Here is a 56,008-nt window from a genome sequence, read left to right on the forward strand (position 1 = left end):
CAGGAACGAGGAGCGATCCTGCGTCCGCTTGCCATAATAGAGGATCTGGTCGTTCCAGAAATTGTAGAACGCCAAACTGCGGAAATCCTGCAGTGCCGGCTCATCCCGGCGGATCCGGTTGAAGAAGGCGATGTCCTCGCGGATGTTGCCCTCGGCCTTCCAGTCGAAGGCGCGGATCTCGTATTTCTCGGAGTTGAGATATTCTTCCTTGCCGGGCACGGGCAGGAATTCGCACAGCTCGAAGCCGGAATAGACGCCGTAATTGCCGCCGAGCGAAGCCGCCAGCGCCAGCCGGGTCTGGAAGCCGGGGCGGCCGCTGACCTGCAGATAGACCGGGTTGATGTCCGGCGTGTTGACGAAGAAATTCGGCCGCATGTACTCGGCGCATTCTTCCTGCGTCAGTTCGGTCAGATATTCGACCAGCTCCGCCTTGGTGTTGCGCCAGGTGAAGTAGGAATAGGACTGGTTGTAGCCGACCTTGGCAAGCCGCTTCATCACCTTCGGCCGGGTGAAAGCCTCAGCAAGGAAGATCGCGCCGGGATCGACCTTGCGAACTTCGGCGATCATCCACTCCCAGAAGGGAAACGGCTTGGTGTGCGGATTGTCGACGCGGAAGATCCGCACGCCCTTGTCCAGCCAGAACAGCACGATGTCGCGCAGGGCGTACCAGATCGACGGCAGCGCGCCGCGGTAGAAGTGGACGTTGACGATGTCCTCGTACTTCTTCGGCGGGTTCTCTGCGTATTTGATGGTTCCGTCGGGCCGCCAGTCGAACCACTCCGGATGCTCCCTGATCCACGGATGGTCGGGCGAGCACTGGATGGCGAAGTCGATCGCGACCTCGAGCCCGTGGTCGCGCGCCCGCGAGACCAGCCGGGCGAAATCCTCGAAATTGCCGAGCTCCGGGTGGATCGCGTCGTGGCCGCCCTCGGGCGAACCGATGGCGTAAGGGCTGCCGGGATCGGTGGGGCTCGGCGTCAGAGTGTTGTTGCGACCCTTGCGGTTGGCGGTGCCGATGGGGTGGATCGGCGGGAAATAGAGGACGTCAAAGCCCATGTCCTGAATGTCGGGCAGCCGGTCGATGACGTTGTCGAAGGTCCCGTGGCGGTCGACATCGCCGGACTGGGAGCGCGGGAACAGCTCGTACCAGGCGGAAAAACCCGCCGCCGTGCGATCCACCCAGACCGGGACGTTGCCCGGATAGCGCGAGAGGTTGGTGCGCTGTCCGGCGACGGCCAGCAGCGCGATCGTCTCGGGGTCCTGCAGCAGATGATACTGGCCGTCGGCGTCGCCCTTGGCCTGCAACGCTTCCAGCTTCTCGTGCAGCCGCGAAATCCCGTCCTGCTGCGCCCTAGTGCCCCGGCCGGATTCGCGGGCCGCGCGAACCAGTTCGCGCCCCTCGGTCAGTTCCAGATCGGTCAGCTTGCCGGCATCGCGCTTCTTCTTCGCCTCGTCACGCCACGTCGCGTGCAGATCGCGCCAGGCAATGACCGAGAAGCGATACGGGCCCGGCTTCTCGAAGACGATCTCGGCCGACCAGCGATCGTTCTCGACGAAGATCAGCGGCGTCTCGTCCCACTCCTCGGCATCGGCCGGCCCGTAGATGACGGCGGCGGCGATCTTGTCATGGCCATCGGAAAAGACATCAGCCTCGACGACCAGCGGTTCGCCTTCCAGCCGCTTCACCGCGAAGCGTCCGCCATCGATTTCCGGCGTGACCGTCTCGATCGCGATGCGGTTCTGCGCGAGCGCCAGGAGGGCCGCCTCGCCGGTCGGAGCCTCTGCCGCCTTGCGGGACGTACGGGATGCGCGCGCGGGCTGGACTGCCTTGGCCATGAAAATCCTTCCCCAGATCGGAAAGCCGTCCCCCGGAATTTCAGGGCGGCATCGAAGGCGACAAACGCGCCCGGTGCAGTATCGATCCCCTCTCCCGCGGTTCCTTTCGCGGTGACGGCAAAGCAACCGGAGCAGCGCCGCCTTCTAAGAAGAAAGCCGCCCGCAGGCGCAATGTTCCGTCCCGCCTCGCATCCGTTGCAGGCGGGACGGCCCCGGTCAGCTGGTGGCGGCCCGGATGGTCTGGCGCTGTTCTCCCAGATGGGTGCCGCCCAGAGTGACGATATCGCCGGGCTTCAGGAAGACCGGTGGCTTCATTCCCATGCCGACACCAGGCGGCGTGCCGGTGGTGATGACGTCGCCGGGCATCAGCCGCATGAACTGCGAGATGTAGGAGACCAGCGTGCGGACCCCGAAGATCATGGTCGCCGTGGAGCCGGTCTGCATGCGCTCGCCATTGACGTCGAGCCAGAGATCGACGGCCTGCGGGTCGCCCAGCGTTTCGGGCGTCACCAGCCAGGGGCCGAGCGGGCCGAAGGTCGGGGCACTCTTGCCCTTCATCCACTGGCCGCCGCGCTCGATCTGGAAGCTGCGCTCGGAGACGTCGTGGCAGAGGCAGAAGCCGGCGACGTGATCCATCGCATCGGCTTCCGATACGTAACTCGCCTCGTCGCCGATCACGATGGCGATCTCGACCTCCCAGTCGAGCTTGTCGGAGCCGCGCGGCACGATGACATCGTCATGGGGACCGACGATGCAGGAGGGCGCCTTGTTGAAGAGGATCGGCTCCTTCGGAATGTCGGCGCCGGTCTCCTTGGCGTGGTCGCTGTAGTTGAGCCCGACCGCGATGAAATTGCCGACCCGGCCGACGGGCGAGCCGATGCGATGCGACGGGTCGGCCTTGGCGAGGCTCTTCGGATCGATCGCCCGGATCCGCTCCATCTGGGCCCGGCCGAGAAACTCGCCGGCGATGTCGCCGACATCCTCCGACAGATCCCGCAACACGTGATCGTCGTCGATCAGTCCCGGCTTCTCGTTGCCGGCCTCGCCGTATCGTACCAGTCGCATCCGATATTCCTTCTCCAGCGCCGCCCGGGCGGCATGGTCTGGCAGAAGAGATAGACGGCAATGGCGTCATGTCGCGGCATCGCCGCGACTTTTATGGTGCTGCCAGCAATTTCAGCCGGTTGCGCGGCGCTCGAACCGTGCGCTCATTGCGGTGCCTCACCCTGGCTGCCGGTTACGGACATCGGCGCCGGATCGGCGCGCGGCGGTAGCGTGCGTGCAGGCAGCGCCCGGTCATAGGCGCGGCGGCCCTCGACATAGGTCGCCACCGTCGCCCGGTCGTCGCCGAGCACGATCAACGCGAAAAGCTCCTCCTCCAGCGTCTCGACCCGCTCCATGCGCCGACGCATCGCGGCGGTCGCGTGGCTGTCGAGAACGACGAAATCGGCCTCCATGCCCGGCGCGATCCTCCCGATGCGATTGTCGAGGCCCATGGCGGCCGCATTGCCGGCGGTCAGCATGTGGAAGGCGTCGAAGGCCGGCAGGCGCTGGCCGGCAAGGGCGAGCACCTTGTAGCCCTCCGACGCGGTCCGCAGCATGGAATAGCTGGTGCCGCCGCCGATATCGGTCGCGATGCCGGCGAGGATGCCGGCCTCGCGCATGCCGGCGAGATCGAACAGGCCGGAGCCGAGAAACAGGTTCGAGGTCGGGCAGAACACCGCCGTCGCCCCGCCCGCCGCCAGGGCGCCGCGTTCGCGCGCGGACAGATGGATGCAATGGCCGAACATCGCCTTCGGCCGCACGAGGCCGTAGCGCTCGTAGACCTCGGTATAGTCCTTCGACCAGGCGAACGCCTTGCGCACGAAGGCGATCTCGGCGGTGTTCTCGGACAGATGCGTCTGGATGTGGAGCTCGGGATACTCGCCCGCCAGCATCTCGCAGGCTTCCAGCTGCGCCTCGGTGGAGGTCGGCGCGAAGCGCGGCGTGATGGCATAGTCGAGCCGCCCTTTCCCATGCCAGCGCTCGATCAGTTCCTTGGACTGCTGGTAGCCGGTCTCGGCCGTGTCGAGCAGCGCCGCGGGGGCGTTGCGGTCCATCATCACCTTGCCGGCGACCATGCGCATGCCGCGCCGCCCGGCGTCGGCGAAAAAGGCGTCGACGCTTTCGCGATGGCTGGTGCAATAGACCCCGGCGGTGGTGGTGCCGTTGGCCAGCAATTCGTCGAGCAGGAAACGCGAGGCGGCCTCGGCGACGGCCGGATCGCCGTAGCGGCTCTCCTCCGGGAAGGTGTATTTCGCCAGCCATTCCATCAGTTCGGCGCCATAGGAGGCGATGACCTGGGTCTGGGGCATGTGCAGATGCGGGTCGATGAAGCCCGGCATCAGCAGATGCGGACGGTGGTCGACGAGGGGCGTGTCGGGCAGCAGCCGGCGCAGGATATCCGCCGCTTCGCCCACCTCGCGGATGACGCCGTTCTCGACGACGACGATGCCGTCCGCGACATAGCGCACGGCACGCGCCTCGCCCTCCTCCGCCGGATCGGCGTCGAACCACAGAAGCCGCGCCCTGAGCGCGGTGCCGCCACCGGGGCGCTTCACCGCGAGGCTCCCGCCACATAAAGGCCCGAGCCCGAGGCGATCCAGGCTGCCAGCGTTTCGCGCTCGGCCGGCTCGATACCGGTGATGTTGCCGGGCGGCATGGCATGGCTGCGCACCGCCTGCCGCTCGATCAGCGGCGCGTAGTGGATGATCTCGTCGGCGGTCTCCAGCCGCACATCCTTCGGCGCGTGGCCGATGCCGGGCCAGAGCGGTTCGTCGGCATGGCACATGGAGCAGCGCGCCATGACGATGGCCTGCGCGTCCTCGAAATGGGGCGAGGCGGCCAGCGCCATCTGTGGGTCGCCGTCCCAGCGGCGGGCGGGGCCGTCCTCGGCGGCAACGGCCGCTTTGTCGCTCCAGCCGGGGGCACCGGACAGGGTGATGACGGCGGCAAACAGGACGCCGGCGACGGCCCAGCACCACCAGAGCTGCCGGCCCGTCGCATGCATGGTGTTGAAGAAATGCCGGACCACCGCACCGATCAGGAGCACCAGCCCGGCGATCGCCCAGTTCCACTCGGTGGCGAAGGCCAGCGGGTAGTGGTTGGACAGCATCAGGAAGATGACCGGCAGGGTCAGGTAGTTGTTGTGCAGCGAGCGCTGCTTGGCCTCCTTGCCGAGCCGTGCCTCTGGCGTGCGGCCGGCCTTGAGGTCCGCGACGACGATGGTCTGGTTCGGGATGATGGTCAGGAAGACGTTGGCGGTCATGATCGTCGCGATCATCGCGCCGGTGTGGAGCATGGCGCCGCGGCCGGAAAACACCTGCGCAAAGAGATAGCTCGCCAGCACCACATAGACGAAGAGCGCCGCCAGCAGCGCCGTGTCGTTGTTCTTCAAAGGCGACTTGCAGAGCCCGTCATAGACCACCCAGCCGAGCGCCAGGCCGCCGATCCCGATGGCCGTCGCGCCCCAGACCGGCAGATCGGCGCGGCTCGGATCGATCAGATAGAGCTCGGCCCCGACGTAATAGACCAGGAACAAGAGCGCCGCCCCCGACAACCAGGTGGCGTAGCTCTCCCATTTGAACCAGGTCAGGTCCTCGGGCATGTGGCCCGGCGCGACCATGTATTTCTGCACATGGTAGAATCCGCCGCCATGCACCTGCCAGGCCTCGCCGCCGACGCCTTCCGGCAGCTCACGCGAGCGCCTGAGGCCGAGATCGAGGGCAATGAAATAGAAGGACGAGCCGATCCACGCGATGGCGGTGATCACATGCACCCAACGCACGGCGAAGCCCAGCCATTCGGCAAAATAGGTCCACATCGGCGAAACGTCCCTTACGTGAAAACGGCGGCGAAAGGTCCAGAGGGACGCTCCGCCGCCGACAGGCTGGCCGGAGCGGTCCGCGACGGGACCGCTCCGCAACTCCAGGCGTGATCAGTTCTGCACGCCCTCGACATACCAATCCATCTTGAGCAGGTCGCCGTCGGGGATGACCTCACCCTCGGCAGCGCGCTCCTCGCCGGCCTGATCCTTGATCGGTCCGGTGAAGATCTCGTAATTGCCGGCCTTGGTGTCGTCGACGACCTTCTGGGCGGCCGCCTTCACGTCATCGGGCATCTTGTCGTTGAACGGGCCCATCTCGACCTCGCCCTCGGCCATGCCGAGCCAGACATTGTCGGCTTCCCAGGTGCCGTCCAGCAGCGCCTCGACCCGCTTGACGTAATAGGGACCCCACTGGTCGACGATCGCGGTCATGTGGGCGTTCGGCGCGAAGCTGGTCATGTCCCAGGCCTGGCCGAAGGCGATGGCGCCGGCCTCTTCGGCGGCCTGCAGCGGAGCTGGCGAGTCGGTGTGCTGGGTGATGACGTCGGCGCCCTGGCTCAGCAGCGCCTTGGCGGCGTCGGCTTCCTTGGCCGGGTCGTACCAGGACGAGACCCAGACGACCTGGGTGGTGAACTCCGGATTGACCTTGCGGGCGGCCAGGGTGAAGGCGTTGATGCCCATCACCACCTCGGGGATCGGGAAGGAGGCGATGTAGCCGGCCTTGCCCGTCTCCGACATCATGCCGGCGATCGTGCCGAGCACGGCGCGGCCCTGATAGAAGCGCGAATTGTACAGGCCCATGTTGTCCGAGCCGGTCTGGTAGCCGGTCGCGTGCTCGAACTTCACGTCCGGGAACTGCTTGGCCACCTTGATCGTCGGGTTCATGAAGCCGAACGACGTCGTGAAGATGATGTCGTTGCCTTCCTGGGCGAGCTGGCGGATGACGCGCTCGGCGTCCGGCCCTTCGGCGACGTTCTCGACATAGGAGGTCTCGACCTTGTCGCCGAGCTTCTCCTCGAGATATTTGCGGCCCTGGTCGTGGGCGTAGGTCCAGCCGTAGTCGCCGATCGGACCGACATAGACGAAGGCGGCCTTGACGGTGTCCTTGCCGTCCTGGGCGAAGGCCGGCAGGGCGAAGGATGCGGCGGCGGCGAGCCCGACGGCTCCGGCCATCAGTCGGCGTCTGGTGGTGTCGAACATCTGGGACTCCTTTTCGTGTTCGTGAACGGGATCAGGCACTGGCCCTGAAGGGTTGGCCGAGACAGGCCGGCGCCGCCGTGCCGGCTCCGCGCCGGCCGGCGGAAATGATCGCCAGGACGAGCACCGTCGCCAGATAGGGAAGGCTCGCCAGAAGCTCCGGCGCGAAGAAATTGAGCCCCGCCGCCTTGGCCTGCAGCTCCAGCGTGATCACCGCGCCGAAGAGATACGCCCCGGCCAGCACCCGGCCCGGTCGCCAGGAGGCGAAGACCACCAGCGCGATGGCGATCCAGCCGCGGCCCGCGGTGAGCCGCTCGGCCCACATCGGCGTCAGCACCAGCGAATAATAGCAGCCACCGAGACCCGCCATGGCGCCGCCGAACAGCACCGCCAGATAGCGGATCTTCAGCACCGGATAGCCGATCGAATGGGCGGCGCTGTCGCTTTCGCCGACGGCGCGCAGGATCAGTCCCGGCCGGCTGTGCTTCAGGAACCACCACACGCCGAGCGTCAGGAGAAGTCCGACATAGACCAGCGGCGAATGGCCGAAGAGGATCCGCCAGATCGGATCGGACGCCAGCGCATCCGGGAAGACCGGGCCGAGCGGCGTCGTGGTGATGCCGACATAGGGGGCGCCGAGCAGCGCCGAGACGCCGGTGCCGAAGATCGTCAGGGCCAGCCCCGTCGCGACCTGATTGGCCATCAGGCTCAGCGTCAGGACGGCGAAGATCGACGCCGCGAGCGCGCCTGCGCCCATGGCTGCGACCGCGCCCACCGCCGGCACGCCGGTGACCGACGCCACGGCAAAGCCGGTGACCGCGCCGATCAGCATCATGCCCTCGACGCCGAGATTGAGGACGCCGGACTTCTCGACGACGAGTTCGCCCAGCGCCGCGATCAAAAGCGGGGTCGCGGCGGCGGCGACCGTCATCAGGATGGTGATGAACAGCGCAAGGGTCATGCGGTCGCGGCCTCCGCGCGGGTCTTGGTTGCGCCCTGCCCTGCCGCGGGCAGCGGATGCCCGGCGGCCGGCCGACGCCACGCCAGCCGGTAGCGCACGAGGATGTCCGTCGCTAGCAGGAAGAACAGCATCATCGCCTGGAAGACGCCCGCGGCGGCCGACGGCAGGCCGAGCGCCGTCTGGGCGCTCTCGCCGCCGACATAGGTCAGCGCCAGCACCAGTGCGGCGAGCAGAATGCCGAGCGGATTGAGCCGGCCGAGAAAGGCAACGATGATCGCCGTGTAGCCGTAGCCAGTGGGAAACTGCGGGACCATCTGGCCGAAGGGACCGCTGGCCTCGAGGATGCCGGCAAGCCCGGCCATGCCGCCGCCGACCATCAGCGCCAGCCAGACGGTGGAGGATTGCCGGAAGCCGCCATAGCGCGCCGCGCGCGGGGCAAGGCCCACGACGCGGATCTGGAAGCCGGTGATCGAGCGGGCGATCAGGAACCAGGCGGTCAGCGCCAGCGCCGCGGCGATCGGAATGCCGAGATGGATCAGCGTGCCCGGCACGGCGACCGGCAGCGTCTGCGCCGCCGAGAACATCGCCGTCTGCGGGAAGTTGAAGCCCATCGGGTCCTTCCACGGCCCGCGCATCAGATAATACAGGAGCTGGATCGCCACGTAGTTGAGCATCAGGCTCGACAGGATCTCGTTGACGTTCATCCGCGTCTTGAGAAAGGCCGGCACCGCCGCCCAGGCCATGCCACCGAGGATGCCGGCGACGACCATCAGCGGCAGGACCCAGCCACCGTCGAGATCGAGCGTGGCCAGCGCGATGCCGGTGCCGGCGAGGCCGCCGAGAATGTACTGCCCCTCGGCGCCGATGTTCCAGACATTGGCGCGAAAGCCGATGGCGAGGCCCGTGGCGATGATCGCCAGCGGCGCGGCCTTCACCAGCAAATCCTGCCAGCGATAGGGATTGAACAGCGGTCGCACGAAGATCTCGTAGACCGCCAGCGCGCCGTTGTGGCCGAGCAGCGTGAACAGCAGCGCACCAACGACGAGGGTGAGGGCGACGGCGATCACCGGGGCGGCCAGCATCATGGCCCGGCTCGGCTCGCGACGCGGTTCGAGGACGAAGGCCATCAGTCGGCCCGCTCCGCGGAGGCCGGCCGGTGATCGGCCTCGCCATGGACACCGCCCATCAGCAGCCCGACCCGTTCGACCGAAATGCCCTTCACCTCCATCGCATCCGACAGATGTCCCCCATTGATGACCGCCATGCGGTCGCAGAATTCCAGCAGCTCGTCGAGGTCCTGACTGACCACGACGATCGCCGTGCCCTTGCCGGCCAGATCGACCATGGCCTGGCGGATGAAAGAGGCCGCGCCTGCATCGACACCCCAGGTCGGCTGCGAGACGACCAGCACCGCCGGCTCCTGCATGATCTCCCGGCCCATGACGAATTTCTGCAGATTGCCGCCGGACAGGCTGGCGGCCGAGGCCGCCGGACCGGTGGCCTTCACCGAAAACGCGTCGATGACCGCAGCGGCGAAGCGGCGTGCGGCCCCGGCGCGGATGATGCCGCCCGAGACCAGCCCCTTGCGCCGGCGCGCCGACAGGATGGCGTTCTCGGCGAGCGAAAGCCCCGGCACCGCCGCGTGGCCGTTGCGTTCTTCCGGCAGGGTCGCCAGCCCGGCGACACGGCGTCCGGTCACCGAGAGGCGGGTGATCGGCGTATCGTCGAGGGTGATCGCCCCGCCCTCATAGTCGGCGCGTTCGCCCGACAGCGCCGAGAGAAGCTCGTTCTGGCCGTTGCCCGCGACGCCGGCTATGCCGAAGATCTCGCCGGCCCGCACCGCGAAGGAGACGTCGGCGAGGCTGGTGCCGAAGGGCGGCTCGCCGGCCATCGACAGGGCCTCGACCACCAGCCGGTTGGCGCCTGAGCATTCACCCTCGCGGGGCGCCAGATCCTTCAGGCTGCCGCCGATCATCAGCTCGGCCATGGAGCGCGCCGATTCGGCGCGCGGATCGCAGGTCGCCACCACCTTGCCGCCGCGCAGGATGGTTGCCGACTCGCAGAGTTCCTTGATCTCGTGCAGCTTGTGGGAAATGTAGAGGATCGAGCAGCCCTCGGAGGCAAGGCGCCTCAGCGTGTCGAACAGCTGCTCCACCTCCTGGGGCGTGAGCACCGAGGTGGGCTCGTCCATGATCAGCAGCTTCGGGCGCTGCAGCAGCGCCCGCACGATCTCGATGCGCTGGCGCTCGCCCACCGACAGGGTGTGGACGTAGCGGTGCGGGTCGAGGGTGAGCCTGTAGGTCTCAAGGACGTCGCGGACGGCCGCCTCCAACTCGCGGCGCGGCGGCGGATTGTCCATGCCCAGCGCGATGTTCTCCAGCACCGTCATCGCCTCGAACAGCGAGAAATGCTGGAACACCATGCCGATGCCGAGGGCCCGTGCCTCGCGCGGCGAGTCGATGGACACCGCGTGGCCGTCGAAGGCGATCTCGCCCTCGTCTGACTTCTGCACGCCGTAGATGATCTTGACGAGGGTCGACTTGCCGGCGCCGTTCTCACCTAAGAGGGCGTGAATCTCTCCGGGCGCCACGGAAAACGACACCGCCTCGTTGGCGACGACGCCCGGAAAGCGCTTCGTGATACCGGAAAGCTGCAGCCGTGGCGCCATGGCGGAGCGGGTCACCTCGTTGATCGGACTGGCGCACTATTGCACCGCGCAGACGCAGCTGCAAAGCGATCGATCACTATTTCCTGTTGACTGGAAAGCAGGCAGGTCGCCAGCTCGGCAGCCGTCAGCGCGGCGATCACTTCGGGGCGCTTGTCCCGCACCGCAGCACCGCCGATCGGCAAGGTCAGGCGATCGATGTCGTCGCCGCGCCCGGCTGCCTCCAGATCGCGGCGCAGGCGCTCGCGCTTGGTCGCCGAGCCGATCATCCCGACATAGGCGGCATCGCCGCGCGCCAGCGCCGCGCCGGCAATGAGGAAGTCCAGCGAGTGTTCGTGGGTCATCACCACATAGGCGGCGCCCGGCGGTGCGGCGTCCACTTCGGCTTCGGGCAGGGCGGCGGCGACGGTCGTGACGGTATCGGGAAGGCCGTGCAGCGTCTCCGGCCGGCTGTCGACGAGCCGCACCGAGAAGGGCAGCAGCGCCAGCGCGGTCGCCAGCGCTCGCCCCGTGTGGCCGGCACCAAAGATCAGCACGGTCGGCTGGGCCGCGCGCCGGGCTTCGCCGTCCCTCGTCAAAGCCTGCAGCGTGGCATCGTCGGCACGGGCGAGGTCGAGCCGGACGCGGCCGCCGCAGCACTGGCCGATCTCGGGGCCGAGGGGCACGTCCATCTGGGCCGTATCCTCGCCGGCCTCCAGCATCATGCGGGCGCGTTCGATCGCCTCGAATTCCAGCCGCCCGCCGCCGATCGTGCCAGCCATGCCGTCGGCGGTGACCAGCATGGCGGCACCAGCTTCGCGCGGGGTCGAGCCGCGGACCTGTGTCACCGTGACGAGGACGGCCGGATCGCTCGCGGCAAGCGCCGCGCGCAGGGCCGCGGCGAGGCTCACGCCGCGCCCCGCACGCTGTCCACCGCCGCCAGCACCCGCTCGGGCGTCGCCGGCACGTCGAGATCGGGGAACGCGCGGCCGTCACCCGCCGCGATGATCGCATCGGTCAGGGCCGAGAACACCGAGATCGCCAGCATGAAGGGCGGCTCTCCGACGGCCTTGGAGCGATAGATCGTCTCGGAACGGTTCTCGCCCTTTTCCCAGATCGCCAGGCGGAAATCGTCCGGCCGATCGTTGGCCGTCGGGATCTTGTAGGTCGAGGGCGCATGGGTCCTGAGCCGTCCGGCTTCGTCCCACCAGAGCTCTTCCATGGTCAGCCAGCCCATGCCCTGGATAAAGCCGCCCTCGATCTGGCCCCGGTCGATGGCCGGGTTCAGCGACCGGCCGACATCGTGGAGAATGTCGGTGCGCAACAGTCGGTACTCGCCGGTCAGCGTATCGATCACGACCTCCGAACAGGCCGCGCCATAGGCAAAGTAATAGAAGGGCGTGCCGCGGGCATTGTCGCGATCGTAGCTGATGCCGGGCGTGGCGTAGAAGCCCGTCGAGGACAGGGAGATACGGGCCAGATAGGCCTCGCCGACGAGATCGGAGAAGCGCTTCTCGGCATTGCCGATCCGCACCCGGTTGGCCTCGAACACGACCTGGTCGCGGGGCACGTGATAGCGCTCCACGGCATAGTCGATCAGCCGGTCCTTGATGGTGCGGGCGGCCGCCTGCGCCGCCATGCCGTTGAGGTCCGAGCCGGACGAGGCGGCGGTCGCCGAGGTGTTGGGAACCTTGCCCGTCGTGGTGCCGGTGATCTTCACCTGGTCGATGTCGATCTGGAATTCCTCGGCGACGACCTGCGCCACCTTGGTGAACAGCCCCTGCCCCATCTCGGTGCCGCCATGGTTCAGCGTCACCGAGCCGTCCTTGTAGACATGGACGAGCGCGCCGGCCTGGTTGAGATGGCTGGTGGTGAAGGAGATGCCGAACTTCACCGGCGTCAGGGCGAGGCCCTTCTTCAGCACCGGATTGGCGGCGTTGAAGGCCGCGATCTTTTCGCGCCGGGCGCGATAGGCGCAGCTCGCCTCCAGCTCCTCGAGGATCTCGCCGATGACCGAATCGGTGACCGGCATGTGGTAGGGCGTCGACGCCGGCCCGGTCCCGCTGCCGGGCGCCGGATAGACATTGCGCTTGCGCACGTCGAGCGGATCGATGCCCGTGGCAAAGGCAATCCGGTCCATGGCGCGCTCGATGCCGACCATGCCCTGCGGACCGCCGAAGCCGCGAAACGCCGTGTTGGAGACCGTATGCGTCTTCAACCGCCGCGAATGGATGCGCGCGGCGGGCAGCGCATAGGCGTTGTCGGCGTGGAACATCGCCCGGTCGGCAATGGCCGCGGACAGGTCCTTGGAATAGCCGCAGCGCACGAAATGGGCGAAATCGACGGCTTCGATCCTGCCATCGGCGTCGAAGCCGAGATCGTACTCGATCCGCACCTCGTGGCGCTTGCCGGTCATGACCATGTCGTCGTCGCGGTCGAGCCGGCATTTGGCCGGCCGGCCGGTCTTCACCGCCACCAGCGCCGCGACGGCGGCGAACAGCGCCGGCTGGCTCTCCTTGCCGCCGAAGCCGCCGCCCATGCGCCGCACCTCGACGGTCACCGCATGGTCGGGGATCCCGAGCATCTTGGCGACGTTGTGCTGGACCTCCGAGGGGTGCTGGGTCGAGGAGCGCACGAGAACGTCCCCATCCTCGCCCGGAATCGCAGAGGCGATCTGGCCTTCCAGATAGAAATGGTCCTGGCCGCCGATCTCGATCCGGCCGCGCAGGCGCTGATGGGCCGTCTTGAGCACCGCCTCGGCGTCGCCGAGCCGCATCTCGTGCGGCGGCAGCAGGTCCTCGCCGGCTTCGTCCGCCATCGCGATCGCCGCGTCGAGGTCGATCGCCGCCGGCAGATCCTCATAGGCGATCGTCGCGCATTTCGCCGCGGCTCTTGCCAGGGCCAAGGTCTCTGCGGCGACGGCGAAGATCGGCTGGCCGACATACTGGACGACGGCACCCTCGCCTTCGAGCGGCGGGAAGATCGGATCGTCGCCGAAGACCGGCGAATAGTCGTTCTGGCCGGGAATGTCGGCCACCGTCAGCACCGCCGCGACGCCCGGCGCGGCGCGCACCGCGTCGAGATCCATCGACCGGATGCGGGCATGGGCGCGCTCGGACATGGCGATGAAGATCTGGAGCGTGCCCGGCAGTTCCGGATCGTCGTCGATATAGCGGGCGGCGCCGGAGACATGCTTGGCGCCGCTGTCATGGGCGAGCGCCGCGCTGACGCCGCCCCGAATGGCGCGGGCCTCGCCCGGCGGCTGCTCGCCGAGTTCGGCGGGCGCCGGTTCGCCGGCCGCACCGCGATCCTGGATGCGGGTTTCATCGATCATGATGCCGCACCGACCGTTTCGCCAACAGTCTCCGACTGCACGTCGGCCAGGCCGATGCGCGACGCACCCCCTTCCTGAGAAAGGAAGCGCCGCAACAGGTTCTGCGCGGTCTTCAGACGGTATCCGGCTGAGGCCCGCATGTCGGTCAGCGGCGTGAAATCCTCCGCCAGCGCCGCGACGGCGGCCTCGATGGCGTCGGGGCCAAGCAGTCGCCCGACCAGCATCGCCTCGGCCCGCGCGGCGCGCCTGGGAACGCCCGCCATGCCACCGAAGGCCAGCCGCGCCTCGGTGACCGGCGCGCCCGGCCCCTCGCCTTCGACCGTCAGACGGAACGCGGCCATGACCGCCGAGATGTCGGAATCCAGCCGCTTGGAGATCTTGTGGGCGAAGAAGCGCTGGCCGTCCTCGAGCCGCGGCACTTCAACGGCGATCACGAACTCGCCCCTGGCGCGGTCCTGCCTTCCATATTCGAGGAAGAAGTCTTCCAGCGGCACCTGGCGGAAATCGTCGCCCTTGCGCAGATGCAGCACCGCGCCGAGCGCGATCAGGCAGGGCGGCAGATCGCCGATGGGCGAACCGTTGGCGATGTTGCCGCCGACCGTGCCGGCATTGCGGATCTGGTAGCCGGCAAAGCGGCGCAGCATCTCGCCGAGATCCGGGTGAATGTCGGCGAGGATGTCGCGCGCTTCGCGATGGGTGACCGCCGCGCCGAAATAGACCCGGCCGCCGGCCTCCTCGATCACCCGCAGGTCGCGAACATGGCTGACGTCGATCAGAACGGGCAGGTCGCGATGCTGCTTGGTGACCCAGAGGCCGACATCGGTCGCGCCGGCAACCAGCACGGCGTCGGGATGCTCGGCATAGAGGTCGGCAAGATCGTCGACATTGGTCGGCGCGAACCAGCGGCCGCCGTCCTGCTCATAGGCAAACACCGCGTCGCCCTCGACAACGCGCAGGCGGCGGGAGAGCACCGCGTCCTCCTCCCGCGTGTCGGGCACGGGCTCGGCGGCCAGATCGAGGCCGGCATCGATGATCGGACCGTAGCCGGTGCAGCGGCACAGATTGCCGGCGATCAGATCCTTCACCGATGCCCGGTCGGAGATCGCGCCGGTCAGCCAGCCCGCATGAAGCTGCATGACGAAGCCCGGCGTGCAGAAGCCGCACTGGCTGCCGTGACGCTCGACCATCGCGGCCTGCACCGGATGCGGCCCGTCGCGCCCGAGATGCTCCACGGTCTCGATCGCGCGGCCGTTCATCGCCGGCAGAAACTGGATGCAGGCGTTCACCGCGCGGCGATGCAGGCCGCCGGCCCCGTCGGATTCGGCCAGAAGCACCGTGCAGGCGCCGCAATCGCCCTCGGCGCAGCCTTCCTTGGTGCCGGTCAGCCGCTCGGTGCGGCGCAGATATTCCAGAAGCGTCGTCGTCGTCGCGACGCCCTCGACGGCGCGTTCCTCGCCGTTGAGGACGAAGCGGATCGGCCGGGCGGAGATCGCCGTCATCAGCTCCCCCGATAGGTCGAATAGCCGAAGGGCGAGAGCAGCAGCGGCACGTGATAATGGCTGCGTTCGGCGATGCCGAAGCGCAGCACCACGTCGCCGAGGAATTTCGGCTCCTGCAGGTCGATGCCCATGGCGTCGAAATAGGCGCCGGCCGCGAAGACCAGCTCGTATTCGCCGATCGCGAAGGCGTCGCCCGCCATCAGCGGCGCGTCACAGCGCCCGTCGGCATTGGTCACGGCCTCGGCGACGAGCGTGCGGCTGCCGTCCGGGCCGAGCCGAGTCAGCGCCACGGCAATGCCGGAGCCCGGGCGACCGAGACTCGTATCCAGCACATGCGTCGTCAGCCGCGCCTGATCTGCTTCGCCCATCGAGGCCGTTCCATTGCTTTTTTGACCATCCGGTCAGCATCCTGCACCGCCCGGTGCGGAGCCGTAAAGCGGGGCGCTGCACAATAATCCACTCGCCGGCGCGCCTTGGCGCCACACATCCCCCGTGACAGCCGTTCCGCCGGGATGGCCGACACCAACGGAGCCAGATCATGCGTGACGGACCGGCCTTCCTCTTCGACCTCGACGGCACCCTCGTCGACAGCGTCTACCAGCATGTCATCGCCTGGCAGGAGGCGCTCGATTCGGAGGGCATCGCCCTGTCGGTCTGGCGCATCCACCGCAAGATCGGCATGAGCGGCGGGCTGTTCACCAACCAGCTGCTGCGCGAGACCGACCACGAGATCACCGAGGAGACCTCGGAGCGCCTGCGCAAACTCCATGCGGAGGCCTATGGCCGGCATGCCCATATGGTGCGCCCGCTGCCCGGCGCGACGGAGCTCCTGGCGGCGCTGACCAATGCGGGCGTCAGATGGGCGATCGCCACCAGCGGCCGGATGGAAACGGCGCGGCACAATCTCGACCGGCTCGGCGTCGATCCGGACAAGGTGCCGGTGATCACCCGCGACCTGGTCAAATACGCCAAGCCCGATCCCGACCTGTTCATCGCTGCGGCCGAGAAGCTGGGGGTTGCGACCGACACCACCATCGTCGTCGGCGATTCGATCTGGGACATGCTGGCCGCGCAGCGCTGCCGGGCGCTCGGCGTCGGGTTGCTGTCCGGTGGCTACGGCACCAACGAGCTGGAGCGGGCCGGCGCTTTCCGGGTCTACGAGGACCCCGCCGACATGCTGCTGCATATCGACGAGGTGGGCGGCCGCCGCTGACCTTTCGCGGCGTCTCTCGCCGACGCTTCCAGAGACCACCGGCTTCGGGCTATCTCTTGTGCAGACTGACGGAGCCTGCATGACATCATCCCGCTATCCGCGCGACCTTCTCGGCTACGGCCGCACGCCCCCCGCCCCGGCATGGCCCAATCCCGGCGGCAGCGGCGACGCCAAGATCTGCGTCCAGTTCATCGTCAATTACGAGGAGGGCGGCGAGAATTCCGTCCTTCACGGCGACGCGGCGTCGGAGGCCTTCCTGTCGGAAATCGTCGGCGCCCAGCCCTGGCCGGGCATGCGCCACATGAACATGGAATCGATCTACGAATACGGTTCACGCGCCGGCTTCTGGCGGCTCTGGCGCATGTTCACCGAACGCGCCATGCCGGTCACCGTCTATGGCGTGGCCACCGCGCTCGCGCGCAATCCGGACGTGGTCGCGGCGATGCAGGAGGCGGAATGGGAGATCGCCTCGCACGGCCTGAAGTGGGTGGAATACAAGGACTACAGCCGCGAGGACGAGCGCCGGGACATGCAGGACGCGATCGCGCTGCATGCGGCGATCACCGGCGAGCGCCCGCTCGGCTGGTACACCGGCCGCTCCTCGCAGCACACGCTGGAACTCGCAGCCGAAGAGGGCGGCTTCCTCTACGCCTCCGACGCCTATGCCGACGACCTGCCCTACTGGCAGGAGACGGAGTCCGGCCCGCTTCTGGTCGTCCCCTACACGCTCGACACCAACGACATGCGCTTCGCCACCCCGCAGGGGTTCAATTCCGGCGACCAGTTCTTCGCCTATCTCAAGGACGCCTTTGACGTCCTCTATGCGGAGGGTGAGGCCGGTCAGGCGAAGATGCTGAATATCGGCCTGCACTGCCGTCTCGTCGGGCGGCCCGGCCGCGCCGCGGCGCTGGCCCGCTTCCTCGACTATGTCCAGTCGAAGCCCGACGTATGGGTGGCGCGGCGGATCGACATTGCCCGCCACTGGCGCGAGCGCTTTCCCCATGCCGCGCCCTGGCGGCCGAGCCGACTGTCGAAAACGGCCTTCGTGGACGTGTTCGGCTCGGTCTTCGAGCATTCGCCCTTCATCGCCGAGCGCACCCTGACCCGCGGTCTCGGCGCCGCCAACGACACGACCGAAGGCCTTGCCGCCGCGATGAACCAGACCTTCCGCCTCGCCTCCCATGACGAGAGGCTGGGCATCCTCAAGGCGCATCCCGATCTCGCCGGCAAGCTGGCACTGGCCGGCGACCTGACCGAGCAGTCGAAATCCGAACAGGCGGGCGCCGGCCTCGACCGGCTGAGCGAGGCGGAACTGGCCCGCTTCACCGATCTCAATACGCGCTATGTCGCGCGCTTCGGCTTTCCCTTCATCATCGCCGTGAAAGGCCTGACCAAAGACGACATCCTCGCCGCCTTCGAGGCGCGGGTCGACAACGACCAGGCCACAGAATTCGCCACCGCATGCCGGCAGGTCGAGCGCATCGCCCGCCTGCGCATCGCCCAGATCTTCGAGGACGCAGCATGAGCTCGGAACGCTTCATCACCGCCGACCCCGCGCCGGAGGCCGACGACCTCCTGAAGCGCTATGTGGATCTCGCCCATCCGCGGCTCGGCACCGAGGTCACCTTCGCGACCGACGACTTCTTCGCCGACAAGAGCCGGATGATCGCGCCCGACGCGCCGGTCTTCTTTCCGGACCGTTTCGACGACCACGGCAAGTGGATGGATGGCTGGGAATCGCGCCGCAAGCGCACGCCCGGCCACGACCATGCGATCATCCGCCTCGGCCAGCGCGGCACCATCGCCGCCGTCGACATCGACACCGCCTTCTTCACCGGCAATTTCCCGCCGGAAGCCGCGCTCGAAGCGGCGGACACGGTGGACGCGCCGGGCGAGGACGACTGGCAGACCATCGTGCCGCGCATGGATCTGAAGGGCGACAGCCATAACATCGTCGCCAGTGACGCCGCCGGCCCGTTCCGCTGGCTGCGCCTGCACATCTACCCCGATGGAGGCGTCGCGCGCCTGCGGGTTTACGGAACCATCGCCAAGGACTGGTCCGAGGTCGGCGCCGACGAGGTGGTGGACCTCGCCGCCCTTACCAATGGCGGCACCGCCATCGCGTGGAACGACGCCCATTACGGCGCACCGGCCAACATGCTGGCGCCGGGCCGCGCGCCGGTGATGGCCGATGGCTGGGAAACCGCCCGCCGGCGCCGCCCCGGCAATGACTGGTGCGTCCTCAAGCTCGGCACCGCGGGCACCATTTCCAACCTCCTGATCGACACCCGTCACTTCAAGGGCAATTTCCCCGACCGCTTCAGCCTGCGTGCCGCGCGGCTCGACGCCGATCCCGCGCCCGATTCCATCGAGGCGGAAAGCGCCGCATGGCCGCTGCTCCTCGACGAAACCAGGCTGGCGGCCGACGAGGAGCGGACCTTCGACGATGTGATCGATCTCGGTCCGGTAACCCATGTCCGCCTCGACATCTTTCCCGATGGCGGCGTGTCGCGACTGCGCCTCTACGGTACGAAGGCATCATGAGCGGCACCGACCGGACGCTGTTCGCGCGCCCGCTGACGAAGGAGGCCTTCGCCCCCTTCGGCGACGTCATCGAGACCGATGGCGCGGCGCATTTCGCGATCAATGGCGGCACCACCACGCGCTTTCACGATCTCGCCCATGTGGATGTCGCGACCGAGGGCGGCCGTCCGCTGATCTCCATCTTTCGCGGCCAGGCCTTCGCCTTCCCGGTGGAGATCCGGATGATGGAGCGCCACCCGCTGGGCACCCAGGCCTTCGTGCCGCTCCAGCCTGTCCCGTTCCTGGTCGTTGTGGCGCCGGATCGGGACGGACGACCCGGCGAGCCCCAGGCCTTCCTCGCCGCCCCCGGCCAGGGCGTGAACTACGCCTGCAATGTCTGGCACCATCCGCTGGTGTCGCTTTCCCGGACCAGCGACTTTGTCGTCGTCGATCGCGGCGGCGAGCAGCCGAACCTCGAGGAGCAGACCTACCCGGCTCCCTATTCGGTGCTGGCGGAGCGGTAGCCGCGCCCACGCGCTGCCGAGGACCAGGCAACCAAAACACGAGGCACGGGTGGGAGCCGGCCAGGCACCGGCAACCGCACGCCCGTGCATTTTGCATTGCCGCAGGTGCCAAAGGCTGGACATGCCGGCCGAGGGCGATAGGTCGGTCCGACATGCTGCACAGCGAAAGGACGTCCGATGCGCTCCGGTCCCGGCTCGATCATCTCCCTCATCACGATCGCGATCCTGGCCCTGGCCGGCCTGTTCCTCACCGGCGGCGGCCTCTGGCTGATCGTCGCGGGCGGTTCCTGGTACTATCTGATCGCCGGCCTCGTCATGCTGGCGACCGCGCTGCTCCTGCAGTTCCGCCGTCCTGAAGCGCTGTCGCTTTATGCTGCCCTCGTTATCGGCACCCTGATCTGGGCAATCTGGGAGGTCGGCTTCGACTGGTGGCCCCTGGCGGCGCGTGGCGGCGTCATCTTCATCCTCGGTCTGGTCCTGCTCCTGCCGTGGATCACCCGGCGTCTCGGCCGGCGCAATGTGGCCCAGGCACTGGACGGCGTCGTCGTCACCCCCTCGGCGCGACGCGGATCGGGCCTCGCGCTCTCCGGCGCCCTCGTCGTCGCTCTCGTCGTGGCCGGTATTTCCTGGTTCACCGATCTGCACTCGGTCGAAGGCCGGCTGCCGGAGCGCCAGACCGCGTGGAACGACCTCGGTGTGCCGGCCGGCGAATGGCACCAGTACGGCCGCACCAGTTACGGCCAGCGCTATGCGCCGCTGGACCAGATCACCCCGGACAATGTCGACCGGCTCCAGGTGGCCTGGGAGTACCATACGGGCGACGAGACCCAGCCGGGCGACCCGGTGGAGACCACCTTCGAGGTCACCCCGCTGAAGATCGGCGAGCGGCTGTATCTGTGCACGCCGCATCAGAACGTCATTGCCCTCGATGCCACCACCGGCGAAGAGATCTGGCGCTACGATCCGCAGATCCAGGGCGAGCTCGCCCTGCAGCACCTGACCTGCCGGGGCCTCGCCTATCAGGCGCCGGGCACGGCCGATCAGGCGGGTGCCGACGCGGCAGCCACGCCGGCTGCGGATGCGGCGTCGCCGGCCTCCGACTCGCCCACCGGCACCGCCACGGCGCTCGCGCAGAGCGGCCAGCTCGCCGCGCCCCAGACCGACGGCCAGCCGGCATCGGCCGATGATGCAGCGACCGCACCGGCCGCGCCGACCGAGACGCCCACCAGCAACCAGCCGGTGGCGGCGGCGACCGCCGCGCGCACCAGCGACACCTGCGACGGCAAGCTGTTCATGCCGACCGCCGACGGCCGGCTGATCGCGCTCAACCTCGAGACCGGTGCCGTCTGTACCGGCTTTGGTGGCGGCGACGGCCAGATCGACCTCTGGCAGAAGATGCCGAACGTCAATCCGGGTTCCTATTACTCGACCTCGCCGGTCGTCGTGACGCAGGATATGGTCATCGTCGGCGGCACGGTTCTCGACAACGTTTCCACCAACGAGGCCTCCGGCGTCATCCGTGGCTACGACATCGAGACGGGCGATCTCGTCTGGGCCTGGGATTCGGGCAATCCGGACCAGACCACGCCGCTGCCGGAAGGTCAGTCCTACACGCCGAACTCGCCCAATTCCTGGTCGATCTCCGCGGCCGACGAGGCGCTCGGCATGGTCTATGTGCCGCTCGGCAACCAGCCCCCGGACCAGTGGGGCGCGAACCGCTCCGACGCCGTCGAGCGCTTCTCCTCCTCGGTCGTCGCGCTCGACATCGCCACCGGCGAAGTGCGCTGGGTGTTCCAGACCGTCCATCACGATCTGTGGGACTACGACGTGCCGTCGCAGCCCTCGCTGCTCGACCTGACCATCAGGGGCGAGAGCGTGCCGGTAGTGGTCCAGCCGACCAAGCAGGGCGAGGTCTACGTCCTCGACCGCCGCACCGGCGAGCCGGCCCTGCCGGTGGTCGAGACCCCGGTCCCGGGCGGCGCCGTCGAACCGGACTTCACCGCGCCGACGCAGCCGGTCTCGGCGCTGTCCTTCGATCCGCCGGCGATCCGCGAGACCGACATGTGGGGCGCCACCCTGTTCGATCAGCTCGCCTGCCGCATCGCCTTCCACGGCTATCGCTACGAGGGCCGCTACACGCCGCCGTCGCTGGAAGGCTCGCTGGTCTATCCGGGCAATTTCGGCGTGTTCAACTGGGGCGGCGTCGCCATCGATCCGGTGCGCGACGTGATGTTCTCGACGCCCGCCTATCTGGCCTTCGTCTCGAAGCTGGTGCCGCGCGACAACGACAGCGACCTCGTCGTCAACAAGTCGCAGCCGGACGGCGCGCTGCCGGCGCTGAACGAGAATTTCGGCGCGCCCTATGCGGTCGAGCTCTCGCCCTTTACCTCGGTGCTCGGCCTGCCCTGCCAGTCGCCGCCCTGGGGCTATGTCACCGGCTCCGACCTCGCTACCGGCGAGACCGTCTGGATGCACAAGAACGGCACGGTGCGCGATTCCTCGCCGATCCCGCTGCCCTTCGAGATGGGCGTGCCGGATCTGGGCGGGCCGGTCATCACCGCCGGCGGCGTCGCCTTCATCTCCGGCACGCTCGACTATTACGTGCGCGGCTTCGACGTGACGACGGGCAAGCAACTCTGGCGTGCACGCCTGCCGGCCGGCGGCCAGTCGACGCCGATGTCCTACGAGGGCGCCGACGGGCGGCAGTATGTGCTGGTCGCGGCGGGCGGACATGGCTCGCTCGGGACCAAGCGCGGTGACAGCGTGATCGCCTACGCGCTGCCAGGCGAAGCCGCAGCCGCCGAATAGGACACCTGCGTCCGGGCCGACTGACGGCCCCGGAAAGCTCAGGCAAAGCGCAGGGCCGCTGCGCCGTGCGCGGCCCGCAGCCGGGCGATGTCGATGCCGACCGGCATGCCGTCCTCGACCCGCCACTGGCCCTTCACCATCACACGGTCCGCGCGGGTCGCGCCGCACAGGACGAGCGCGGCGATCGGATCGTGGGCGCCCGAGAAGCGCAACTCGTCCAGCGTGAACAGGGCGAGATCGGCCTGCATGCCGACCGCAATGCGGCCGATATCCGTCCGGCCGAGACAGGCGGCCGAGCCCTCGGTGCCCATGGCCAGCACGTCGCGGGCGGTGACCGCCTCGGCGGAGCGATAGTTCAGCCGCCCCACCATCAGCGCATGGCGCGCCGCCTCGATGAGGTTCGAAGCGTCGTTCGACGCCGAGCCGTCGACGCCGAGGCCGACGGGCGAGCCCGCTGCGCGCAGTTCGTTCACCGGGCAGAAGCCGGAGGCGAGCACCGCATTCGACGCCGGGCAGTGGCAGACGCCGACCTTGTGGGCGCCAAGCCGGCGGCACTCGTCGGTGGTGAAGTGAATGCCGTGGGCCAGCCAGGTGCGCGGCCCGAGCCAGCCAACGTCCTCCAGATAGTCGACCGGGCGGCAGCCGAAACTCTCGACGCAGAAGCGGTTCTCGTCCTCGGTCTCGCCGAGATGGGTGTGCAGCCGGCAATCGTGCCTCTCGGCAAGCTCCGCACTCGCCATCATCAGGCTCTTCGTCACCGAGAAGGGCGAGCACGGCGCCAGCGCGATCTGCGTCATCGCGCCGTCGGAGCGGTCATGCCAGCGGCCGATCAGCCGCTCGCTGTCGGCCAGGATCTCGTCCTCGTCCTGCACCACCGAATCCGGCGGCAGGCCGCCATCCTTCTGGCTGAGATTCATCGAGCCGCGGGTCAGTGTCACCCGAATGCCGAGTGCCGCCGCCTCCTCGGCCTCGATGTCGATGGCGTCCTCGAGCCCCTTGGGAAACAGATAGTGGTGGTCGGCCGCCGTGGTGCAGCCGGACATCAGCAGTTCGGTCAGGGCCAGCCGCACCGACAGGCGAAAACTGTCCGGATCGAGCCGCGCCCAGATCGGGTAGAGGCTCTCGAGCCAGGGAAACAGCTCCTTGTCGATCGCCTGCGGATGGGCCCGCGTCAGCGTCTGGTAGAAATGATGATGGGTGTTGACGAGACCCGGCAACACCACGTGGCGCGCGGCGTCGAAAGTCTCGTCCACCGGCGCCTGGGGCTCACCTCCCGACGGCACCAGTTCGACGATACGGCCGTCCTCCACGACGATGCCGCCGTCGGCCCCCTCCGCGAGGATCGCCAGCGGCGTCTTCAGCCAGAGCCGTGTCACGCGGCGCTCTCCACCGCTCTCATCCCGCCGCGTTCGGACAGGAAGGCAAGGATGTCGCCGATCCCCTTGGCGCGCGACAGATCGGCAAAGATCGTCGGCCCGTCGCCGCGGCCCTTCGCGGCATCGCCGCGCATCCGCTCCAGATCGGCCCCAACATGGGGGGCGAGATCGGTCTTGTTGATCACCAGCAGGTCCGAGCGGGTGATCGCCGGCCCGCCCTTTCGCGGAATATCGTCGCCCTGGCAGACGGAGATGACGTAGATCGACAGATCCACGAGGTCCGGCGAGAAGGTCGCCGCCAGATTGTCGCCGCCCGATTCCACCAGCACCAGGTCGAGGCCGGGATGGCGTGCGTTGAGATCGCGGATCGCCGCGATGTTGATCGAGGCATCCTCACGGATCGCCGTGTGGGGGCAGCCGCCGGTCTCGACGCCGATGATCCGGTCGGAGGGCAATGCCTGCAGCCGGACCAGCGCCTCGGCGTCCTCGCGGGTGTAGATGTCGTTGGTGACGACGCCGATCGACCAGCTGTCGCGCGCGGCCTTGCAGAGCTTTTCGACCAGGGTCGTCTTGCCCGAGCCGACGGGGCCGCCGATGCCGACGCGCAGGGGACCGTTCTTGGACATCATGAGCGGAAGAGCCTCGTGGGAAGGGTTTCGTGCCGCAGTGCGGCAATGTCCGACCCTAGCGCCGCCGAGCCGAGATCGTCCAGAGTCGAGCGGCCCGCCCGCTCGGTCAGGGCTCGAATGTCGGGCTCCAGCCGCCGCAGGATCCGCACCGCCTCGCTCTGGGCCAGCGGCACCAGCCGCACCGCCGCCGACACCAGCGACGCGGCAAAGCCGTGCACGAAGGCCAGCAGCGTCTCGTCCAGCCCGAAGCCGGCTTCGGCGGCGAGCCGCCCGACCGCGACCGGATAGGCGACGGCGTCGGCGCCTTCCCTACGCTCCGCTTCGCCGGTTCCCGCCCATGGCTGCGATGCTTCGGCGAAGGCGGCGCCTAGCGCCAGCGTCTCGGCGCGGCGTTCGGCACTGCCGGCCAGCGCCTCGGCGAGCTCCGCGACGGCCGCGAATCGGGCCGCGTCGCCTGCCTGATGCGCGGCGTAGGCCTCGACCAGCAGCACGGCGTCGTTCCAGCCGCTGCCGCGATCGAGCAGCACCCGCACCCAGGCCTCTACCGATGCCCCGTCCGTCAGGACGCGCTCGGCCACCGCCGTTTCCAGCCCGTGCGACCAGGCGAAGGCGCCGATCGGGAAGGCCGGCGAGAACAGGGTCAGGAGTTCGGCCAGATGCGGGGTGGCGACCGATGCCGCCGCCGCTACCGGCACCGAGTCAGCCAGCCGGCTCAAAGAGGGACCGTCTCGACCGGATGGTGATGGCCCGACGGCTCGTAGGCACCGCCTTCGGGATCGAAGGCCGCCTCGGTCTCGGTGATCTCGGCGCCCAGCCCCTCCAGCATGGTGCGCACCACGGCGTCGCGGCGGATCAGGATCCGGTCGTCCAGCAGTTGCGCCGCCAGATGCCGGTTGCCGATCTGCCAGGCCAGCACGAGCAGATGGCGAGCATCGCGGCCGCGGATCTCGTAGAGCTCCTCGGGCTTGGCCTTTACCGCGATCAGCCGGCCATCGTCCAGAAGGATGGCGTCGCCCTCGACCAGCAGCAGCGCCTCCGGCAGGTCGAGCAGGAAAGCGATACCATCGTCGCTGACCATCGCCATGCGCCGGCGATGGCGCGCCGATTCGTCCAGCGTGATCGTGTCCGCCGCCGTGGTCCACTCTCCAGCCCGCTTGATGGTATCGCCGACGATCATCCCGCTGTCTCTTTCTGAAGGGCCATGCCCGTTTCACTGTGCGTGCCGCGACGATACGGTGCCCCGTGGCTCCGGACCAGCCCTTCGGCCGGGAGAACCATGGCGCGGAATGCGTCGGCAGATGGGCAAGGGAACGCAGCATGGCTCTGCAGAACCGCGTCACCCCGCTGGGCGAGATCGTCGTCGACCCGGCCAGGGGCGATTTCATGGGCAATCGCGGTATTCTGCATGACGGCATGCGCCGCCTCGGCGTCAGCCGCTGGAAGCACAAGGCGTGGATCGTCTGCACGCTGGCGTTCAAAAGCCGCAAGCGCGAGATCATGGCGCCGGGCCGCTACACCGAACTGTTCTTCCTCGATGAGGCGACGGCGCTTGCCGCCGGCCACCGGCCCTGCTGGGAATGCCGCCGCGCGGCCGCCCTCGCCTACCGTTCCGCCTTCGCCGAGGGCAACGGGTTGGAGAACGCCCCGTCGAGCCACGAGATCGACGACCTCCTGCATGCCTCGCGCATCGTTACGGGCACACGCCATCAACGCCGGGCGGAGCGCGTCGGAGGCGAACTGCCCGACGGCGTCTTCGTCATCGTCGAAGAGCGTGCCTGGGTCGTCCTCAACAATCGCCTCCTGCGCTGGACGCCCGCGGGCTACGATGCCATGCGGGAAATGCCGGACGGGCCGGTCACCGTGGCAACGCCGCTGCCGAGCGCCGCGGCAATCGCGGCCGGCTACCGCCCGGCCCTGCACGCCAGTGCCGCGGCGCTGGCCGGCGGCTGAGCCCCCGTCCCGATCAGCGGCGGACTTCGCAGACCGTCGTCTGGCTCGGGTCGCTGCGCATCTCGCTGTAAAGGTCGCCGCGTCGTCCCTTGGTCCACCAGACCATCGCGCCGGCCGCGTATTTCGCGCCTGAGCCGGACATCACATCGACGAACAATGTCTGGCGGCCGTCCACCGGCAGGATGGCAAGCGAGTTGGACGGCAAATTGATGTATTCGACCGCCATTTCCACCGGTTCGGCCTCGGCCGTGTCCCGGCAGAGATAGGTGACGGTGGTGCGCTCGGCCGGTCCCTCCAGATCGAGGGTCAGCGGCTCTCCGTCCTGCGCGAGCGCAGGGACGGCGCCAATGGCGGCCAGCGCCAGGCCAAGGGCAAGCGCCCTGCCCCGTGCGGCGATCGAAACGTCATTACGGTGCATCATGGCTCCTCCCCAGTGGCCGCGGCGGGGTCCGATCGTCCTTCGGGCCGCTGCGATCCTTCGGGAAAGCCTAGAACAGGAAGTAGCGCTGCGCCATCGGCAGCACCGAGGCGGGCTCGCAGGTCAGCAATTCACCGTCGGCGCGCACCTCGTAGGTCTCCGGATCGACCTCGATATGGGGTGTCGCATCGTTGAGGCGCATTGATGCCTTGGAGATGCCGCCGCGGGTATTCTCCACCGCCAAGAATGCCTTCTCGCAGCCGATCTTTTCACGCAGCCCGTCGGCCATCGCGGCGCCGGAGACGAAGGAGATGGCGGAATTGCTGACGGCCTTGCCGAAGGCGCCGAACATCGGCCGGTAATGGACCGGCTGCGGCGTCGGGATCGAGGCGTTGGGGTCGCCCATCGGGGCCGCCACGATGGTGCCGCCGATCAGCACCATCATCGGCTTGACGCCGAAGAAGGCCGGATCCCACAGCACGAGGTCGGCGCGCTTGCCGACCTCGATCGAGCCGATCTCCTTCGACATGCCCTGCGCGATGGCCGGGTTGATCGTGTATTTCGCGACATAGCGGCGGGCGCGCAGATTGTCGTTGTCACCGGTTTCGCCGGCCAGCCGCCCGCGCTGCCGCTTCATCTTGTCGGCGGTCTGCCAGGTGCGGATAATCACTTCGCCGACCCGGCCCATGGCCTGGGAATCGGAGGCGATGATCGAGAAGGCGCCGAGATCGTGGAGGATGTCCTCCGCCGCGATGGTTTCCTTGCGGATGCGGCTTTCGGCGAAGGCGATGTCTTCGGGAATCGACGCGTCGAGATGGTGGCAGACCATCAGCATGTCGAGATGCTCTTCCAGCGTGTTGGTGGTGTAGGGCCGCGTCGGATTGGTCGAGGACGGGATCACGTTGGGCAGGCCGCACACCTTGATGATGTCCGGCGCGTGGCCGCCGCCGGCGCCCTCGGTATGGAAGGCGTGGATGGTGCGGCCCTTGAAGGCGTCGACGGTGTTCTCGACGAAGCCGCTCTCGTTCAGCGTGTCGGTGTGGATCATCACCTGCACGTCGTGATCGTCGGCCACCGACAGGCAGCAGTCGATGGCGGCGGGCGTCGTGCCCCAGTCCTCGTGCAGCTTCAGGGCGCAGGCGCCGCCCCGCACCATCTCCTCCAGCGCGGCCGGCAGCGAGGCGTTGCCCTTGCCGGAGAAGCCGATATTCATCGGCATCGCGTCCGTCGCCTGCAGCATGCGCGCCAGATGCCAGGGGCCGGGGGTGCAGGTCGTCGCCAGCGTGCCATGCGCCGGCCCCGTGCCGCCGCCCATCATGGTGGTGACGCCCGAAAACAGCGCCTCCTCGATCTGCTGCGGACAGATGAAGTGGATGTGGCTGTCGAAGCCGCCGGCGGTGACGATCTTGCCCTCGGCGGCGATCGCCTCGGTGCCGGGGCCGATGATGATGTCGACGCCGCCCTGGGTATCGGGATTGCCGGCCTTGCCGATGGCGCAGATGCGACCGTCGCGCAGGCCGATATCGGCCTTGTAAATGCCGGTATGATCGAGAACCAGCGCGTTGGTGATCACCGTGTCGACCGCGCCCTCAGCCCGCGAATGCTGGGACTGGCCCATGCCGTCGCGGATCACCTTGCCGCCGCCGAACTTCACCTCCTCGCCATAGGTGGTGAAGTCCTTTTCCACCTCGATGAACAGTTCGGTGTCGGCGAGGCGCACCTTGTCGCCGGTCGTCGGGCCGAACATGGCGGCATAGGATGAGCGAGCGATCCGGGCGGGCATGGGCGATCTCCAGACGGGTCGAATTCGTTGATGCGGCCGCTCTCGTTGCGGCGCACCATCAGCGACCATAGGTCGGTCGCGAAAGCTTGTCTTCCCGGTTTTGACGATCGGCGCGAGACTGGCGGCAATTCGGCCGCAGCGGCGCGCATGCCGGCGTGCCCGCACGCCCCCGATACAGGAGCCCAGATGATCCGCTTCGCCCTCCTTGCCGCGCTGCTTCTGCCCGGCGCCGCCCTCGCCCAGGCCTACGATCCGGGGCCGATGGGCGACGTGCCGGGCTCGTCGGCGTCGGGCATGCGCATCGGCGGTTCGCCGGCGGTGACGGCCGGCCCCCGCATCCGCGGCGCCGACGTCTTCGGCGACACGGTCACCGAGCGGGCCTACGGAAAGAATTTCGACGACAGCTATCTGAAGCCGAAGGTGCCCCGAAGCCGCGCCCCTCAGCCAAGCACGGCGGAACGCGCGGTCGAGGGGCGGCCGGACCTCAACGGCACCAATGCCGGCAGCTTCGCGCGGCAGGGCCCCAATGCCGCCGGCCGCAGCGAGGTGACCCGCGGCAGTTCGGCAGGCCCCCACCGCGCCATCATCCGGCGGTAGGCTGCACGGCGCTGTCCGCGATCTGGAACCGGTCGGAGGCGCGCGGAGTTGCTGATCAGAGGCACCGGGCCGCTCACCGTCCCGCGCCGTGATTTCGGAAGGCAAAGGCCATGCGCAGAACCCTCCCCTCCCTGATCGCAATCGCGACGATTCTCGCGGCAGGCCCCGCACTGGCCCAGCTCTCCGGCGGCGTCGGCGGGTCTTCGGGTGCCGGCGGATCGTCCGGCATCGGTGGATCGTCGGGCAGCGGTGTCGTCACCGGCTCCGGCTCCGGCGCCGGCGGCATCGGCAGCACGAGCGGCGTCGGATCGGGGTCGAGCCTGTCGGATACCGGCGCATCCCCCACCCTGACCGACCCGATCGCACCGGGCGCAAGTTCGGGCAGCACCGGCCTCGGCGCCGACACCACCGAGGGGCTGGCGAGCGAGGGTTCGTCCACGATCAACAGCCTCAATGCCGAAGGGCTGGCACGCTCCGAGGCAGGCGCCGGCACCTCGTCGGTGACCAGCTTCGGCACCAGCGACACGATCGGCACGCCCGGCGCAGGCCCCGACCGGGCCTACCGGATCACCAAGCCGACCGTCGCCGTCGATCTGGGCTCCATTCGCCGCGGCCTGTCGAGCGCTCCGAGCGCCATTCCCAAGGCCAATGGCGACTGAGCCACGCCTCGTCTCCTGAGCCGGCGGTCAGACCTCGAAGGCGTCGTCCACGGGCACCTGCAACGCCTGCGCCAGCTGGTTGGTCCTGGCGGCAAGGCCGACGACGGCCAGCAGTTCACCATATTGCGCATTGGTCATCCCCTTCGCCCGCGCCGCGGCCGTGTGGGAATGGACGCAATAGCTGCAGCCATTGGTGGTCGAAACGGCGATGTAGAGCATCTCGCGGGTCAGCGGATCGAGCGCGCCCGGCGCGCCCATCACCGCCTTCACCTCCTCCCATGTCCGCTTCAGAGTCCCCGGATCGGCGGCCAGCACGCGCCAGAAATTGTTGACGAAGTCCGAGCCGCGGGTCGCGCGGATGTCGTCGAAGACGGCGCGCACCTCGGGGCTGGCCTGTGCATCCGAAACCAGCGGTGCCGTTGCCATGGCCTGTCCCCTCAGGTGAGTGCGAAGACGCGGGCCGGGCCGCCCGAGCCGCCCCGATGCTTCGGCGCGCCGACGATCAGCGTCGCCCCTGTTGCCGGCATGTCGTCGAGCCCGGCGATGCACTCCAACCCCCAGCGGCCTTCCGGCAACCAGGCGTAATGCACGGCGAAGTCCGGCGACATGCCGAAGTCGAGCGACAGCGTGTCGACGGCGATGCCGACCGCCGAACCCTCCAGGAGCATCTGCACCGCTTCCACATGGAAGCCGGGGAAATGCATGGTGCCGTCCTGGTCGGCATTGCGGAACTTGTCGGTGTCCAGATGCCGGGCCCAGCCGGAATTCATCGCCACGCAGCACTTCTCCGGCATGTCGCCATGCGCCGCGATCCAGGCCTTCAGATCGTCAGGCGTGACCTGCGCGTCCGCATTCTTCTCCGCCTTCTCCCGGATGTCGACCACGACCAGCGGCGCCATCAGCTTGTCGACGGGGATCTCCGCCACCGACTGGCCGTCGGCGGAAAAATGCAGCGGCGCGTCGACATGGGTGCCGGTGTGCTCGTTCACCCGCAGCTCGAACAGATTGAACTTGTGCTCGGCGTAGGAGAATTTCTGCTCCATGAAGAATTGCTGGTCGCCGAAGAAGGTCGGGAACTCCGGATAGAGTTCATGGGTCAGGTCGGCGATGGCCTTCGCCGGCATCGAGGGGGCGACCGCCGGCTTGGCGGCGTCCTGCGCAAAGGCCGGGCTCGCGATCCCCGCCGCGGCCGCGGCAAGCCCGCCGCCCAAGAGCCCGCGCCGGCTCAGCATCCGGCTCTTCACGCTGTCGATCACGCAATGGTCGCACATTCGCCCGTCCCCTTTCTCCAGACCGCACCAAGCCGCGCCTGCGCCATCTGGCAAGGCTTGCAGCCATCGTCCTCACGGCCGGGAATCAGGGGTGGCGCCTCAGCGGCGCCGGCGCCGCGTCGTTCAGAGCGCGCCCATCACCTTGCCGTTGAAGCCATAGACCTTGCGCGCGCCGCCGAGCGGCACCAGCGTGACCTCGCGGGACTGGCCGGGCTCGAAGCGCACGGCGGTGCCGGCGGCCAGATCCAGCCGCATACCGCGCGCGGCGTCGCGATCGAAGGTGAGTGCGGGATTGGTTTCGGCGAAATGGAAGTGGCTGCCGACCTGGACCGGCCGGTCGCCCGTATTGCCGACCATCAGGGTGATCGGCTCGGCGCCGTCATTGAGGACGATATCGCCGTCGGGGGTGAGGATTTCGCCGGGAATCATGAACCATTCCTCCAGAGCTTGCGAATGGCGATGATCGCCAGAACCACCAGCAGCACGGGGCCGATCGCCATCAGGTCGTATTCGCCGACCGGCTGCGGCGCCCGGATGAACTCAGGCACGCCGCTGCTCTTCTCTCAGGCCCGCCCGTTTCCGGGCGAGCCCTGTCGTCTGCGGGCCAGGGCCCGGATGCGTCACGTGGCTCAGGCAGCGATCATGTAGAGGCCGGCAAGCGCCGAGGCCGCGCCGAGCGCGCGGACGATCAGCGGCTGGCGGCCGGCGGTCAGCGAATGGCCGAGAGCCAGGCCAACGCCATGCAGCGCGGCCGTGGCCACCACGAAACCGAGGCCGAAGGAGAGAGCGCCGGCCGAGCCTAGCTCGGCGCCGTGGGCCGAGCCATGGAACAGGGCGAAGGCGCCGACTGCTGCGGCCGCGGCCGGAACCGGCAGGCGAGCCGCGGCAGCGACCAGAAGGCCGAGGGCGACGACCGACGCCATGACCACCGGCTCGACGAAGGGCAGCGACAGGCCGTTCAGGGCCAGCACGAAGCCGGCGCCCATCGCGGCGACGAAGGCGACAGGAACGGCGAGGCGCGCACGACCACCGAGCGTGGCGGCCCACAGGCCGACGGCCACCATCACCAGGACGTGGTCCCAGCCGAGCAGCGGATGCGAGGCGCCGGCGGCCAGCGAACCATGCGCCACCGGATCGAGATGAGCGAAGGCGGGCACTGTTGCGGCGGCCAGGGTTGCGGCGGCAATGGCGAAGCGTGTGAGCATGCGGATGTCCCTCAGATTGGTCGACGGGCGCCCCGATATGGGTCACGTCCAGCCCGCCTCCGGCACCGCCCCGGAGGGGCGCCCGGCGCGGCGGGTTCGGGCGCGATCATGGAAGCCGGCCGCCCCGGTGTCAAAGGCTTTCTGGCAAGGATCTCGCGGATGCGAACAGCGGCGGGATGGCCTGTAGGATTTCGGAAAGCCTGTCGATAACGATGGTTGCGCCGGCAAGAACTCGTGAAACTTTCGCGGGTTATGTCTCGGCTCCGCGTTAACGGCTTTCGGGAAAAAGAGCTGGTGCGCGGAACGAAACGTCGCATAATGACGTTGCGGAAGAAATCAAAGGTCCGGCATCGAACGATCGGACCACGCAGCCGCACAACAGGTTGGAGTTCACATGCTGAGGTCGCTTCTGATCGCGGCGTTTCTCGGTCTGCTCCTCGGTCCCGTGGGACCGGCGCAGCCCCTGATGGTCCGCACTGTCACCATCGGTCCCCTCACCGGTCCCGCCTATTATTCCGTCATCGAACAGGGGTTCCGATTCGTCGGAGATGCGCCCGTCACTGTCGCAGCCGACGAGCCGGACATGACTGTGTCCTCGCTTGAACCCGCAGCGAAGGCAGACACGCTGGTTGAAGTGCCGGCCACGGAACGCCGGTAGCGGCACGTCGGGCGCGCCTGCAGCGCAGGCGTCCCAGGTCGCAGAGCACCCCGGATCAGCGGATCGGTTCGTGCACCGTCACCAGCTTCGTGCCGTCGGGAAACGTCGCCTCGACCTGGACGTCGTGGATCATCTCGGCAATCCCCTCCATCACCTGGTCGCGCGTGATCACATGGGCGCCGGCCTCCATCAGGTCGGCGACGCTGCGGCCGTCGCGCGCGCCCTCCACGACATAATCGGTGATCAGCGCGATCGCCTCGGGATGGTTCAGCTTCACGCCACGTTCCAGTCGGCGGCGCGCCACCATGGCGGCCATCGAGACGAGCAGCTTGTCCTTTTCGCGCGGGGTCAGTTGCATGCCGGGTTCCTTCGCAGATGCGTCATAGCGACCATACAAGCGGCAACGGCCCGTCCGCCAGACCCGAAAGCACCGGCACCAGCCGCTGGCGCAGGTGAAAGCCGGACGCGGCCCGGATGCGGGCGACGAGAACACCACCAACCAGACTGGCGCCGCCGTCTTCGCCGATCGCGCCGCGCAGACCGTCGAGGCGCGCTTCGGCGTCGGGCAGATGGGCTACCAATGTCGCCAGCGCGCGGTTCGGGCCGAGCGAGGCGGGCTCTGCCATCGCCGCGGCGATGTCGCCGGACAGCTGAAGGTCGTCGGCAAAGACCAGCCGTCCGCCCAGCCGCACCCGCCAACGATCGTGGAAATGGCCGGTGGTCACGCTCTCGCCCATGAGCTCGCGGCCTAGGATCAGCGATTCGCACAGGAGGAACCGCGCATCCGGCGCAGCCTCGACCTCGAGCGTGCGGCGCACCCGGCCGCCGTCGAAGAGGATTGTCTCCTGCGGCAGGCAGACCAGCCTTGCGCCCGCTTCCAGCGTCGTGCGCGTCGTCACATGGGCGGTGTCGCCGCCCGAAGCGCGGTAGATGCGTTCGCAGGCCTGGGTGGTGACGGTGAGATCGGCCCCGGCCGCAACGGTGAAATCCTGCGCCAGCCGGTCGCCGCCGGTCAGGCCGCCCGAGCTGTTGATCAGGATCGCCTCGGCCTGCTGACGCGGCAACCGCGGGAACCGCAGCTTGAGGCAGCCGGACTGGTGCAGCCGCTGCAGACGGGTTCGGCCTTCGACGACGCGGAACTGCGCCGACGCCGCCCCTTCCGAGCGCTGCATGCGGCGTGGGGCCACCTTGTCCGTCACCGACGAGTCGGGCACCGCGCTCATGCCGGCAGGCCTACGCGGACGCGCGGCAAAGCGGCTTGACCCGACGGAGCGCCGGCTGCGTCTCTCATGGCGATCTGTCCAAGGGGATGCGTGGAGATGGCGCGAGGCTCGCAGGTCCCGGCATGAACGGCAAGAGTCCCGACCGAGCACAGATCCCAACCCCACGGCTGGCCACCGGAAGTCGCGAATGGCCCTAAAGCTTGAGGACGCCCGACTTGAACTCTCTCAGGGACAGACGCCACCAGTCGAACGTATCCTCGAGATTGCCGCGGGTAACTCCGTGGCGCAGATTGACGTCCATCTCCAGCACCGGATCGTTCTCGGCGTCGACATAAGCCTTGGCAAAGCGCTTGTCCCGGTTCCAGCCGTTGATGGCGGCCTGATCGACGGGGACGCCGTCCCAGGAGGCGTAGAACTGAAGGCTCTGGCACTCGCTTCTGTCGGAATTGCAGTCGTTGAAGAAGATCACGTAGAGCGTGCCATCGATGCGCCCCCGGACATATTCGGTCTCGTCCTTTTCCAATGTTCCGGACCCGAAGCCGCGGGCGATGTCGACAATCTGATCGACCTCGCCGGGCTTGACCAGCGTTTGCGCCTGACTGGCACCGGCAAGACAAAGGCAGGCAAGAAGCGTCGCGATGAAGCGCACTGGGTATCCTCCCGAAAGCGGAACGCACCACATGCCGCAGATCGAGGAACATCGGACGCGACCGTGTCATCCTTTCTAACATGCCGCTCGGGAAGACTGAAGCGAGGGCGATCATCGCGGAGATCGGGATCACACCGTGAGATGGCGGCGCACGTCGGGATCGTCGAGGCCCTCGGCGGGGCCGTCGAAGACGATCTCGCCGCGGTCCATGATGTAGACCTGATCGGCCAGTTCCCGGCAGAAATCCAGATATTGCTCGACCAGCAGGATGGCGAGGCCGGACTGGTCCTTCAGATAGCGGATGGCCCGGCCGATATCCTTGATGATCGAGGGCTGGATGCCCTCGGTCGGCTCGTCGAGAACGAGGAGTTGCGGCCGCGTCACCAGCGCCCGGCCGATCGCCAGCTGCTGCTGCTGCCCGCCGGACAGGTCGCCGCCACGCCGGCCCAGCATGTCGGCGAGCACCGGGAAGAGCTCGAAGACATGGTCGGGGATGGTCCGGTCGGCGCCCTTCAGCGGCGCGAAGCCGGTCTGGAGATTCTCCTTCACCGTCAGGAGCGGGAAGATTTCGCGGCCCTGCGGCACGAAGCCGATGCCGCGCCGGGCCCGCGTATAGGGCGCCTCGCGGCCGAGATTGTCGCCGTCGAAGGCGATCTGGCCGGCGCGGATCGGCTGCTGGCCGACGATGGCCCGCAACAGCGAGGTCTTGCCGACGCCGTTGCGGCCGAGGACGCAGGTGATCTCGCCCTTCTTGGCATTCAGCGACACGCCGCGCAGCGCCTGCGCCGCACCGTAATAGAGATCGACGTTCGAAACGGTCAGCATGGGGCGTTCGGCGCTCCTGCAGGGAATGTTGGATGGGCCGCGACCGAACCGGCAAGGCAGCGCGTCGCGCCAATCCTGCGCGGCATCGCGCGGAGATTTCGGCCCGCCTCGTAGGTCTCAGCGGCCAAGATACACCTCGACGACGCGCGGATCGGCGGAAACATGGTCGAGCGTGCCTTCGGACAGCACCGAGCCCTCGTGCAGGCAGGTGACCTTGACGTCGAGGGCGCGGACGAAATGCATGTCGTGCTCGACCACGACCACCGAGCGGGTGCGAGCGATCTCGCGCAGCAGCCGCGCCGTCTCCTCGGTCTCGGCGTCGGTCATGCCGGCCACCGGTTCGTCGACCAGCAGCAGTTCGGGATCCTGCGCCAGCAGCATGCCGATCTCCAGCCATTGCTTCTGGCCGTGGCTGAGATCGGCCGCCAGCGTGCCCGCTTTGGCGGTCAGCCGCGTCGTCTCCAGAATGTCGGCAACCGTCTGGCGTTCGCCGGCGCTGTCGCGATGCAGCAGCGCGGCGAAGATCGAGCGCGAGCCGGCCAGCGACATGCGGATGTTGTCGGCCACCGTGTGGCTCTCGAAGACGGTCGGCTTCTGGAATTTCCGGCCGATGCCCATATTGGCGATCGCGGCCTCGTCCTGCTTGGTCAGGTCGACATCGCCGGCGAAATACACCTCGCCCTCGTCGGGCCGGGTCTTGCCGGTGATGATGTCCATCATGGTGGTCTTGCCGGCACCGTTCGGGCCGATGATCGCCCGCATCTCGCCCTTCTGGATGACCAGCGAGAGATTGTTGATCGCCTTGAAGCCGTCGAAGCTCTTGGTGACACCGTCGAGATAGAGCAGCGTGTCGCGCCGAGCCTGCCCGAGGGCTTCGCGCTCGGCCAGCAGGGCGGCGCGCTGGGTGGCGTAGGGGTGCGGCGAGACGTTCGGCTGCGCCGGTGCGACGTCTGCACCGCTGGCGGGCGCGGCCGGCCCGCCGGCCGTGGCCGTGGTCGTGTCGGGAGCGTCGGTCATCTGGTCCATCATGGTCATTCCGCCGGCCCCGGTGCCGGCACGGGCGCATCGTCGACCGCCTCGCCCTTCTCGCGGTCGGCATCGCCGCGCCGGGCCCGCCAGGCGTTCCAGCCATGGTCGATGGTGCCGACGATGCCGCGGGGCAGGAACAGGGTGACGAAGACGAACAGGCTGCCGAGGACGAAGAGCCAGAATTCCGGCGCGATGGCGGTGAAGGTGCTCTTGCCGAAATTGACCAGCAGCGCCCCGATGACCGGGCCGATCAGCGTGCCGCGGCCGCCGACCGCCGCCCAAACGACGATCTCGATGGAATTGACCGGGGCGAATTCGCCGGGATTGATGATGCCGACCTGCGGCACGTAGAGGGCGCCGGCAATGCCGGCCATCACCGCCGAGACGGTGAAGGCGAAGAGCTTCACATGCTCGGGCCGCCAGCCGATGAAGCGGGTACGGCTTTCGGCGTCGCGCACGGCCACCATCAGCTTGCCGAGCCGCGAGCGGGTGATCCAGCCGACGATCACCACCGCCACCGCCAGCGCGATGCAGCTCGCGGCAAAGAGGCCGGCGCGGGTGGTGTCGGCCTGCAGCGAGAAGCCGAGCAGTTCCTTGAAGTCGGTCAGGCCGTTATTGCCGCCGAACCCCATGTCGTTGCGAAAGAAGGCCAGCAGCAGCGCGTAGGTCATCGCCTGGGTGATGATCGACAGATAGACGCCGGTGACGCGGCTGCGGAAGGCGAAATAGCCGAAGACGAAGGCGAGGATGCCGGGGGCCAGCACGACCATCAGTGCGGCGAACCAGAACTGGTCGAAGCCGTACCAGTACCAGGGCAGCTCCTGCCAGTTCAGGAACACCATGAAGTCCGGCAGCACCGGGTCGCCATAGACCCCGCGCGAACCGATCTGGCGCATCAGATACATGCCCATGGCATAGCCGCCGAGGGCGAAGAAGGCGCCATGGCCGAGCGACAGGATGCCGACATAGCCCCAGACCAGATCGAGGGCGAGCGCCAGCAGCGCGTAGCAGACATATTTGCCGAAGAGCGGCACGGCATAGGACGGCACATGCAGCGGATGGCTGGCCGGCAGCCACAGATTGGCCATCGGCACGAGGATTGCCGCCGCCAGGATCACGGCGACCAAGATGAAGATGCGGGGACCGAGGAAGCGCGCGAGAATCATGCGTCGACGAACCTCCCCTTCTGGGCGAACAGGCCGCGCGGCCGTTTCTGGATGAAGAGGATGATCAGGACGAGCACGATGATCTTGCCGAGAACGGCGCCGGCATAGGGTTCGAGGAACTTGTTCAGGACGCCGAGGCTCATCGCCCCGACCAGCGTGCCCCACAGATTGCCGACCCCGCCGAACACCACGACCATGAAGCTATCGATAATGTAGCCCTGGCCGAGGCTCGGCGAGACATTGTCGATCTGGCTGAGCGCGACGCCGGCGACGCCGGCGATGCCGGAGCCGAGCGCGAAGGTCATGGCGTCGACCCACGGGGTGCGGATGCCCATGGCCGAAGCCATCTTGCGGTTCTGGGTGACGGCGCGCATCTGCAGGCCGAGCGGCGTGCGGTTGAGGACGGCAAGCAGCGCCAGGAAGACGACCAGCGCGAAGACGATGATCCACAGCCGGTTCCAGGTGACCGACATCAGCCCGACATCGAAGGCGCCGGACATCCAGTCGGGATTGCCGACCTCGCGATTGGTCGGGCCGAAGACGGTGCGCACCGCCTGCTGCAGGATCAGCGAGACGCCGAAGGTCGCCAGCAGCGTTTCCAGCGGCCGGCCGTAGAGAAAGCGGATCAGGCCGCGCTCCATGACCAGCCCGGCGAAGCCGGAGACGAGGAAGGCCAGCGGTAGTGCAATGGTCAGCGACCAGGGAAACAGCCAGGGCGCCGAGCCGCGGATCGCCTCCTGCACCACGAAGGTCGTGTAGGCGCCCAGCATGACCATCTCGCCATGGGCCATGTTGATGACCCCCATCACACCGAAGGTGATGGCCAGCCCGATAGCCGCGAGCAGTAGCACTGAGCCGAGCGACAGGCCGTACCAGACATTCTGCATCTGGTTCCAGAAGGCGATGTTGGCCTCGATGCCGGCGATGGATTCACGCGCCACCTCGCGGGCCACCGGATCGTCGGTGGCATCGGCAAAGGTGCGCAGCATGTTCAGCGCCTCGCGGTCGCCGCGCGACTGCAGCACCTTGGCGGCTTCGGCCTTCTCGACGGCCGGGCGGTCCGAGGCGAGGATCGCGGCGGCGCGCGCCTCTTCCAGCCGTGCCAGGACACCCGCGTCGGTCTCGGCGGCAATCGCAGCTTCCAGCGGCGCGATCATCTCGGGGTCGGCGTCGGAGAACACGGTACTGGCGGCCCGCATCCGCTGGGCCGGATCGGCGGCGCGCAGGGTCAGGGTGCCGAGGGCGGCGGTGACCGCGTTGCGGATCGAATTCTTGATGCGGACCTTGGTGACGTCTGCCTTGGCTACGGTGCCGGCGGCCTCGCCGGTAACCGGATCGGTGAGGACCAACTCGTCGCCGCGCGCCGCGCCGACGAAGACGGCCTCGTCGCTCTTGCGCCAGTAGAGGTCGCCGTCACGCAGGGCCTTGAGTGCGGGCGCCAGGGCCGCATCGCCGCTGGCCGCCGCTTCCGCGATCACCGCCTCGGTCTTGCCGAAGCTCTGCTTGCCGCCGAGTTTCTGGACGATCGTGGCCGGGTCAGCGTCTTGGGCCCATGCCGGCTGCGCCGCCATAAGTCCGGCCGCCAGCAGGAGACCCGCGACCAGCATGAGACCGGTCCGGCATCGCTCGAAGAACTGTTGCATCACATCCCACCTGAGGGCCGCTGGGGACGGGGACGGTCGCCTGGACCGCCCCCGCCGGGTTCGTCTTGGGAGGACGAAGGTGTCGGATCCGCTTACTTGGCTTCCGCCGAAGCGCCGCCGCAGGTCTTGGTCTCGGTGTTGTAGTTCCCGCAATTGATCGGGTCGGTCCAGTCGGCGGTCAGCTTCTTGGATTCCGGCAGGAAGTCGGACCAGGCGTCGCCCGGCACCAGTTCCTCGGTCTCCGAGACGATGTCGAACTGGCCCTCGTCGTTGATCTCGCCGATCAGCACGGGCTTGGTGATGTGGTGGTTGGCCAACATGGTGGACATGCCGCCGGTGAGGTTCGGCACCTCGACGCCCGGCAGGGCGGCGATGACCGCATCGGCCTCGGTCGTGCCGGCGGCCTCGACCGCCTTCACCCACATGTTGAAGCCGATATAGTGGGCTTCCATCGGGTCATTGGTGACGCGCTTGTCGTCGCCGATGAAGGTCTTCCACTTCTCGATGAACTCGGCATTCTCGGGCGTATCGACCGACTGGAAGTAGTTCCAGGCGGCGAGATGGCCCACCAGCGGCCCGGTGTCGATGCCGGCCAGTTCTTCCTCGCCGACGGAGAAGGCGACGACCGGAATGTCGGTCGCGGCGATGCCCTGGTTGGCGAGTTCCTTGTAGAACGGCACGTTGGCGTCGCCGTTCACAGTCGAGACAACGGCGGTCTTCTTGCCGGTCGAGCCGAATTCCTTGATGGCCGACACTTCGGTCTGCCAGTCGGAGAAACCGAAGGGCGTATAGTTGACCTTGATGTCCTCGGCGGCGACGCCCTTGTCCTTGAGATACTGCTCGAGGATCTTGTTGGTGGTGCGCGGATAGACGTAGTCGGTACCTTCCAGCACCCAGCGCTCGACGCCTTCCTCCATCAGATAGTCGACGGCGGGGATCGCCTGCTGGTTGGGCGCGGCACCGGTGTAGAAAATGTTACGTGAGGATTCCTCCCCCTCGTACTGGACCGGGTAGAAGACGACCGTGTTGAGCTCTTCGGCCACCGGCAGGATCGATTTGCGCGACACCGAGGTCCAGCAGCAGAACACCGCCGCGACATCCTGGGCCGAGACGAGGTCGCGCATCTTCTCGGCGAAGAGCGGCCAGTCGGAAGCCGGGTCGACCACGACACCTTCGAGCGGACGCCCGAGCAGACCGCCCTTGGCGTTCTGCTCCTCGATGAGCATCAGCATGGCGTCCTTCAGGGTGGTCTCGGAAATCGCCATCGTGCCCGACAGCGAATGCAGGATGCCGACCTTGATCGGATCGCCGGACGGCGCGTCCTGCGCCACGGCACCGGTCAGTGCGACGCCGCTCATCGCGGTCGCGGCGACGGCGCCACGAAGCCAATTGATAGGTGATGTCATTCACGCTCTCCAGTTGACAGGTCCCGCTCTCAGCGACGGGCTCCGGTCACACAGGGAGCAATCCCCGTGCCAGACTGGTGATGAGCGAAGGACAGGCGGCGAACGCGGCCATCCGGCCGGTGGAGCCATTGGTAGAGCGACAAGCCTGACCTAGGGTCAGATCAAATCTGCCCATAATTTATTCAATGCCCACAAATTCATCGCAGTGAGCAGCGCGGCAGCAGCGCGGATCTGATGCGCTGTCCGCTCAGATCGCTTCCTTGCGATCTTCCGGCCAGTGGCACTTCCAGCTCTTGATCGTCCATTGCGGATGATCGCCTGCCCAGGCCGCGACATAGGGCGTCGACAGCATCATGCATTGCGCCAGCGAGCCGCGGCTCTGGTAGGTCAGCCGCTCTTCCCGGCAGCTCGACGGGTCGCTCACCATGCAGATGGTCAAGATCAGGTCAATCATCGTCTCGGCCGTTTCCTTCCTGGGGGATCCGACGGTGCCCGGTCGAACTGGATACGCTCTTCACATACGCAGCGATGCTGCATCCGGATGCAGAGCTAGCGGCGCATCCTGGCAAGTCAGCAGAGCGGTGGCGCCGTGTCGCATGGCAATCGTGCAGTCTCGCCGATTCACAACGGCAGGAAGATCTCGCCCATACCGAGCACCGCCGTGTCGCCGCCGAGCCGCCGCATGGGGGCGCCATCGAAGGGCACCGGACCGGCGGGTCCGGCGGCGATATCCCGGGCCATCAACTTCAGGATCAGGAGGTCGGCCGGACCGTTGTCGAGGAAGGTCGGCGACAGGCGCTCGACCCCGCCGGGCAGGATCAGCGTGCCACGCTTCATCATGCGGCCGGGAACGCCCGCGGCGCGGCCGCCGGCGATCAGCGTGCCTGCGATCATCCGGCTGGCGGCATTGGCGCCGAGTGCGCCCGCGACGACGATGGTGCCGCGCCGCATGCGATCAGCCGCCCGTTCGCCGGCCGCGCCGCCGACACGGATCGTGCCGCCCGACATGCCCGCCATCTCGCCGGCCAGCGGACCGCCGAGAAAATCGCCCGCATCGCCCTCGATGCGCAGCTCGCCGCCGCTCATGGCCGAACCGGCGAAGCCGCCGGCCGAGCCCGTCACAGTCAGCCGTCCGCCGCTCATCACCCGGCCGATCCGCCAGCCGGCATCGCCCTCGACATGGATCTCGCCGCCGTCGAGCCCCTCGCCGATCCGGTCGAAGCGCTGCGAGCCGCCCTCGAAGCGCAATTGCGCCGGATCGTCGCCCGACACGTCGAAGAGGTCGCCGACCGTGACCAGCCAGCGGGTCGTGCCGATCGGCAGGGAGGCGATCTGCGCAATGGTGAGACCGGCAAGGCGCGACGGGATCAGGGCCGCCAGGTCGATGCGCTGGTCCGGCTCGGCCCGCTTGCGGAAGGTGAGCCCGCTCATGGCGCCAGCTCCTTCAGATGGAAGTGATGCGGTCCGAGATTGCCGCCGTAATTGCCGGCGCCGATCCGCAAGGCGCCCTTGTCGGGCCCCAGATCGACCGCCGCCTTCAGCCCGGCGCGCATGGCATCGGCCACGGCCTGGCTCGACAGGCCGTCGATGACGATCTCCAGCACCGAACCGATATCGGGGGTCAGAGCCGATGGGGTGACGCCCTTCAGGGTCGGGCAATAGGCATCGTTGGTGGAGGCCATCATGCCCTTGTACTTGCCGCCGACCTTGGAGCCGGAGCGCACGATTCCCCCGGGAAACGGCATGATCGCGCCGGGCACGTCGCGCATCGCCTCGAGCGCCGCCTCGGCCGCCGCCAGCGCCTGTGCGCTGGTGCGGGCCATGAACAGCAGATTGCCGCCGCCCACGCCGTCGCCGGTCATGCCGGTCGTCGCCTCGCAGAGGAATTCGCCCTCCATCACCGGCATGCGCCAGAAATGCCGGCCGGAGAATTTCTTAGAGATCTGCCAGCCGTCGGCGAAATAGCGGATGGCCGAGCCGAGATCGATCTGCGTCTCGCTGTCGAAATCGGCGTAGCAGGCCGAGGACGGGCTGGTGAGAATGCACTGGCCGAGCCGGGTCCCGAGTTGCTTGGCGAGGCCGTCCTTATCCATCGAGAACAGGAGAATGCGCACGCCCGGCCGCCCGTCGCGGGTCTCGCTCGCCGGCACGACGCGGTCGATGCCGGCCTCGCAGCCGCAGGCGATCACCGAGGTGGCGAAACCGGTGAAGGAGCGCGCGGCCTCCATCGCCCATTTCTCCGAATCGGCGGTGACCTGGATGGCCGTTCCGCTCATCGGAAACGCCTCGGCGAAGGTGTCGTCGATGACGACGCCATTGCGGGTCATCGCCGTGGACGGCGCGTCCTGTGTCACGTCCGGCATGGCATCACCTTGAACGGATCCTCTTGGCCGATGGCGAAGTCCGGCACTTCGAACCAGCGCGACGGCAAACCGAAGCGTTCGTCGAAATAGCGGTCGAGGCGCCTGGCCATCGCCTTGTCCGCTTCGGGCCGGACCGTCAGGGTGCGGCCCTTGGTGCGGTTGACGACGGTGCCGTCCTTCACCACCAGCGTCCCGTCCTTGAAGACATAGGCCGCGCGGCCGAACATCTCGGCCTTGTCGTGGCCCGGTCGGTAGATCGCCACGTCGCCGACGGCCCCTGCCCCCAGATGGCCGCGATCGGACGTTCCGAGCAGGCGGGCCGGGGCGGCGCGGGTCATCGTCGCGATCTCCCGCAGCGTGTATTCGCGGGTGATCTCCGGCAGGCTGGTCATCCGCACCACCGATTTCGGCAACGCGTCGAGCCAGAGCTGGCGCACTCCCCGGTCCATCAGCAGCGCGAAGATGTCCGGGTAGCTGGTGAACGGCGCGCCATTGGGATGGTCGGTGGTGAAGAACACCCGCGACGGGTCCTCGATCAGGAGGAACAGCTCCAGCCCGATCGCCCATTGCAGCGCGTTGAAGAAGCTCTTCTGCTTGTATTCCATTGGCACCACGCCGCCGCCATTGGCCTCGTGGTCGAAGATGATCGTCTTGCCGGGGCTGGCCTGCGGCCGGCCGGCGAACTGGCGCATCTCGTCCGAGGAGATCGTCACGGTCTGGCCGAACATCACCTGGCCGATATCGACGGTGACCTCCGGCGTCCGGTTGACGAGATCCGCCAGCCGCTGCCCGACGGAGGAAAAGCCGCGCTTGCCCTCGGTGCCGTAGCCGTAGAACTGGATGTGGGCGAGATGCATCGGCAGGCCCTCGGCCGCGCCGATGGTCGCCTCGGCCGACGAGGCGGAATCGCCGGGCACCCCGAGATTGTTGCAATGGACATGCAGCGGATGCGGGATGCCGAGCCCGTTCACCGCGCCCTGCAGCGTCTTGACGATCCGGCGCGACGACACGCCGTAATCGGGCACGATGTCGTCGAAGTCGAACTTGCGGACATTCTCCTTGAAGGCCGCGGAGCCGCCGGCATTGATGCATTTGACGCCGAGCGCCCGCGACGCCGAGACAGTCCAGGCGACATAGTCGGCGATGGCGCTCTCGCTCTCGCCGTCGCGGATCATCGCCATCAGGAAATCGTCATTGCCGAGGACGACGAGCGTCGCCTTGTCGATGATCGGGATGTCGGCGAGTTCGAGATGGGAATGCAGCGCCGAGGACGGCGCCATGGCGGGCTCGACCACGGTGGTGAAACCCATTTCGGCGTAGCGCAGGCCGGTTTCCTCGGTGGTCCAGCCGACCTTGGACAGGCCGGTTGCGTCCGGCCGGGACTGGAAGGCCCGGTGATATTCCGGCAGCAGCAGCCGCGCCGTGTTCACGTGCCCGCTGGCGATGTGGGAGTGGATGTCGATGGCGCCCGCCATGACGACCAGCCCCTTGCAGTCGATCGTCTCGTCGGGCCGGCGCCCATCCGTCGGCGCATCGACGACGACGCCGTCGGCGAGATACAGATCCCCCACCGCGTCCCGGTCGTTGGCCGGGTCGACGACATGGCCGTTCTTCAAATGCGTCAGCATGCAGACGCCCCTTTCCGTCCGACGATCATGCTGCCGCTTCCGTCGTCGTCTGTCCCAGATGCGCGGCGATCGCCGCAAGGACGGCCGCCGCCGTCATGCGCCCGCCGGCGTCCTCGCCCGCCTGCGATGCCGCGACCGGCACGAAGCCGCCGAAGCCATTGTCGTAGAGGACGCTGTCGTGATCGCGGCCGGCCGTCGCCACGGCGAAGGCGATCTTCGGCGGATGGGTCCAGTCGGTCGCCTCGCCGCACAGCGCGACAACCGGCACGGTCGCCGACCACTCCGGTTCGGTCTCGTCCTGGCCGTCCAGCGCGGCGAGATGCACCACCAGATCCGCCTCGCCGTCGGCGATCAGCCGCTCGCCGCGATACAGATGCGGATCGTGGTCGGGGTAGCCGCGACCGAAACCGCTGCGCAGCGGAAATCCGGTCGCCCAAGTGGTCGCCTGCGCGGCAGCAAAGGCCTGGTCGGCGCGCAGCATCGGCAGGCTGGTGAAACGGGTCTCGACGTTCAGGTCGAAGACCAGGCCGGCCAACATCTCGATGGTGAGGCTGTCGAGGCTGGCCGGCGCGAAGATGGCGCAGCCGAACGCCGCCTCCTTCAGCCATTCGGCGACGAATTGCACAGTTGGCACCGGCAGCGGTCCGGCGCCGTGCCGGTGCCCGGCCAACTCGGCGCGGATCGCCGACAGCGCGTCGAGGAGATCCTCGCCGGCGCAGTTGACGCCGTGCAGCGTGACCGATTCCGGCAGGTCCGGCACGTCGTCGCCGGCGCCCAGCCACAGGATCTGGCGCTCGACGCCCCGGGTCGCTTTGCCGAGATCAGGCGTCTCGTCGAACAGATAATCCGGCATGTCCGGCGCGTCTTCGAAGGCGTCGTCACCGACCACCAGCACGCGGTCGGCGCGGCGCCGGACCTCGGACGGTGCGGCCAGCATCATGCCGCTGTCACGCATCGCCGAGATCAGCGGATAGATGCCCTTCGAGGCGGCATGATCGATCGCCCCGCCGGCGATCTGCGCCAGGGCAACCGCGGCCTTGATGCCTGCGACATCGGTCGAGAGTCCGGTCACGAGAGGCAGGCGGCTTCGGCCGATCAGCTCCGCCGCTGCGGACACAGCCTCCTGTGTGGACGCCGGTTGCCCGTCGATCCATGCGTTCTGCAAAACCATTCGCTTTCTGTGCCCGTGATGCAAACTACAGCCTTGGCGGCGAAGATCAAATCCCTGCCGGCAGGTCTCAGCTCTTGTCGTATTTGATATAGGCGAAGCGCGGATCGTCCGGCGTGCCCGACAGCGGCCCGTCCTCCTTGCCCGGCTGCCACATGACCACCTGCTCGATCATCTTGGCGAGGGCGAAGTCCGAATCGGTGATCCCCTTCGCGGCGTGATTCACCAGCCGCACCTCGACCCAGGCGTAGGACGCGGTGATGTCGGGATGGTGGAATGCAGCCTCGGCGAGATGGCCGACGGCGTTGATCACCATCAGCGTGCCCTTCCAGCCCGCGGTCTTGTAGGTGCGGCGGATCCAGCCGTCCTCGAGCCGCCATGTGGGCAGCTCCGTTTCCAGTCGCTTGGTCACCTCGGCGTCGGAATAGGTCTTCGCTGCCATGGTTTCTCCTCCACTACGCTTGCGCCATCGGTATTCGCCGCAATAATAGGGTGCGGGCACGCAAGTTCAGGGGACAAAGTGACAGACGACGTCGTCAACGTCTCGGCGCCCGCTCGCCTGCATCTGGGATTTCTCGATCCCGGCGGCCAGTCCGCGCGCCGGTTCGGGGGAATCGGCATGGCGCTGGAAGAGCCCGCGACGCGGCTTTCCATCCGGCGGGCCCGGCAGGACCATGTCGACGGTCCGGAAGCGGGCCGCGCAGCCGCCTATCTCGACGACATGCGCCGGCATCTGGGCATCGGCACCCGCCACGAGCTGACGATTTCGGACGCCATCCCGGCCCATTCGGGCCTCGGATCGGGCACCCAGCTGGCGCTGGCCGTGGCGACCGCTCTGCGTGCGCTGGAGGGACAGCCGGCCGACATTTCCGGCGACGCGGCGCGGCTCGGCCGCGGCAACCGGTCGGGACTCGGCGCTGCCTTCGTCAGCGGCGGCGGCGTTGCGGTGGACGGCGGCAAGGGCGACAGCGACATGCCGCCGCCGCTGATCGCGCGGCTGCCGTTTCCGCACGACTGGCGCGTCATTCTCGTCCTCGACCCGAGCGATACGGGCTTCCACGGCGCCGACGAAGTCGCCGCCTTCGCGACGCTGCCGGCCTTTCCCGAGGCGCAGATCGCGGAAATCTGCCGGCTGGTGCTGATGCAGGCCTTGCCGTCGCTGGCCGAGACCGACATTGCCGGCTTCGGCGCCGCCATCGCCACCATCCAGCAGATGGTCGGCGAGCATTTCGCCCCGGCCCAGGGCGGCGTCTTCACCAGCCCGGCCGTGGCCCGAGCCTGCGAGGCGCTGGCGGCGGCCGGCGCCCACGGCATCGGCCAGAGCTCGTGGGGCCCCACCGGCTTTGCCTTCGCCCCCTCGGCCCGCGAGGCCCGCCGCCTCGTCGCGGCGATCGGCGAGGCGGCCGCGGGGCTCGATATCCGCATCCTTGCGGGACGCAATCATGGAGCCGGCGTCGAACGCCGCGGGCTCCGACTGACGGGCACCGGCTAGCGGCGACAAGCCCTGGCACCGTCGCGGCCGACCGGCCCGGCGAACGCACATGCAGACCGGAGACTTTCCATGGCGCACAAGAACATCCTGCACATGATCACGCCGCAGAAGCACATCAGCCCCTTCGACGTGAACATGGCGCTCGACGCCGGCTACGATGCGGTGCTGCCCTATGAGAGCGTCGAGATGGCCGAGGTCGCCGACCTCGTTCAGGACGTGATCTTCTCGCGCCCGCCGGATCGCGGCGTGCGCTCGGCGGTGTTCTTCGGCGGCAATGATTCGGTGCTGGCGCTGGACATGATCGCGGCGGCGAAGGACGCGCTCGTGCCGCCCTTCGGCTGCAACATCATGGCCGATCCCTCGGGCTCCTTCACAACGGCTGCGGCCATGGTCGCCTGCATCGAGCGCACCCTGAAGAACCGCAAGCAGATGGCGCTGAAGGACGTCACCATCGCCGTCTTCGGTGCCACCGGCGTCGTCGGCTATTGCGCCGCCGTCATCGCCGCGCTGGAAGACGCCAGGGTGAAGGTCGTTGGCTATGACGGGATCGAGCGGATCTCCAAGCGCGCGGCCGAGATGAAGGAACGCTTCGGCGTCGAAGTCGAGCCGGTCGACGGCTCGTCCGCCGACAAGAACACCGCGATCATCGAGGACGTCCACGTCATCATCGCCGCCGCCAAGGCCGGCGTTCAGGTGCTCGGCAAGGACCAGATTCAGGGCGCGCCGAAGCTCCTCGTCGCCGCCGACGCCAATGCGGTGCCGCCGCTCGGCCTCGAGGGCATCGGCGTGATGGATGACGAGGAACAGATCGACGGCACCGAGGCCTTCGGCATCGGTGCGCTGGCGGTCGGCCCGCTGAAGTCGAAGACCGAATCCGGGCTCCTGCAGCGCATGATCGAGGCGGAAGAGCCGCAGGTGCTCGACTTCCGCGACGCCTTCGCGCTGGCCCGCACCCTGGTCTCGTAACCCGATGGCATCGCGCGCCAGCATTCTCTGTGCTGCCTTTTCGGCGCGTCAGATCGCCGAAAGCGCCCGGCGTTCCGGCATCGACGCGCTGGCGGTCGACTTCTTCGGCGACCTCGACCTGAAGCAGTCGGCGCGGGCGGCCGAGGTCCTGCATGGCGACTATCCCGACGGCTTCGACGGCGAGGAACTGCTGGCAATCCTCGGGCGGCTGGCCGACGGCCATGCGCCGATCGGCTTCGTTCCGGGCGCCGGCTTCGAGGATCGCACCGAACTTCTGGAGCGGATCGGCGCGCGCTGGCCGATCCTCGGGACCGACGCCGCCACGACCCGCCTGCTGAAAGACCCCGAGGGCTTCGCCGCGCTCTGCGCAAAGGCCGGAATCGCCCATCCCGAGACCCGGCGCAGCGTTGTCGGCGATCCCGCCGGCTGGGTGTCCAAGAAGATCGGCGGCGCCGGCGGCAGCCATGTCCGGCCGGCAAGCGACACGCCGCTCGACGCCGATCGCTATGTCCAGCGCAGGGTGACGGGCGAGAAATGGTCGGCGGCCTTCCTCGCGGCGAACGGGCGGATCGCGATGCTGGGCTTCACCCGGCAATGGGCTGCCCCCTCGGCGGACGAGCCGTACCGCTATGGCGGCGCTGTGGGCCCGCTGGACCCGCCCGGCGACACCGGCCCGGCCATGGTCGCGGCACTGGAGCGGCTGGCGCGCGGAGTACCGCTCGCCGGCATCGCCAGCGGCGATTTCGTGCTGACGCCGGACGGGCCGGTGCTGCTCGAAATCAACGCCCGCTTCGGCGCAACGGTCGACATCTACGACCGCGACGACGCGCCGCTCCTGGCGCTGCATCTCGACGCCTGCCGGGGGCGCCTGCCAATGAGCGTTCCGCCCGCCGGCACCGTCCGGGCCTCGGGCCTTGCCTGGACCGACGTCGCGGTGCCCCTGCCGGCCGATTTCGACTGGCCGGAATGGACCTGCGACCGCACCCAGCCGCCGGCCGCGTTCGGTCCCGGCCAGCCGCTCTGCACGGTCGTTGCCGAAGCAGCCGACGCTGCGGCCGCCGAGGCCCTGTTCCACGCCCGCGTGGACGCATTGCATGAACGAACCGGGAGGATGGCCGCATGAGCCGTGCATCGCAATTGTCGGTCAACGGAGGCGTTCTCCCCCTGATCGAGACCCTGCAGCGTCGCGCGGCGGAACTGCGGATCGGCGTGTCCACCGGACCGGCCGGAGAAACGCTGATCGATGCCGGCGCGTCGGTGACCGGCAGCCTCGAGGCCGGCCGGCTGATGACCGAAATCTGCCTCGGCGGGCTCGGCGAGGTGACGCTCGGTTCCGCGCCCTACCTGCCCAACTGGCCGTTCACCCTGACGACGCGCACCTCGCAGCCGGTTGTTGCCTGCCTGGGCAGCCAGTATGCCGGCTGGCAGCTGACCAGCGGCGAAGGCGACGCGGCCTATTTCGCCATGGGCTCGGGCCCCGGCCGGGCGCTGGCCGGCAAGGAGGCGCTGTTCAAGGACATCGCCTATGCCGATCAAAGCGACACGGCGACGCTGGTGCTGGAATCCGGCAGTCCGCCGCCGGAAGACCTCGTCCGACAGATCGCCGCCGATTGCGGCGTGGCGCCCGAGGCGCTGACCATCATCTACGCGCCGACCCAGAGTCTGGCCGGCTCGGTGCAGATCGTCGGCCGCGTGGTCGAGGTGGCGCTGCACAAGGCGCATGAGCTGAAATTCGACCTGTCGCGCATCGTCGAGGGCACCGGCACCGCGCCGCTCAGCCCGCCGCATCCCGACTTCATCACCGCCATGGGCCGCACCAACGACGCCGTCATCTATGGCGGGCGCATCCTGCTGCACGTCACCGGCCCGGCCGCCGACGCCAGGGCGCTGGCCGAGAAGCTGCCGAGTTCGACCGCCAGTGACTACGGCACGCCCTTTGCCGAGATCTTCCGCCGCTACGAGGGTGATTTCTACAAGATCGACCCGATGCTGTTCTCGCCCGCCGAAGTGGCGGTGGTGGCGCTGGAGACCGGCGAGACCTTCCGCGGCGGCGCGGTCGATCCCAAGCTGATCGATGCCTCCTTTGGCTGAACCGGCAATTCCCGGCGCATCGGGCGCCCCGCGCATTCTCCTGGTCTCGGCCGACCGGGACCGGCATGCCCGCGACCTGATCGCGGCCTTCGGCGCACTCGGCGCGACGGTGGTGCTGGCCGGCCTGTCGGACATCGGCTTCGACACCGGCTCGGCAAGCGGCCTGCGTATTCCGCAATTCGGCGATAACCTGCCGGACGCGGTCTGCCTGCGCACGATGGATGCGGGCAGCTTCGAGCAGGTCACACGCCGGCTCGGGGTCCTCCACGCTCTGGCGCGCAGCGGCGTGCCGGTCTCCAACGGCCCGCGCGCCGTCGAGAACTGCGTCGACAAGTCGATGACCAGCTTCCTCCTGCATCGGGCGGGCCTGCCGAGCCCGCGCAGCTACGCCGTGGAGAGCCGCGCAGAGGCCGCGCGCATCCTCGCCGCCGAGCCCGGCCCGATGGTGCTGAAGCCGCTCTTCGGGGCGCAGGGCAAGGGGCTGAAGCTGGTGCGCGGCGCGGACGACCTGCCGCCGGCCGTCGAGATCGCGGGCGGCGTCTACTATCTGCAGCGCTATGCCGGGGTCGAGACCGGCGGGCGCTGGAGCGACGTGCGGGTGCTGGTCTCGGCCGGCCGCGCCGTCGCCTCGATGCGGCGCGAGGCGGCGAACTGGATCACCAACGTCAAGCAGGGCGCCAACGCCGTCGCCATGCCGGCCGACCGCGAGATGGAAGAGCTTGCGATCGCCGCCACAGCCGCCGTCGAGGGAGATTTCTGCGGCGTCGACCTGCTGCGCGACGAGAGCGGCCGCGCCGCGATCATCGAGGTCAATTCCATGCCCGCCTGGACCGGACTGCAGCGGGCCACCGGCAGCGACATCGCCGCCATTCGTGCCCGCGACGTGGTGGCGCTGGCCGAGGCCCGCCGCCGTCAGCTCCTGTCGCAGCCGCTGCCTCAGGCCGTATGAGCCTGCCACCCGACCGGATCGCCGCGGCCTTCCTCGCCGCCTGCCGGGCCGAGCTCGACGCCGCCAAGCCCGGCAATGTCCATCGCTATGCCGATGGCCACGGCATGCACGCCGACACCTTCGAGGCCGCCGCAAGGGCGACGGCGCCGTGGATCGCCCGGCACGATCTCGGCGTCGGCGCCCGCATCCTCGGCGCGACACGCGCCAGCTGGGATGCGGTCGGCCTGAACGCCAATCTCGGCATCGTCCTCCTCTGCGCGCCCCTGGCGGCCGCCGCCGAGCGCCCTGAAGCCGGCGATCGCGATCTGCGCGAAGCGGTGGCGGATGTCCTCGCCCGCCTCGATGCGCAGGACGCGCACGACACCTTCGCAGCCATCGCGCTGGCGACGCCCGGCGGGCTCGGCGAGGCCGCCGAGCAGGACGTGCGCTCGCCGCCGACCATCGGCCTCGTCGAAGCGATGCGACTTGCCGCCGACCGGGACCTCGTCGCCCGGCAATATGCCGGCGGGTTTCGCGAGATCTTCGAGATCGGCGTGCCGGCCATCACCGCCCCGGACACCGCAACGCAGCCGCCGGGAACGGGCCCGGCGCTCGCCGCCTATCTCGCCTTCGCATCGGTCTTCCCCGACAGTCATCTTCAGCGCAAATACGGGCTGGAGGTTGCCGAGACGGTGCGCCGGCAAATGGCCGATCTCGCCGGCGATGTCGCCCGGACGCAGGATCCGGACGCGCGTCTCGCCCTGGCGCTTCGCCTCGATGCCGCACTCAAGCGCGACGGTCGCAATCCCGGCACATCGGCCGATCTGACGGTCGCCAGCCTTTTCGCGCAGAACCTTGCGGAAGCGCAACGGGAGTGATTGACTGTCGGCCGTAAGGGTCCATGTGACACCTTGACTATCTGGCTAACCGGTCCCGCGGGGGACGCCGCTAACAAGGATAGACGTATGCCGGTCGGGAGGCCGTCCGGCGACCGGGAGGGAGACGCGGTCGCGCACTTTTGAAGGGCGCTGCCGAACATGCCTTTCGGGATCGTAAGTTCTTAGAGCCGGGCCGGCGGCAAGCCGCGTCAGGTTGGCACATTTGGAGGAATTGCTCATGGCAACAATCAACAAGGTCATGGTCGGCGAATCGCTCGTCGGCGAAGGCAACGAAGTCGCCCATATCGATCTCATCATCGGACCCCGCGGGTCCGCCGCCGAGTCGGCGTTCTGTAACTCGCTGACCAACAACAAGGACGGCTTCACGACGCTGCTCGCCGTCGTCGCGCCGAACCTGCCGTGCAAGCCGAACACGGTCATGTTCAACAAGGTCACCATCAAGGGCGCCAAGCAGGCCGTCCAGATGTTCGGACCGGCGCAGACCGCCGTTGCGCGCGCCGTCGCCGATTCGGTCGAGAAGGGCATCATCCCGCAGGCCGAAGCCGACGATCTGTTCATCTGCGTCGGTGTCTTCATCCACTGGGAAGCCGAGGACGACGCCAAGATCCGCGACTACAACTACCAGGCGACGATGGAATCCATCGAGCGCGCCATCAAGGGCACGCCGACCGCCGCGGAAGTGGTCTCCAAGAAAGGCTCGGCGGCTCACCCGTTCGCCGGCGCTTAGACAAGGAACCATCCCGGGGGAGACGACAAGCCGGCGATGCCCGCCGGCCTCCTCCGGCGATTGGCCGCCAAGTTCGGTTTCCAATAGGAAACCTGTTCCCGCGGGAACGAGGACGACAGACGGAAAAGGGGCCCTTGCGGCCCCTTTTTTCTTGCGCGTTCGACCAAGCGAAGACGCGCCGGCCGCAGCGTTGCCGAGATCAAAGGAAGCGCTGCAGATCCGCCGGGGCCAGCCGGCCGTCATGCAGGGCCGTCGACACCAGCGCACCTGTGATCCCTGCCTCTGCCAGTGCGGTGACATCGTCCGCGCCGCGCACGCCGCCGGCCGCAAAGATCGCCCGATCCCCGGCCCGCGCCGCCACGCTCGCCAGCCGCTCCAGATCCGGACCAGCGCCGCTGCCCACCCGCGCCAAGGTCATGACGATCAGGCGCCGCGGCCAGAGCGAAGCCTCCGTCAGAAGCTCCACCGGACCGAGAAAGTCGTCGCCGCGAAAGTCCAGCGACAGCACCGCCCGGGGCTCGCCAGCAAGGTCGCGGGCAACGCCGGTGCCCTCGATCGATTCGGTGCCGACCACCGCCACGTGTCGAGGCTGGGCCAGAACGCGCTGCGCATCTTCGGTGGTGTGGACGCCGCCGTCGATCCAGATCTCCGTCGTCGGAAACGCCGTCCCCAGCCGCGCGATGGTCGCGTCGTTGGCTGGCCGCCCCTCGATGGCGTCGAGATCGGCGATGTAGAGGCTGCGGAACGGCGCCAGCGCCATCAGTCCCCGCGCCACGGCCACCGGATCGGCGCCTTCCGCAAGCGGCGTCTCGATCGGCCGGTAGTTGGCGCGATCCCCCATGACGCCGCGCACGACGCGGCCGTCCTTGATGTCGAGTACCGGGATGATCTGCATGGGGCCCTCGGCTCGCGCCGCCGCGCTGTTCGGTGGTATAGGATGCCCCGTATCAGAAACGAGCGGACATGGCATGACGAGAACGCTGGGTTGGGACGTCGGTGGCGCGCATCTGAAGGCGGTACTGGCGGAGGGAGAGCATGTCCTCAAGGTCTGGCAGGAGCCGAGCCCGATCTGGCAGGGGCTGGAGCACCTGGATCTCGCGCTGACGACCATACTGGAGGGTATGCCGGAGGTGGACCGGCACGCCGTGACGATGACCGGCGAATTGTCGGACGTCTTCGAATCGCGCCGCGACGGCGTCGCGCAGCTGACGCGGATCTTTGCCGAGCGACTGAGCGGCGACGTCCTGATCTATGCCGGCGCGTCCGGCTTTCTCGCTGCCGGTGACGCCCGCGGCCATGCCGACGCCATCGCTTCGGCGAACTGGCATGCGAGCGCGGCGCTGGCCGCGACCGCCATCGAGGAAGCCCTGTTCCTCGATATGGGTTCGACGACGACCGACATCGTACCGCTCGCCGGCGGCACGGCCAAGGCACGCGGCTTCACCGACCGGCAGCGGCTGGTGGAGGGCGAACTGGTCTATCAGGGCTACACCCGCACGGCGTTGATGGCGGTGGAGAACCGCGTTCCCTTCGCCGGGCGCTCGATCCCGGTGATGAACGAGTTCTTCGCGACCATGGCCGACGTCCAGCGCATCGTCGGCACGCTCGACGAGGCCGATGACCTGCACCCGGCCGCCGATGGTCACGAGAAGACGCTGGAAGCCTCGCGCCGGCGCCTGGCGCGGATGGTCGGCATGGATGCCGCCGATGCTGGCGACGGCGCCTGGGAATGGCTGGCCCATGCATTTGCCGAAGCGCAGGTCCGCCATGTCCACGACGCGGCCTTGCAGGTGCTGTCGCGCGAGGACGTTTCGGACGACGCGCCCGTGGTCGTCGCAGGCGCCGGCCGGCCGGTGCTGCGCCGCCTCGCCGCGCGGCTCGACCGGGGCGTCGTCGACTTCTCCGACCTGTTCGACTGCCCCGGCGAAATGCGCGACGCGGTCTGCCGCGCCGCACCTGCCGCGGCACTGGCACTGCTGGCGGCCAAGCAGGCGTAGCGCCCCACACGAAAAAGGGGCCGGCGCGACGCCGACCCCTGTCTTTCTCTATTCCGCCTTCGCGCGGCCTATGCGGCCGCGTCGATCTCCGGCGACATACCGGCGAGCACCTTGTCCAGCGTCATTGGATAGTCGCGGACGCGGGCGCCGCAGGCATTGTAGATGGCGTTGGTCACTGCCGCGCCGACGCCGGCCAGCGCCAGTTCACCGATGCCCTTGCCGGCCAGCGGGCTGGCATGGGGATCGCGCTCGGGCAGCAGCACGACATCGAGCTGCGGCACGTCGGCATTCACCGGCACGTGGTATTCGGCGAGGTCGTGGTTCACCAGAAGGCCGGTTCGCTCGTCGGTGACAAGCTCCTCGGTCAGGGCCGAGCCGATACCCCAGATCTGGCCGCCATAGCACTGCGACGTCGCCGTCTTCTCGTTGAGAATCCGGCCCGCCGCGGCCACGGTCAGCAGGCGCCGCACCCGCGTTTCGCCGGTCACAGCATTGACCGCGACCTCGCAGAAATGCGCCCCGTAGCTCGCCTGATTGTAGTTCTGCGACGTCTCGCCCGGCTTGATGGTGCCGAGCTTCATCAGGCTCTTGCCGTCGAGGATCTCGGTGAACGGCACCTGCCGGTTGTTGGCAATGGCGTGGCCGTCCTTCAGGGTCAGCCCGTCGGGCTCGACGCCGAGACGCTGGGCGATCTCCCCGATCAGCGCCTCGCAGGCGACATAGACCGACGAGCCGGCGCTGTTGGCGCCCCAGGAGCCGCCCGAACCGGACGATGACGGCAGCGAGGTATCACCCAGCTCGACATCGATGCGGTCCAGCGGCAGGCCCAGCATCTCGCCGGCGATCTGCTGCAGGATC

56 protein-coding genes (2 of these 56 running past the window's edge) are annotated in these 56,008 nt (G+C 68.3%); 17 read left to right on the forward strand and 39 right to left on the reverse strand.

Annotated elements, in window-relative coordinates:
- The 12 genes from SI859A1_RS16435 to uraH form a co-directional block, all read right to left on the reverse strand.
- Positions 1-1,836, reverse strand: the 5' portion of a protein-coding gene (locus SI859A1_RS16435; RefSeq protein WP_148233877.1) for an alpha-1,4-glucan--maltose-1-phosphate maltosyltransferase. The gene continues 204 nt to the left of window position 1, outside the view; 1,836 of the gene's 2,040 nt are visible here — the first part of the coding sequence; it begins with the start codon at positions 1,834-1,836; its stop codon lies off the left edge, out of view.
- A 216-nt stretch (positions 1,837-2,052) separates the two neighbouring features.
- Positions 2,053-2,901, reverse strand: coding sequence for a fumarylacetoacetate hydrolase family protein (locus SI859A1_RS16440; RefSeq protein WP_009210824.1), 849 nt, complete (start codon positions 2,899-2,901; stop codon positions 2,053-2,055).
- A 143-nt stretch (positions 2,902-3,044) separates the two neighbouring features.
- A complete protein-coding gene (gene guaD, locus SI859A1_RS16445) occupies positions 3,045-4,436 on the reverse strand; it encodes a guanine deaminase (RefSeq protein ID WP_009210825.1) in 1,392 nt (463 codons plus the stop codon).
- On the reverse strand, positions 4,433-5,698 hold the full coding sequence (locus tag SI859A1_RS16450) for a urate hydroxylase PuuD (protein ID WP_009210826.1): 1,266 nt from the start codon (positions 5,696-5,698) through the stop codon (positions 4,433-4,435). The genes guaD and SI859A1_RS16450 overlap by 4 nt, the downstream gene beginning before the upstream one ends.
- A gap of 114 nt (positions 5,699-5,812) precedes the next feature.
- The gene (locus SI859A1_RS16455) at positions 5,813-6,901 is read right to left on the reverse strand and encodes a BMP family ABC transporter substrate-binding protein (RefSeq protein ID WP_009210827.1); all 1,089 of its coding nucleotides are present in this window, start codon (positions 6,899-6,901) and stop codon (positions 5,813-5,815) included.
- A gap of 31 nt (positions 6,902-6,932) precedes the next feature.
- Positions 6,933-7,859: an ABC transporter permease gene (locus SI859A1_RS16460; protein ID WP_009210828.1), complete on the reverse strand. Its 927-nt coding sequence runs from the start codon at positions 7,857-7,859 to the stop codon at positions 6,933-6,935.
- Positions 7,856-8,986, reverse strand: coding sequence for an ABC transporter permease (locus SI859A1_RS16465; RefSeq protein WP_009210829.1), 1,131 nt, complete (start codon positions 8,984-8,986; stop codon positions 7,856-7,858). The genes SI859A1_RS16460 and SI859A1_RS16465 overlap by 4 nt, the downstream gene beginning before the upstream one ends.
- Complete coding sequence (locus SI859A1_RS16470) at positions 8,986-10,527, reverse strand: ABC transporter ATP-binding protein (RefSeq protein WP_040326673.1); 1,542 nt, start codon at positions 10,525-10,527, stop codon at positions 8,986-8,988. The genes SI859A1_RS16465 and SI859A1_RS16470 overlap by 1 nt, the downstream gene beginning before the upstream one ends.
- An 11-nt stretch (positions 10,528-10,538) precedes the next feature.
- Positions 10,539-11,414 (reverse strand): xanthine dehydrogenase accessory protein XdhC, encoded by an 876-nt coding sequence (gene xdhC, locus SI859A1_RS16475; RefSeq protein WP_009210831.1) that lies wholly within the window; start codon positions 11,412-11,414, stop codon positions 10,539-10,541.
- A complete protein-coding gene (xdhB, locus tag SI859A1_RS16480) occupies positions 11,411-13,837 on the reverse strand; it encodes a xanthine dehydrogenase molybdopterin binding subunit (RefSeq protein ID WP_009210832.1) in 2,427 nt (808 codons plus the stop codon). The genes xdhC and xdhB overlap by 4 nt, the downstream gene beginning before the upstream one ends.
- Positions 13,834-15,336, reverse strand: coding sequence for a xanthine dehydrogenase small subunit (xdhA, locus tag SI859A1_RS16485; RefSeq protein WP_009210833.1), 1,503 nt, complete (start codon positions 15,334-15,336; stop codon positions 13,834-13,836). The genes xdhB and xdhA overlap by 4 nt, the downstream gene beginning before the upstream one ends.
- Positions 15,336-15,704: a hydroxyisourate hydrolase gene (gene uraH / locus SI859A1_RS16490; protein ID WP_009210834.1), complete on the reverse strand. Its 369-nt coding sequence runs from the start codon at positions 15,702-15,704 to the stop codon at positions 15,336-15,338. The genes xdhA and uraH overlap by 1 nt, the downstream gene beginning before the upstream one ends.
- A gap of 170 nt (positions 15,705-15,874) precedes the next feature.
- Here uraH and SI859A1_RS16495 point away from each other — a divergent pair, with 170 nt between their 5' ends.
- The 5 genes from SI859A1_RS16495 to SI859A1_RS16515 all read left to right on the forward strand — a co-directional run bounded on the left by SI859A1_RS16495 (position 15,875) and on the right by SI859A1_RS16515 (position 22,404).
- The gene (locus SI859A1_RS16495) at positions 15,875-16,549 is read left to right on the forward strand and encodes an HAD family hydrolase (protein ID WP_009210835.1); all 675 of its coding nucleotides are present in this window, start codon (positions 15,875-15,877) and stop codon (positions 16,547-16,549) included.
- Between the two features lie 79 nt (positions 16,550-16,628).
- Complete coding sequence (puuE, locus tag SI859A1_RS16500) at positions 16,629-18,074, forward strand: allantoinase PuuE (RefSeq protein WP_009210836.1); 1,446 nt, start codon at positions 16,629-16,631, stop codon at positions 18,072-18,074.
- A complete protein-coding gene (gene alc, locus SI859A1_RS16505) occupies positions 18,071-19,093 on the forward strand; it encodes an allantoicase (protein ID WP_009210837.1) in 1,023 nt (340 codons plus the stop codon). Before puuE ends, alc begins: the two co-directional genes overlap by 4 nt.
- Complete coding sequence (locus SI859A1_RS16510; RefSeq protein ID WP_009210838.1) at positions 19,090-19,596, forward strand: ureidoglycolate lyase; 507 nt, start codon at positions 19,090-19,092, stop codon at positions 19,594-19,596. The genes alc and SI859A1_RS16510 overlap by 4 nt, the downstream gene beginning before the upstream one ends.
- Before the next feature lie 177 nt (positions 19,597-19,773).
- The gene (locus tag SI859A1_RS16515) at positions 19,774-22,404 is read left to right on the forward strand and encodes a glucose/quinate/shikimate family membrane-bound PQQ-dependent dehydrogenase (protein ID WP_009210839.1); all 2,631 of its coding nucleotides are present in this window, start codon (positions 19,774-19,776) and stop codon (positions 22,402-22,404) included.
- A 38-nt stretch (positions 22,405-22,442) separates the two neighbouring features.
- On the opposite strand, the gene SI859A1_RS16520 is transcribed toward SI859A1_RS16515, so the two are convergent.
- The 4 genes from SI859A1_RS16520 to SI859A1_RS16535 are packed head-to-tail and all read right to left on the reverse strand — an operon-like array spanning position 22,443 to position 25,586.
- Positions 22,443-23,780 (reverse strand): 8-oxoguanine deaminase, encoded by a 1,338-nt coding sequence (locus tag SI859A1_RS16520; protein WP_009210840.1) that lies wholly within the window; start codon positions 23,778-23,780, stop codon positions 22,443-22,445.
- Positions 23,777-24,409: an urease accessory protein UreG gene (gene ureG / locus SI859A1_RS16525; RefSeq protein WP_040325930.1), complete on the reverse strand. Its 633-nt coding sequence runs from the start codon at positions 24,407-24,409 to the stop codon at positions 23,777-23,779. Before ureG ends, SI859A1_RS16520 begins: the two co-directional genes overlap by 4 nt.
- Positions 24,406-25,125: an urease accessory protein UreF gene (locus SI859A1_RS16530; RefSeq protein ID WP_009210842.1), complete on the reverse strand. Its 720-nt coding sequence runs from the start codon at positions 25,123-25,125 to the stop codon at positions 24,406-24,408. Before SI859A1_RS16530 ends, ureG begins: the two co-directional genes overlap by 4 nt.
- The gene (locus tag SI859A1_RS16535; RefSeq protein WP_009210843.1) at positions 25,122-25,586 is read right to left on the reverse strand and encodes an urease accessory protein UreE; all 465 of its coding nucleotides are present in this window, start codon (positions 25,584-25,586) and stop codon (positions 25,122-25,124) included. Before SI859A1_RS16535 ends, SI859A1_RS16530 begins: the two co-directional genes overlap by 4 nt.
- A 140-nt stretch (positions 25,587-25,726) precedes the next feature.
- Between SI859A1_RS16535 and SI859A1_RS16540 the strand changes: the two genes are divergently transcribed.
- The gene (locus SI859A1_RS16540) at positions 25,727-26,359 is read left to right on the forward strand and encodes a hypothetical protein (RefSeq protein WP_040325931.1); all 633 of its coding nucleotides are present in this window, start codon (positions 25,727-25,729) and stop codon (positions 26,357-26,359) included.
- Between the two features lie 13 nt (positions 26,360-26,372).
- Here SI859A1_RS16540 and SI859A1_RS16545 read toward each other — a convergent pair whose 3' ends face one another.
- A complete protein-coding gene (locus SI859A1_RS16545; RefSeq protein WP_009210845.1) occupies positions 26,373-26,780 on the reverse strand; it encodes an MliC family protein in 408 nt (135 codons plus the stop codon).
- A 67-nt stretch (positions 26,781-26,847) separates the two neighbouring features.
- Positions 26,848-28,560 (reverse strand): urease subunit alpha, encoded by a 1,713-nt coding sequence (ureC, locus tag SI859A1_RS16550; RefSeq protein WP_009210846.1) that lies wholly within the window; start codon positions 28,558-28,560, stop codon positions 26,848-26,850.
- 186 nt (positions 28,561-28,746) lie between these two features.
- On the opposite strand from ureC, the gene SI859A1_RS16555 reads away from it, so the two are divergent.
- Positions 28,747-29,157 (forward strand): hypothetical protein, encoded by a 411-nt coding sequence (locus tag SI859A1_RS16555; protein ID WP_040325932.1) that lies wholly within the window; start codon positions 28,747-28,749, stop codon positions 29,155-29,157.
- 110 nt (positions 29,158-29,267) lie between these two features.
- On the forward strand, positions 29,268-29,816 hold the full coding sequence (locus tag SI859A1_RS16560; RefSeq protein ID WP_040325933.1) for a hypothetical protein: 549 nt from the start codon (positions 29,268-29,270) through the stop codon (positions 29,814-29,816).
- A gap of 27 nt (positions 29,817-29,843) precedes the next feature.
- On the opposite strand, the gene SI859A1_RS16565 is transcribed toward SI859A1_RS16560, so the two are convergent.
- From SI859A1_RS16565 to SI859A1_RS16580, 5 genes are all read right to left on the reverse strand, one after another.
- On the reverse strand, positions 29,844-30,242 hold the full coding sequence (locus SI859A1_RS16565; protein WP_009210848.1) for a carboxymuconolactone decarboxylase family protein: 399 nt from the start codon (positions 30,240-30,242) through the stop codon (positions 29,844-29,846).
- Positions 30,243-30,253: 11 nt separating this feature from the next.
- On the reverse strand, positions 30,254-31,087 hold the full coding sequence (locus SI859A1_RS16570) for a cyclase family protein (protein ID WP_009210849.1): 834 nt from the start codon (positions 31,085-31,087) through the stop codon (positions 30,254-30,256).
- Between the two features lie 123 nt (positions 31,088-31,210).
- Positions 31,211-31,516 (reverse strand): urease subunit beta, encoded by a 306-nt coding sequence (locus SI859A1_RS16575; protein ID WP_009210850.1) that lies wholly within the window; start codon positions 31,514-31,516, stop codon positions 31,211-31,213.
- A complete protein-coding gene (locus tag SI859A1_RS22335; protein ID WP_266102048.1) occupies positions 31,513-31,635 on the reverse strand; it encodes a hypothetical protein in 123 nt (40 codons plus the stop codon). The genes SI859A1_RS16575 and SI859A1_RS22335 overlap by 4 nt, the downstream gene beginning before the upstream one ends.
- Before the next feature lie 81 nt (positions 31,636-31,716).
- The gene (locus SI859A1_RS16580; protein ID WP_009210851.1) at positions 31,717-32,292 is read right to left on the reverse strand and encodes a HupE/UreJ family protein; all 576 of its coding nucleotides are present in this window, start codon (positions 32,290-32,292) and stop codon (positions 31,717-31,719) included.
- Between the two features lie 394 nt (positions 32,293-32,686).
- Here SI859A1_RS16580 and SI859A1_RS16585 point away from each other — a divergent pair, with 394 nt between their 5' ends.
- Entirely contained in the window at positions 32,687-32,950 is a 264-nt protein-coding gene (locus SI859A1_RS16585; protein WP_040325934.1) for a hypothetical protein, read from the forward strand.
- Between the two features lie 55 nt (positions 32,951-33,005).
- Here SI859A1_RS16585 and SI859A1_RS16590 read toward each other — a convergent pair whose 3' ends face one another.
- The 14 genes from SI859A1_RS16590 to SI859A1_RS16655 all read right to left on the reverse strand — a co-directional run bounded on the left by SI859A1_RS16590 (position 33,006) and on the right by SI859A1_RS16655 (position 46,492).
- Positions 33,006-33,308 carry an urease subunit gamma gene (locus SI859A1_RS16590; RefSeq protein WP_009210852.1) on the reverse strand — a complete coding sequence of 101 codons (303 nt, stop codon included), beginning with the start codon at positions 33,306-33,308 and terminating at the stop codon, positions 33,006-33,008.
- Between the two features lie 22 nt (positions 33,309-33,330).
- Positions 33,331-34,173, reverse strand: a complete 843-nt coding sequence (locus tag SI859A1_RS16595) for an urease accessory protein UreD (RefSeq protein WP_050767566.1) — start codon at positions 34,171-34,173, stop codon at positions 33,331-33,333.
- A 193-nt stretch (positions 34,174-34,366) separates the two neighbouring features.
- The gene (locus SI859A1_RS16600; protein WP_050767567.1) at positions 34,367-34,822 is read right to left on the reverse strand and encodes a YbjN domain-containing protein; all 456 of its coding nucleotides are present in this window, start codon (positions 34,820-34,822) and stop codon (positions 34,367-34,369) included.
- A gap of 129 nt (positions 34,823-34,951) precedes the next feature.
- Entirely contained in the window at positions 34,952-35,647 is a 696-nt protein-coding gene (gene urtE / locus SI859A1_RS16605; protein ID WP_009210855.1) for an urea ABC transporter ATP-binding subunit UrtE, read from the reverse strand.
- A gap of 117 nt (positions 35,648-35,764) precedes the next feature.
- Complete coding sequence (urtD, locus tag SI859A1_RS16610) at positions 35,765-36,676, reverse strand: urea ABC transporter ATP-binding protein UrtD (protein ID WP_244401046.1); 912 nt, start codon at positions 36,674-36,676, stop codon at positions 35,765-35,767.
- 2 nt (positions 36,677-36,678) lie between these two features.
- Complete coding sequence (gene urtC, locus SI859A1_RS16615) at positions 36,679-37,842, reverse strand: urea ABC transporter permease subunit UrtC (protein ID WP_009210857.1); 1,164 nt, start codon at positions 37,840-37,842, stop codon at positions 36,679-36,681.
- The gene (gene urtB, locus SI859A1_RS16620; RefSeq protein ID WP_040325936.1) at positions 37,839-39,485 is read right to left on the reverse strand and encodes an urea ABC transporter permease subunit UrtB; all 1,647 of its coding nucleotides are present in this window, start codon (positions 39,483-39,485) and stop codon (positions 37,839-37,841) included. Before urtB ends, urtC begins: the two co-directional genes overlap by 4 nt.
- A 92-nt stretch (positions 39,486-39,577) precedes the next feature.
- Positions 39,578-40,891 carry an urea ABC transporter substrate-binding protein gene (gene urtA / locus SI859A1_RS16625; protein WP_009210859.1) on the reverse strand — a complete coding sequence of 438 codons (1,314 nt, stop codon included), beginning with the start codon at positions 40,889-40,891 and terminating at the stop codon, positions 39,578-39,580.
- Positions 40,892-41,138: 247 nt separating this feature from the next.
- The gene (locus SI859A1_RS16630) at positions 41,139-41,345 is read right to left on the reverse strand and encodes a hypothetical protein (RefSeq protein WP_040325937.1); all 207 of its coding nucleotides are present in this window, start codon (positions 41,343-41,345) and stop codon (positions 41,139-41,141) included.
- 167 nt (positions 41,346-41,512) lie between these two features.
- Positions 41,513-42,322 (reverse strand): formylmethanofuran dehydrogenase subunit C, encoded by an 810-nt coding sequence (locus SI859A1_RS16635; protein ID WP_009210860.1) that lies wholly within the window; start codon positions 42,320-42,322, stop codon positions 41,513-41,515.
- Positions 42,319-43,218 carry a formylmethanofuran--tetrahydromethanopterin N-formyltransferase gene (gene fhcD, locus SI859A1_RS16640; protein WP_009210861.1) on the reverse strand — a complete coding sequence of 300 codons (900 nt, stop codon included), beginning with the start codon at positions 43,216-43,218 and terminating at the stop codon, positions 42,319-42,321. Before fhcD ends, SI859A1_RS16635 begins: the two co-directional genes overlap by 4 nt.
- Positions 43,219-43,241: 23 nt before the next feature.
- Positions 43,242-44,882 carry a formylmethanofuran dehydrogenase subunit A gene (locus SI859A1_RS16645; protein WP_009210862.1) on the reverse strand — a complete coding sequence of 547 codons (1,641 nt, stop codon included), beginning with the start codon at positions 44,880-44,882 and terminating at the stop codon, positions 43,242-43,244.
- Positions 44,883-44,907: 25 nt separating this feature from the next.
- On the reverse strand, positions 44,908-45,999 hold the full coding sequence (locus SI859A1_RS16650; RefSeq protein ID WP_040325938.1) for a molybdopterin-binding domain-containing protein: 1,092 nt from the start codon (positions 45,997-45,999) through the stop codon (positions 44,908-44,910).
- A 121-nt stretch (positions 46,000-46,120) separates the two neighbouring features.
- The gene (locus SI859A1_RS16655) at positions 46,121-46,492 is read right to left on the reverse strand and encodes a 4a-hydroxytetrahydrobiopterin dehydratase (RefSeq protein WP_040325939.1); all 372 of its coding nucleotides are present in this window, start codon (positions 46,490-46,492) and stop codon (positions 46,121-46,123) included.
- A gap of 78 nt (positions 46,493-46,570) precedes the next feature.
- Here SI859A1_RS16655 and SI859A1_RS16660 point away from each other — a divergent pair, with 78 nt between their 5' ends.
- From SI859A1_RS16660 to fae, 7 genes are all read left to right on the forward strand, one after another.
- Entirely contained in the window at positions 46,571-47,542 is a 972-nt protein-coding gene (locus tag SI859A1_RS16660) for a beta-ribofuranosylaminobenzene 5'-phosphate synthase family protein (protein WP_009210864.1), read from the forward strand.
- A gap of 69 nt (positions 47,543-47,611) precedes the next feature.
- Positions 47,612-48,508, forward strand: coding sequence for an NAD(P)-dependent methylenetetrahydromethanopterin dehydrogenase (locus SI859A1_RS16665; protein WP_009210865.1), 897 nt, complete (start codon positions 47,612-47,614; stop codon positions 48,506-48,508).
- 4 nt (positions 48,509-48,512) lie between these two features.
- The gene (locus SI859A1_RS16670) at positions 48,513-49,631 is read left to right on the forward strand and encodes an ATP-grasp domain-containing protein (protein WP_009210866.1); all 1,119 of its coding nucleotides are present in this window, start codon (positions 48,513-48,515) and stop codon (positions 49,629-49,631) included.
- A complete protein-coding gene (mch, locus tag SI859A1_RS16675) occupies positions 49,628-50,599 on the forward strand; it encodes a methenyltetrahydromethanopterin cyclohydrolase (protein WP_009210867.1) in 972 nt (323 codons plus the stop codon). The genes SI859A1_RS16670 and mch overlap by 4 nt, the downstream gene beginning before the upstream one ends.
- Positions 50,583-51,548 (forward strand): RimK family alpha-L-glutamate ligase, encoded by a 966-nt coding sequence (locus tag SI859A1_RS16680; protein WP_148233878.1) that lies wholly within the window; start codon positions 50,583-50,585, stop codon positions 51,546-51,548. Before mch ends, SI859A1_RS16680 begins: the two co-directional genes overlap by 17 nt.
- Positions 51,545-52,405 (forward strand): triphosphoribosyl-dephospho-CoA synthase, encoded by an 861-nt coding sequence (locus tag SI859A1_RS16685; protein WP_009210869.1) that lies wholly within the window; start codon positions 51,545-51,547, stop codon positions 52,403-52,405. Before SI859A1_RS16680 ends, SI859A1_RS16685 begins: the two co-directional genes overlap by 4 nt.
- A gap of 238 nt (positions 52,406-52,643) precedes the next feature.
- A complete protein-coding gene (fae, locus tag SI859A1_RS16690) occupies positions 52,644-53,153 on the forward strand; it encodes a formaldehyde-activating enzyme (RefSeq protein WP_009210870.1) in 510 nt (169 codons plus the stop codon).
- A 199-nt stretch (positions 53,154-53,352) separates the two neighbouring features.
- Here the strand turns inward: fae and SI859A1_RS16695 are convergent, their stop codons facing one another.
- Positions 53,353-54,048: a HisA/HisF-related TIM barrel protein gene (locus SI859A1_RS16695; RefSeq protein WP_009210871.1), complete on the reverse strand. Its 696-nt coding sequence runs from the start codon at positions 54,046-54,048 to the stop codon at positions 53,353-53,355.
- Positions 54,049-54,121: 73 nt separating this feature from the next.
- Here SI859A1_RS16695 and SI859A1_RS16700 point away from each other — a divergent pair, with 73 nt between their 5' ends.
- A complete protein-coding gene (locus SI859A1_RS16700; RefSeq protein WP_040325940.1) occupies positions 54,122-55,150 on the forward strand; it encodes a hydantoinase/oxoprolinase family protein in 1,029 nt (342 codons plus the stop codon).
- Positions 55,151-55,218: 68 nt separating this feature from the next.
- On the opposite strand, the gene SI859A1_RS16705 is transcribed toward SI859A1_RS16700, so the two are convergent.
- On the reverse strand, positions 55,219-56,008 hold the end of the coding sequence (locus SI859A1_RS16705; protein ID WP_009210873.1) for a xanthine dehydrogenase family protein molybdopterin-binding subunit. Its footprint extends 1,448 nt past the window's final position; 790 of the gene's 2,238 nt are visible here — the last part of the coding sequence; the start codon falls outside the window, past its right edge; the stop codon is at positions 55,219-55,221.

Origin of the sequence: Aurantimonas manganoxydans SI85-9A1, assembly GCF_000153465.1 — a bacterium.
GTDB classification, from domain to species: domain Bacteria; phylum Pseudomonadota; class Alphaproteobacteria; order Rhizobiales; family Rhizobiaceae; genus Aurantimonas; species Aurantimonas manganoxydans.

Coding starts and splice junctions, on each gene's coding strand:
- SI859A1_RS16645 (WP_009210862.1), bottom strand. CDS start 44,882: ATGCTGACGCATTTGAAGAACGGCCATGTCGTCGACCCGGCCAACGAC.
- SI859A1_RS16575 (WP_009210850.1), bottom strand. CDS start 31,516: ATGATTCCCGGCGAAATCCTCACCCCCGACGGCGATATCGTCCTCAAT.
- alc (WP_009210837.1), top strand. CDS start 18,071: ATGAGCTCGGAACGCTTCATCACCGCCGACCCCGCGCCGGAGGCCGAC.
- xdhB (WP_009210832.1), bottom strand. CDS start 13,837: ATGATCGATGAAACCCGCATCCAGGATCGCGGTGCGGCCGGCGAACCG.
- fhcD (WP_009210861.1), bottom strand. CDS start 43,218: ATGACCCGCAATGGCGTCGTCATCGACGACACCTTCGCCGAGGCGTTT.
- SI859A1_RS16560 (WP_040325933.1), top strand. CDS start 29,268: ATGCGCAGAACCCTCCCCTCCCTGATCGCAATCGCGACGATTCTCGCG.
- SI859A1_RS16495 (WP_009210835.1), top strand. CDS start 15,875: ATGCGTGACGGACCGGCCTTCCTCTTCGACCTCGACGGCACCCTCGTC.
- SI859A1_RS16585 (WP_040325934.1), top strand. CDS start 32,687: ATGCTGAGGTCGCTTCTGATCGCGGCGTTTCTCGGTCTGCTCCTCGGT.
- SI859A1_RS16545 (WP_009210845.1), bottom strand. CDS start 26,780: ATGATGCACCGTAATGACGTTTCGATCGCCGCACGGGGCAGGGCGCTT.
- SI859A1_RS16565 (WP_009210848.1), bottom strand. CDS start 30,242: ATGGCAACGGCACCGCTGGTTTCGGATGCACAGGCCAGCCCCGAGGTG.
- SI859A1_RS16465 (WP_009210829.1), bottom strand. CDS start 8,986: ATGGCCTTCGTCCTCGAACCGCGTCGCGAGCCGAGCCGGGCCATGATG.
- uraH (WP_009210834.1), bottom strand. CDS start 15,704: ATGGGCGAAGCAGATCAGGCGCGGCTGACGACGCATGTGCTGGATACG.
- SI859A1_RS16460 (WP_009210828.1), bottom strand. CDS start 7,859: ATGACCCTTGCGCTGTTCATCACCATCCTGATGACGGTCGCCGCCGCC.
- SI859A1_RS16700 (WP_040325940.1), top strand. CDS start 54,122: ATGACGAGAACGCTGGGTTGGGACGTCGGTGGCGCGCATCTGAAGGCG.
- SI859A1_RS16680 (WP_148233878.1), top strand. CDS start 50,583: ATGCCTCCTTTGGCTGAACCGGCAATTCCCGGCGCATCGGGCGCCCCG.
- SI859A1_RS16450 (WP_009210826.1), bottom strand. CDS start 5,698: ATGTGGACCTATTTTGCCGAATGGCTGGGCTTCGCCGTGCGTTGGGTG.
- fae (WP_009210870.1), top strand. CDS start 52,644: ATGGCAACAATCAACAAGGTCATGGTCGGCGAATCGCTCGTCGGCGAA.
- SI859A1_RS16455 (WP_009210827.1), bottom strand. CDS start 6,901: ATGTTCGACACCACCAGACGCCGACTGATGGCCGGAGCCGTCGGGCTC.
- urtB (WP_040325936.1), bottom strand. CDS start 39,485: ATGCAACAGTTCTTCGAGCGATGCCGGACCGGTCTCATGCTGGTCGCG.
- SI859A1_RS16580 (WP_009210851.1), bottom strand. CDS start 32,292: ATGCTCACACGCTTCGCCATTGCCGCCGCAACCCTGGCCGCCGCAACA.
- SI859A1_RS16570 (WP_009210849.1), bottom strand. CDS start 31,087: ATGTGCGACCATTGCGTGATCGACAGCGTGAAGAGCCGGATGCTGAGC.
- SI859A1_RS16685 (WP_009210869.1), top strand. CDS start 51,545: ATGAGCCTGCCACCCGACCGGATCGCCGCGGCCTTCCTCGCCGCCTGC.
- SI859A1_RS16590 (WP_009210852.1), bottom strand. CDS start 33,308: ATGCAACTGACCCCGCGCGAAAAGGACAAGCTGCTCGTCTCGATGGCC.
- SI859A1_RS16470 (WP_040326673.1), bottom strand. CDS start 10,527: ATGGCGCCACGGCTGCAGCTTTCCGGTATCACGAAGCGCTTTCCGGGC.
- SI859A1_RS16595 (WP_050767566.1), bottom strand. CDS start 34,173: ATGAGCGCGGTGCCCGACTCGTCGGTGACGGACAAGGTGGCCCCACGC.
- SI859A1_RS16635 (WP_009210860.1), bottom strand. CDS start 42,322: ATGAGCGGGCTCACCTTCCGCAAGCGGGCCGAGCCGGACCAGCGCATC.
- ureC (WP_009210846.1), bottom strand. CDS start 28,560: ATGCCCGCCCGGATCGCTCGCTCATCCTATGCCGCCATGTTCGGCCCG.
- SI859A1_RS16665 (WP_009210865.1), top strand. CDS start 47,612: ATGGCGCACAAGAACATCCTGCACATGATCACGCCGCAGAAGCACATC.
- SI859A1_RS16440 (WP_009210824.1), bottom strand. CDS start 2,901: ATGCGACTGGTACGATACGGCGAGGCCGGCAACGAGAAGCCGGGACTG.
- SI859A1_RS16630 (WP_040325937.1), bottom strand. CDS start 41,345: ATGATTGACCTGATCTTGACCATCTGCATGGTGAGCGACCCGTCGAGC.
- SI859A1_RS16510 (WP_009210838.1), top strand. CDS start 19,090: ATGAGCGGCACCGACCGGACGCTGTTCGCGCGCCCGCTGACGAAGGAG.
- SI859A1_RS16670 (WP_009210866.1), top strand. CDS start 48,513: ATGGCATCGCGCGCCAGCATTCTCTGTGCTGCCTTTTCGGCGCGTCAG.
- mch (WP_009210867.1), top strand. CDS start 49,628: ATGAGCCGTGCATCGCAATTGTCGGTCAACGGAGGCGTTCTCCCCCTG.
- urtA (WP_009210859.1), bottom strand. CDS start 40,891: ATGACATCACCTATCAATTGGCTTCGTGGCGCCGTCGCCGCGACCGCG.
- ureG (WP_040325930.1), bottom strand. CDS start 24,409: ATGATGTCCAAGAACGGTCCCCTGCGCGTCGGCATCGGCGGCCCCGTC.
- SI859A1_RS16515 (WP_009210839.1), top strand. CDS start 19,774: ATGCGCTCCGGTCCCGGCTCGATCATCTCCCTCATCACGATCGCGATC.
- urtD (WP_244401046.1), bottom strand. CDS start 36,676: ATGATGGACCAGATGACCGACGCTCCCGACACGACCACGGCCACGGCC.
- SI859A1_RS16695 (WP_009210871.1), bottom strand. CDS start 54,048: ATGCAGATCATCCCGGTACTCGACATCAAGGACGGCCGCGTCGTGCGC.
- xdhA (WP_009210833.1), bottom strand. CDS start 15,336: ATGACGGCGATCTCCGCCCGGCCGATCCGCTTCGTCCTCAACGGCGAG.
- SI859A1_RS16655 (WP_040325939.1), bottom strand. CDS start 46,492: ATGGCAGCGAAGACCTATTCCGACGCCGAGGTGACCAAGCGACTGGAA.
- urtE (WP_009210855.1), bottom strand. CDS start 35,647: ATGCTGACCGTTTCGAACGTCGATCTCTATTACGGTGCGGCGCAGGCG.
- SI859A1_RS16540 (WP_040325931.1), top strand. CDS start 25,727: ATGGCTCTGCAGAACCGCGTCACCCCGCTGGGCGAGATCGTCGTCGAC.
- puuE (WP_009210836.1), top strand. CDS start 16,629: ATGACATCATCCCGCTATCCGCGCGACCTTCTCGGCTACGGCCGCACG.
- SI859A1_RS16555 (WP_040325932.1), top strand. CDS start 28,747: ATGATCCGCTTCGCCCTCCTTGCCGCGCTGCTTCTGCCCGGCGCCGCC.
- SI859A1_RS16535 (WP_009210843.1), bottom strand. CDS start 25,586: ATGATCGTCGGCGATACCATCAAGCGGGCTGGAGAGTGGACCACGGCG.
- urtC (WP_009210857.1), bottom strand. CDS start 37,842: ATGATTCTCGCGCGCTTCCTCGGTCCCCGCATCTTCATCTTGGTCGCC.